The 55,899-nt window shown below is 50.6% G+C and carries 55 protein-coding genes, 1 tRNA gene and 1 pseudogene (1 of these 57 only partly in view); 52 read left to right on the forward strand and 5 right to left on the reverse strand.

What is annotated here, in order from left to right:
* From DD597_RS23395 to DD597_RS23540, 30 genes are all read left to right on the forward strand, one after another.
* A protein-coding gene (locus tag DD597_RS23395) for a major capsid protein (protein ID WP_040110313.1) crosses the window boundary here: on the forward strand, positions 1-147 show its 3' end. The gene continues 729 nt to the left of window position 1, outside the view; only the last 147 of its 876 coding nucleotides appear in the window; its start codon lies off the left edge, out of view; its stop codon occupies positions 145-147.
* A 74-nt stretch (positions 148-221) separates the two neighbouring features.
* Positions 222-1,145: an Ig domain-containing protein gene (locus DD597_RS23400; RefSeq protein ID WP_129256624.1), complete on the forward strand. Its 924-nt coding sequence runs from the start codon at positions 222-224 to the stop codon at positions 1,143-1,145.
* Positions 1,146-1,188: 43 nt separating this feature from the next.
* Positions 1,189-1,623, forward strand: coding sequence for a hypothetical protein (locus tag DD597_RS23405; RefSeq protein WP_000801184.1), 435 nt, complete (start codon positions 1,189-1,191; stop codon positions 1,621-1,623).
* A complete protein-coding gene (locus DD597_RS23410; RefSeq protein ID WP_000057119.1) occupies positions 1,623-2,456 on the forward strand; it encodes a hypothetical protein in 834 nt (277 codons plus the stop codon). The genes DD597_RS23405 and DD597_RS23410 overlap by 1 nt, the downstream gene beginning before the upstream one ends.
* 97 nt (positions 2,457-2,553) lie before the next feature.
* Positions 2,554-2,898: a hypothetical protein gene (locus tag DD597_RS23415; protein ID WP_040110309.1), complete on the forward strand. Its 345-nt coding sequence runs from the start codon at positions 2,554-2,556 to the stop codon at positions 2,896-2,898.
* The gene (locus tag DD597_RS23420) at positions 2,889-3,362 is read left to right on the forward strand and encodes a hypothetical protein (RefSeq protein ID WP_040110308.1); all 474 of its coding nucleotides are present in this window, start codon (positions 2,889-2,891) and stop codon (positions 3,360-3,362) included. The genes DD597_RS23415 and DD597_RS23420 overlap by 10 nt, the downstream gene beginning before the upstream one ends.
* A gap of 1 nt (position 3,363) precedes the next feature.
* Positions 3,364-3,747: a minor capsid protein gene (locus tag DD597_RS23425; RefSeq protein WP_000469441.1), complete on the forward strand. Its 384-nt coding sequence runs from the start codon at positions 3,364-3,366 to the stop codon at positions 3,745-3,747.
* 74 nt (positions 3,748-3,821) lie between these two features.
* Positions 3,822-4,568, forward strand: a complete 747-nt coding sequence (locus DD597_RS23430; RefSeq protein ID WP_058652467.1) for an Ig-like domain-containing protein — start codon at positions 3,822-3,824, stop codon at positions 4,566-4,568.
* Between the two features lie 59 nt (positions 4,569-4,627).
* Positions 4,628-4,945, forward strand: coding sequence for a hypothetical protein (locus DD597_RS23435; protein WP_000163862.1), 318 nt, complete (start codon positions 4,628-4,630; stop codon positions 4,943-4,945).
* Positions 4,946-5,070: 125 nt separating this feature from the next.
* The gene (locus tag DD597_RS23440; protein ID WP_000952684.1) at positions 5,071-5,295 is read left to right on the forward strand and encodes a hypothetical protein; all 225 of its coding nucleotides are present in this window, start codon (positions 5,071-5,073) and stop codon (positions 5,293-5,295) included.
* 7 nt (positions 5,296-5,302) lie between these two features.
* The gene (locus DD597_RS23445; protein ID WP_129256625.1) at positions 5,303-9,883 is read left to right on the forward strand and encodes a tape measure protein; all 4,581 of its coding nucleotides are present in this window, start codon (positions 5,303-5,305) and stop codon (positions 9,881-9,883) included.
* 41 nt (positions 9,884-9,924) lie between these two features.
* On the forward strand, positions 9,925-10,260 hold the full coding sequence (locus tag DD597_RS23450) for a phage tail protein (protein WP_000440566.1): 336 nt from the start codon (positions 9,925-9,927) through the stop codon (positions 10,258-10,260).
* Positions 10,261-10,349: 89 nt separating this feature from the next.
* Positions 10,350-11,048: a phage minor tail protein L gene (locus DD597_RS23455; RefSeq protein ID WP_016051624.1), complete on the forward strand. Its 699-nt coding sequence runs from the start codon at positions 10,350-10,352 to the stop codon at positions 11,046-11,048.
* Positions 11,041-11,838, forward strand: coding sequence for a C40 family peptidase (locus DD597_RS23460; RefSeq protein WP_023316016.1), 798 nt, complete (start codon positions 11,041-11,043; stop codon positions 11,836-11,838). Before DD597_RS23455 ends, DD597_RS23460 begins: the two co-directional genes overlap by 8 nt.
* Positions 11,826-12,413, forward strand: coding sequence for a tail assembly protein (locus DD597_RS23465; protein WP_023316017.1), 588 nt, complete (start codon positions 11,826-11,828; stop codon positions 12,411-12,413). Before DD597_RS23460 ends, DD597_RS23465 begins: the two co-directional genes overlap by 13 nt.
* 21 nt (positions 12,414-12,434) lie before the next feature.
* Positions 12,435-17,123: a phage tail protein gene (locus DD597_RS23470; protein ID WP_255571357.1), complete on the forward strand. Its 4,689-nt coding sequence runs from the start codon at positions 12,435-12,437 to the stop codon at positions 17,121-17,123.
* 63 nt (positions 17,124-17,186) lie between these two features.
* Positions 17,187-21,455, forward strand: a complete 4,269-nt coding sequence (locus DD597_RS23475; RefSeq protein ID WP_129256626.1) for a tail fiber domain-containing protein — start codon at positions 17,187-17,189, stop codon at positions 21,453-21,455.
* Between the two features lie 64 nt (positions 21,456-21,519).
* Positions 21,520-22,308, forward strand: a complete 789-nt coding sequence (locus DD597_RS23480) for a receptor-recognizing protein (RefSeq protein WP_046340563.1) — start codon at positions 21,520-21,522, stop codon at positions 22,306-22,308.
* Between the two features lie 74 nt (positions 22,309-22,382).
* The gene (locus DD597_RS23485) at positions 22,383-22,706 is read left to right on the forward strand and encodes a hypothetical protein (RefSeq protein WP_000064173.1); all 324 of its coding nucleotides are present in this window, start codon (positions 22,383-22,385) and stop codon (positions 22,704-22,706) included.
* A 13-nt stretch (positions 22,707-22,719) separates the two neighbouring features.
* Positions 22,720-23,412 (forward strand): hypothetical protein, encoded by a 693-nt coding sequence (locus tag DD597_RS23490; RefSeq protein WP_129256627.1) that lies wholly within the window; start codon positions 22,720-22,722, stop codon positions 23,410-23,412.
* A gap of 1 nt (position 23,413) precedes the next feature.
* The gene (locus DD597_RS24920; RefSeq protein ID WP_040110303.1) at positions 23,414-23,665 is read left to right on the forward strand and encodes a hypothetical protein; all 252 of its coding nucleotides are present in this window, start codon (positions 23,414-23,416) and stop codon (positions 23,663-23,665) included.
* Positions 23,666-24,055: 390 nt separating this feature from the next.
* Complete coding sequence (locus DD597_RS23500) at positions 24,056-24,439, forward strand: hypothetical protein (RefSeq protein ID WP_058662226.1); 384 nt, start codon at positions 24,056-24,058, stop codon at positions 24,437-24,439.
* Positions 24,424-25,173 (forward strand): hypothetical protein, encoded by a 750-nt coding sequence (locus DD597_RS23505; RefSeq protein WP_129256629.1) that lies wholly within the window; start codon positions 24,424-24,426, stop codon positions 25,171-25,173. Before DD597_RS23500 ends, DD597_RS23505 begins: the two co-directional genes overlap by 16 nt.
* Before the next feature lie 195 nt (positions 25,174-25,368).
* On the forward strand, positions 25,369-26,034 hold the full coding sequence (locus DD597_RS23510; RefSeq protein WP_129256630.1) for an AAA family ATPase: 666 nt from the start codon (positions 25,369-25,371) through the stop codon (positions 26,032-26,034).
* A gap of 5 nt (positions 26,035-26,039) precedes the next feature.
* A complete protein-coding gene (locus tag DD597_RS23515; RefSeq protein WP_165298168.1) occupies positions 26,040-26,393 on the forward strand; it encodes a hypothetical protein in 354 nt (117 codons plus the stop codon).
* 51 nt (positions 26,394-26,444) lie between these two features.
* On the forward strand, positions 26,445-27,194 hold the full coding sequence (locus tag DD597_RS24985) for a hypothetical protein (RefSeq protein ID WP_181014322.1): 750 nt from the start codon (positions 26,445-26,447) through the stop codon (positions 27,192-27,194).
* Positions 27,187-27,609, forward strand: coding sequence for a hypothetical protein (locus tag DD597_RS23525; protein ID WP_129256632.1), 423 nt, complete (start codon positions 27,187-27,189; stop codon positions 27,607-27,609). The genes DD597_RS24985 and DD597_RS23525 overlap by 8 nt, the downstream gene beginning before the upstream one ends.
* A gap of 169 nt (positions 27,610-27,778) precedes the next feature.
* Positions 27,779-28,504 (forward strand): hypothetical protein, encoded by a 726-nt coding sequence (locus tag DD597_RS23530; protein ID WP_129256633.1) that lies wholly within the window; start codon positions 27,779-27,781, stop codon positions 28,502-28,504.
* 60 nt (positions 28,505-28,564) lie between these two features.
* The gene (locus DD597_RS23535; protein WP_129256634.1) at positions 28,565-29,905 is read left to right on the forward strand and encodes a DnaB-like helicase C-terminal domain-containing protein; all 1,341 of its coding nucleotides are present in this window, start codon (positions 28,565-28,567) and stop codon (positions 29,903-29,905) included.
* Positions 29,906-30,062: 157 nt separating this feature from the next.
* A complete protein-coding gene (locus DD597_RS23540; protein ID WP_116344162.1) occupies positions 30,063-31,178 on the forward strand; it encodes a DNA primase in 1,116 nt (371 codons plus the stop codon).
* Here DD597_RS23540 and DD597_RS23545 read toward each other — a convergent pair.
* Complete coding sequence (locus tag DD597_RS23545; RefSeq protein ID WP_058662758.1) at positions 31,170-32,423, reverse strand: tetratricopeptide repeat protein; 1,254 nt, start codon at positions 32,421-32,423, stop codon at positions 31,170-31,172. The genes DD597_RS23540 and DD597_RS23545 overlap by 9 nt on opposite strands.
* 186 nt (positions 32,424-32,609) lie before the next feature.
* Between DD597_RS23545 and DD597_RS23550 the strand changes: the two genes are divergently transcribed.
* The 7 genes from DD597_RS23550 to DD597_RS23590 all read left to right on the forward strand — a co-directional run bounded on the left by DD597_RS23550 (position 32,610) and on the right by DD597_RS23590 (position 37,835).
* Positions 32,610-33,404, forward strand: coding sequence for a hypothetical protein (locus DD597_RS23550; RefSeq protein WP_129256636.1), 795 nt, complete (start codon positions 32,610-32,612; stop codon positions 33,402-33,404).
* Positions 33,405-33,485: 81 nt separating this feature from the next.
* On the forward strand, positions 33,486-33,962 hold the full coding sequence (locus tag DD597_RS24990; protein ID WP_173651629.1) for a hypothetical protein: 477 nt from the start codon (positions 33,486-33,488) through the stop codon (positions 33,960-33,962).
* Positions 33,963-33,996: 34 nt separating this feature from the next.
* Complete coding sequence (locus tag DD597_RS23565; RefSeq protein WP_129256637.1) at positions 33,997-35,319, forward strand: DNA ligase; 1,323 nt, start codon at positions 33,997-33,999, stop codon at positions 35,317-35,319.
* Between the two features lie 57 nt (positions 35,320-35,376).
* Positions 35,377-35,589 carry a hypothetical protein gene (locus DD597_RS23570; protein WP_058662761.1) on the forward strand — a complete coding sequence of 71 codons (213 nt, stop codon included), beginning with the start codon at positions 35,377-35,379 and terminating at the stop codon, positions 35,587-35,589.
* 148 nt (positions 35,590-35,737) lie between these two features.
* Positions 35,738-36,043 carry a hypothetical protein gene (locus DD597_RS23580; RefSeq protein WP_058662762.1) on the forward strand — a complete coding sequence of 102 codons (306 nt, stop codon included), beginning with the start codon at positions 35,738-35,740 and terminating at the stop codon, positions 36,041-36,043.
* Between the two features lie 750 nt (positions 36,044-36,793).
* Positions 36,794-36,868, forward strand: a tRNA-Asn gene (locus tag DD597_RS23585).
* Between the two features lie 241 nt (positions 36,869-37,109).
* Complete coding sequence (locus DD597_RS23590; protein WP_129256638.1) at positions 37,110-37,835, forward strand: hypothetical protein; 726 nt, start codon at positions 37,110-37,112, stop codon at positions 37,833-37,835.
* Positions 37,836-37,995: 160 nt separating this feature from the next.
* Here DD597_RS23590 and DD597_RS23595 read toward each other — a convergent pair whose 3' ends face one another.
* Positions 37,996-38,910: a DUF4238 domain-containing protein gene (locus DD597_RS23595; RefSeq protein WP_058662764.1), complete on the reverse strand. Its 915-nt coding sequence runs from the start codon at positions 38,908-38,910 to the stop codon at positions 37,996-37,998.
* Positions 38,911-38,987: 77 nt separating this feature from the next.
* Complete coding sequence (locus DD597_RS23600) at positions 38,988-39,545, reverse strand: hypothetical protein (RefSeq protein ID WP_048228581.1); 558 nt, start codon at positions 39,543-39,545, stop codon at positions 38,988-38,990.
* 209 nt (positions 39,546-39,754) lie between these two features.
* Between DD597_RS23600 and phoH the strand changes: the two genes are divergently transcribed.
* The 7 genes from phoH to DD597_RS23635 all read left to right on the forward strand — a co-directional run bounded on the left by phoH (position 39,755) and on the right by DD597_RS23635 (position 43,772).
* Positions 39,755-40,528, forward strand: a complete 774-nt coding sequence (gene phoH, locus DD597_RS23605) for a phosphate starvation-inducible protein PhoH (RefSeq protein WP_063162164.1) — start codon at positions 39,755-39,757, stop codon at positions 40,526-40,528.
* Positions 40,529-40,538: 10 nt separating this feature from the next.
* A complete protein-coding gene (locus tag DD597_RS23610) occupies positions 40,539-40,742 on the forward strand; it encodes a hypothetical protein (RefSeq protein ID WP_048228580.1) in 204 nt (67 codons plus the stop codon).
* A 15-nt stretch (positions 40,743-40,757) separates the two neighbouring features.
* Positions 40,758-41,123, forward strand: a complete 366-nt coding sequence (locus tag DD597_RS23615) for a Gp49 family protein (protein WP_048228578.1) — start codon at positions 40,758-40,760, stop codon at positions 41,121-41,123.
* The gene (locus tag DD597_RS23620; protein WP_129256639.1) at positions 41,123-41,368 is read left to right on the forward strand and encodes a GrxA family glutaredoxin; all 246 of its coding nucleotides are present in this window, start codon (positions 41,123-41,125) and stop codon (positions 41,366-41,368) included. The genes DD597_RS23615 and DD597_RS23620 overlap by 1 nt, the downstream gene beginning before the upstream one ends.
* A 95-nt stretch (positions 41,369-41,463) precedes the next feature.
* On the forward strand, positions 41,464-42,072 hold the full coding sequence (locus DD597_RS23625) for a hypothetical protein (protein ID WP_165298164.1): 609 nt from the start codon (positions 41,464-41,466) through the stop codon (positions 42,070-42,072).
* Positions 42,073-42,081: 9 nt separating this feature from the next.
* Positions 42,082-42,492 (forward strand): type II toxin-antitoxin system YafO family toxin, encoded by a 411-nt coding sequence (locus DD597_RS23630; RefSeq protein ID WP_058662766.1) that lies wholly within the window; start codon positions 42,082-42,084, stop codon positions 42,490-42,492.
* Positions 42,493-42,665: 173 nt separating this feature from the next.
* A complete protein-coding gene (locus DD597_RS23635) occupies positions 42,666-43,772 on the forward strand; it encodes a site-specific integrase (RefSeq protein ID WP_063946432.1) in 1,107 nt (368 codons plus the stop codon).
* Here DD597_RS23635 and DD597_RS23640 read toward each other — a convergent pair.
* Entirely contained in the window at positions 43,764-44,150 is a 387-nt protein-coding gene (locus DD597_RS23640; RefSeq protein ID WP_022649892.1) for a transcriptional regulator, read from the reverse strand. The two genes, DD597_RS23635 and DD597_RS23640, sit on opposite strands and share 9 nt — an antisense overlap.
* A 263-nt stretch (positions 44,151-44,413) precedes the next feature.
* Here DD597_RS23640 and DD597_RS23645 point away from each other — a divergent pair, with 263 nt between their 5' ends.
* The 5 genes from DD597_RS23645 to DD597_RS23670 all read left to right on the forward strand — a co-directional run bounded on the left by DD597_RS23645 (position 44,414) and on the right by DD597_RS23670 (position 52,579).
* A complete protein-coding gene (locus tag DD597_RS23645) occupies positions 44,414-44,626 on the forward strand; it encodes a hypothetical protein (protein WP_004110118.1) in 213 nt (70 codons plus the stop codon).
* 109 nt (positions 44,627-44,735) lie between these two features.
* The gene (locus DD597_RS23650; RefSeq protein ID WP_129256640.1) at positions 44,736-47,108 is read left to right on the forward strand and encodes a porphyrin biosynthesis protein; all 2,373 of its coding nucleotides are present in this window, start codon (positions 44,736-44,738) and stop codon (positions 47,106-47,108) included.
* A 96-nt stretch (positions 47,109-47,204) separates the two neighbouring features.
* Complete coding sequence (locus DD597_RS23655) at positions 47,205-48,440, forward strand: AAA family ATPase (protein ID WP_129256641.1); 1,236 nt, start codon at positions 47,205-47,207, stop codon at positions 48,438-48,440.
* A 180-nt stretch (positions 48,441-48,620) separates the two neighbouring features.
* A complete protein-coding gene (gene dnaE, locus DD597_RS23665) occupies positions 48,621-52,139 on the forward strand; it encodes a DNA polymerase III subunit alpha (RefSeq protein ID WP_129256642.1) in 3,519 nt (1,172 codons plus the stop codon).
* The gene (locus DD597_RS23670; RefSeq protein ID WP_129256643.1) at positions 52,136-52,579 is read left to right on the forward strand and encodes a hypothetical protein; all 444 of its coding nucleotides are present in this window, start codon (positions 52,136-52,138) and stop codon (positions 52,577-52,579) included. The genes dnaE and DD597_RS23670 overlap by 4 nt, the downstream gene beginning before the upstream one ends.
* 31 nt (positions 52,580-52,610) lie before the next feature.
* Here the strand turns inward: DD597_RS23670 and DD597_RS23675 are convergent, their stop codons facing one another.
* Positions 52,611-53,534, reverse strand: coding sequence for a DUF4365 domain-containing protein (locus tag DD597_RS23675; protein WP_052255174.1), 924 nt, complete (start codon positions 53,532-53,534; stop codon positions 52,611-52,613).
* A gap of 126 nt (positions 53,535-53,660) precedes the next feature.
* On the opposite strand from DD597_RS23675, the gene DD597_RS23680 reads away from it, so the two are divergent.
* The 3 genes and pseudogenes from DD597_RS23680 to DD597_RS23690 form a co-directional block, all read left to right on the forward strand.
* Positions 53,661-54,092 carry a hypothetical protein gene (locus DD597_RS23680; RefSeq protein WP_058662771.1) on the forward strand — a complete coding sequence of 144 codons (432 nt, stop codon included), beginning with the start codon at positions 53,661-53,663 and terminating at the stop codon, positions 54,090-54,092.
* A 119-nt stretch (positions 54,093-54,211) separates the two neighbouring features.
* Positions 54,212-55,240 carry a hypothetical protein gene (locus DD597_RS23685; protein ID WP_058662772.1) on the forward strand — a complete coding sequence of 343 codons (1,029 nt, stop codon included), beginning with the start codon at positions 54,212-54,214 and terminating at the stop codon, positions 55,238-55,240.
* A 60-nt stretch (positions 55,241-55,300) separates the two neighbouring features.
* Positions 55,301-55,899 (forward strand): annotated as a pseudogene (locus DD597_RS23690) (exonuclease); the annotation flags it as partial.

Genomic DNA, 55,899 nt, shown 5'->3' on the forward strand with positions numbered 1-55,899 from the left:
TATGGCGGTGAAAACGCCGGTATCGTTGTTGAGAACATCGGTACTGTTCAGAACAAAGACGCAACCCGTACCCGCGTTAAGTGGTACTGCTCTCTGGCGAACAAGCACGACAAGGCTATCGCCGCGCTGACCAACGTAAAAATTTGATCAGTATGGTAGGTAAGTAATTATCTACCGTTTAGGGGTGGGCTATACGCCCACCCTTTTTGTAGGAGCGAGAAATGCCAGAACAAAAGATGAAGATCACGGAAGAGGCGTTTGCGGATTTCACGGGGCATATGTGCCGTGCCGGATTCACCAATTCCATCTCCAACGAGCCTCTGAGCGAGCGCCAGCAGAACCATCTTGCGGCTTGCTTCCGGGCAATTCCGTTCACTCAGTCTGTCACCATTACACCGGCTGCGCCGTCCGTATTGGCGGGTAAAACCGTTCAACTTAGTGCAGGTATCACCATGAGCAAAAGCGCAGATTCATTCACCTGGACGTCGGCCAATGACCAGGTTGCCACAGTCAGCGGTACGGGTCTGGTTACTGGCGTGACTCCGGGAAAAGTGAAGATCACCGCCACCGGTAAGCAGACTCAGCTTTCTGCGTCAGTCGAAGTGACCGTTAAGCCTGTCAGCGTGGAGTCCGTTACGGTAACGCCAGACTCTACCTCTGTTGAGAAGGGGAAATCGGTCAAGTTGCGCGTTGATGTACAACCGTCAAACGCAACCAATAAAAGAGTCACCTGGACTTCCAAAAATAGCGACAAAGCGACCGTTGACCAGAACGGTAACGTAGCTGGCGTAGCCGTTGGTACGGCAACCATTGAAGTGGTTTCGCAGGATGGCAGCCATAAAGCTACTGCTACGGTTGAAGTCACTGAGCCTGTCGTTGCTGTTACTGGCGTCTCTGTCGATCCGAGCACCACCAGCGTTGAAGCCAACAAAACGGTACAGCTGACCGCGAAAATCGAACCGGCTGGCGCAACCAATAAGCGCGTAACCTGGGCGTCAAAAAATGCCGAGTTCGCGACGGTTGATAGCGCAACTGGACTTGTGACCGGTGTGGCTGCAGGTACTGCCACTATCGAAGTCACCACGGAAGACGGTAGCCACAAAGCCACTGCGACCGTTGAAGTGACCGCAGCACCGGCTGCGTAACCAACACATGGGCGGCGATGCCGCCCATTAAGTGAGAAGAAGAATGAAACCAGCAAAAATTCGTTTATTGGAGCCTCAATTTTTGGGGTACACGGGCATTCTCTGCGGTATCCAGTTTGTCGACGGCATCTCGGTTGCCGAACTGCCATTCATCGATCAGCAGCGGATTTGTGCCTCCATGCGTGCCACTACCGTTGAAGGCAAAAATGTATCTCCTTCTGCCGCGTACAGCAGCCGCAATGATTTAACTGCGGACGACATTGTCGAGACGGCGGCCCCGGATATTGTGCCAATGAAACGTGGTACGGCTGAAGTGGAAGCCAAACCGGTACAGCGCTTTACTCGTGAAGAGCTGGAGTCGATTGCGGACTGTGAAGGTATTGCGGGTCTGCGTCAGATCGGCAACCAGATTGGCGTGAAAGCCAAAGGTATCGTTGAAATGATCGAAGGCATCCTGAAAGCACAGGGCGGTGAGTAATGGCGCAGATCGACACGTACCGTAGCGGGGAAGCAGTTTCCCTGTCGTTTGCATTTAACGTTCTGGATATTGAGTCGGCCACGTATACCGTCAGAGATGGCGCAGGTGCGATCATCGTCGATAACGAACCTCTCGATATTACTGAGGGGCAGATGTCCATTCCGGTTGTCGTGTCGGCCGAACACAACCTGCTTTCAGATAAAGAGCGCGATCTGCGACACGTCATTGTCAAAGCGGTGGCATCCGGGCTGACGCATGAAGAGCGCAAGATGTACGTTCTGCTGAATAGCTTCGAGCTGTCAATTCCAGGCCAGTCATTCGCAACGGTCGCAGACGCCCAGATGCAAGCTATCGATATGCTGAACGGCGACACCCTGTTAGCTGATGGCGAAGGGCTGATGCGCAAACGTCTCATTGAGGCCACCAGACGCGTCAAAACGCTGCCGTTCTCAATCCGCAAAGTCCTGCGTATCGACTTCGACCGGTACGATCGCCCGCAAAACATGCTGAACGTCTATGACATTCCGTGGGGCGCTGACGGGGCATATCGTCACGATCTGATCGATTGGGAGCAGATGACGCCTGAGAAATTCGACGAGTTCCCGGACTACTTCAAACAGGCATTAATGCTGGCCGTGGTTAATGAAGCCTGCGAAATCGCTAACGGCAATGACGTAGCGGCAGCCCGCGAGGACGGCATTCTGTCTGAGTCCATTGGTGAAACGACCAATATGTACCGCACCGGCAAAGCGGCAAATGTGCATGTGGCTCGCAGTACCTGGCGACTGCTGGTCAGTTACATCAATAACCGCATGATTGTTCGCCGTGCGTAACGCCAGTCGCATTATTTACTTCTGGTCGAAAGGCTCAAGACGAGCAATCGCGCCTTCGCCTGGTAATGAGTGCGGCTGCCAACCACAGGGAGAGTGCATGAACATTTCATGGCAAGCAGAGATAGCGATTTACCGTCTGGGTTCGAAGAACGTCTACGGTGAAGCGCAATTGCAGTTCGTCAGGAAGACGAACGTCGGCGTCGTTAAGTTTGAGCAAAGTAACGAGAAGTCATCGGTACGTGCGGACAGCTCCGGCAGTCGCGGTAAAGCGAATCTGGAATTGTTCGATGCTGTTCTGGTGATCCCACTTGAGGCCGCAGTGCGGCTTGATGACGTTCTCATTCTGGAGGGGCAAAAGCTGAAGGTATCCAGCGTGCATCGTCGCTGGGGACTGCGTGGGCGCCCAGGGCATCTGGAAGTAGGGGCAAACATATGGGTCTGAAGTACGACGCGCATCAGTTTAAGCGTGCTGGCGACAGGCTCAATAACAGCCAGAAAGCCTTTAAGCGTTATCTCATCCGTGACATGGAGAAGCTGGCGCGTCTGGTTGAGCGTCTGGCGCGGGCAATGGCCCCGCTGGAGACCGGCTCACTCGAAAGCGCGATCTTCGCGAGAGTGGTCAAAGAAGGCTATACCGGGCTGCGTATTGAGTTATCGGTATCTGGAGCCAAACCACGCGAAGGGCATCCGGGCGTTGAGGTTGGTGATTATGCGGAGTACATGGAGTTGGGCAAGTATCGTCTAGGCTATCTCTCCCGCATGAAGAGCGTCACCAACCCGCCAGTCGCTGGTGTGAAGCCACGAGTTGGGCCTTTGTTCCTTGAGAGAGCCGTGCAGAGCAGTGAGAAGCAGTTCACTCAGACGATAGCAGAAGCGGCAAGGAAAGCAGGTTTTACGAGAGGTTGATGTGTTTATTGAAGCATTTGCGAGCCTGATGCAGAAGGCGAAGATCGGTACAGTCGGCACTGACATTTTCTGTCACTACATGCCAGCCAATGTGAAGTCCGGTGTTCTGTTGGTTACTCCCAATACGGGGATCACAATTGACCATGAGTTAAAAGGCTTCTATCACGACTCTTTCACCGTCATCGTGCGTAATGCGACGATCACAAAGGCGGTGGCGAAAGCCAATAAGATCATGGACATGTTCCCGGTCGAAGAAACCGTGTCAGAGGGCGTTTACTTCCGGTTGGTTCGGCCAATGTCGATGCCGATTACTTATCCCAAAAACGAAGGTTCGTTGATTGAAGCGGGTATCCCGATTGAATTTGCGGGCTATTTGTTGAATTAATAAAATAAGTAAGTATATACTTATCATTGGCACCATGAAGGTGCTGATTTAACGGAAAAAGGAGTTTTCCAACAATGTCCAATACCCATGTAAAAAACATCAAACTTGGCGCCTGCAAAGTGTCGTTTGGTGGCGTTGATCTGGGTTACACCAAAGGCGGTGTTCAGGTTGAAGTTGCGACCGAAACTCTGAAAGTCACCGTAGACCAGCTGGGGCAGACCACCATCTCCGAGCTGGTGCAGGGTCGTAACATCACTATCACTGCGCCGCTGGCCGAGTCTGTGTTGCAGAATATGGTCGATCTGATGCCGGGTTCTACCCTGAGCGAAGAAGATAACGCTGTGACCATCACTTCCGCACAGGGCGTCAACCTGATCGACGTAGCCAAAGAGCTGGTTCTGACCCCGCAGGATACCACCGACTACGTTCTGACCATCCCGAAAGCTGCGACCGCAGGTAACTTCACCATGACCTACCAGTCTGATGATGTTCGCGTGTTCTCCGTTCAGTTCACCGCTTACCCGGATGACGACGGCGTGCTGGGGAAAATGAGCGGCCCAAAGCCGGTTAAAACCGTAACCATCTATCCAGGTTCACCGACCTGCAAAGTAGGAGCTACGGTTCAACTTTCGGCGCAAGTGCAACCAGATGATGTTGCAGACAAAACCGGTGTCTGGGCATCGGAAGATCCACTAAAAGCAACCGTAGACCAGGCTGGATTGGTTCGCGGTGTTGCAGAAGGCGCAGTCAACATTTCGTTTACTGCTAATAGCGGCGGCAAGAAGGCTACCAAATCTGTAACGGTGACTGCTGCCAGTTAACCGTGGTGTTAATTAAGCAGAGGCTCAGGAAGAGCCTCTCTTTTAAAGGACTTTAACCAATGACCAAATTACTCGATCTCGACTCCATTCTGCCTCCGAAGAAAAGCATCAAGTTCGGCGGTCAGGAATACCCCATCGTTGAAATGACTGTTGGCCTGTTTGTCTCCATCAAGCAGATGGAAGGCAAAGACCTCCAGAACATGTCGCCTGTTGAGCAGGTAACTGCTTACGCCGACCTGGTTCGCAAGGTCATCCCATCCGTGCCGGACGCTGTACTGGAAAAACTGACTGTTCCGCAGCTCCAGCAGATCTTCACCTTCGCTATGGAAGTGATTGATGAAGAGAACGAAAAAGCGGCTGGTGAAGGGGCAAAGTAATTTCCCGCGATGAATCTGGGGTAAAGACCGTATCGATAGATCTCGGATTCTATTTCAGTCGTGTAGTTGCTCACTACGCCGTGTCGCCATTAGAGCTGCTGGGCGTCCCTCTAACGATGTTCTGGATGCTCAGTCGCAACATCGACCGTCTGCGCGCGGAAGAGGATGTCCGCAACCTGCAAGTCGCTCGCGCTGCCCAGGCAGATGGCGAGGGCGTGAAGGCGTTCATGGAGGGTTTGCAACTCAGGATTGGAAGACCAGTCGTAACCGATAAAGTCTACGATCCACGCAAGGATAAGGCAGACCCTGACGCCAAAGAGCAACTGATGCAAATTTTTGGCAGAGGATGACAAGGGAATGTCACAAAACGTAGAGTTTATCCTGTCGCTGGAAGACAAGCAGTTTACAGCGTCAATCGACCGGGCGGGTAAGCTACTTACCAGATTCGGGGAGCAGGCCACAAAGCCCGTTCAGAAAATTAACAATCTGGAACGCTCGTTGGGTTCGGTATCCCGCATCATCGGCGTTCTGGAGTCCAAGCTCGATGCCACGGCAGACAAACTACAGGATGTAGCTGCCGGCTTCGAGCTTGTGTCTGATGTTTCGCGCAAGACGCGAGGCAACATTACCAGCCTCAACTCAGGTCTCAAAACCCTGATTGAGCGCGTCGACACAACCACCTCATCCGTTAATAAACTCACCACATCGCTGCGCAAGGTTCAGTCTGAACTCAACGAGTTTTCCGATTGGGCAACGTTCGCTGGCAAGAGCGCCAGCCGCTTCGGTACGGAGGTAAAAGAAGCCTCTTCCTCCGTGAGTGGCATGAATACGCGCCTTAACACCACGACGAAGCGTCTCAGTAATTGGGGTGTCACAACGAGCCAGGCTGCCGAGGGGCTGAAGAAAGTCCGCGATCAGATGGATGCCGTGATTGGCCGCCAGCAACTGATCAGCAAGCCGGTACGTGTGCGCACCAGCGGCTACGGTGAGGGCGGTGGTAATGGCGGTGGCGGTCGACGTGGCGGCACAAATGGCCACGGCGGGCGCGGTGCTGAAAATGGCGTGTTCTCTGGTCTGCGCGGCAATATTTTCCTGCTGGGCGAGATTGGTGATGCAGCAAGAACGGTAACTGACATCCTGTTTGGCTGGCAGAAGCCAATCATCGAAGCCGCCTCCGAAATGGAGCGTATGCGCGTCATGTTGCGCGGGCTGAACAAGGACAAGGCCAACCCTGGCAAAGCAGCCGCAGAGGATATGCAGTACATCGTGGATATGGCGCAAAACGCCCCGTTTGCGATGCAGGCGCTGACCGATTCCTTCGTTAAATTCCGCTCGGCAGGTCTCGATCCTACTGACGGATCGCTGAAAGCACTGGTGGACTCCGTTGCACGCTTCGGCGGCGATAGCGAGCTGCTTAAACGTGCTGCCGTGGCTGTCCAGCAGATGTCCGGTAAGGGCGTCGTGTCGATGGAAGAACTGCGTCAGCAATTAGGTGAAGCTGTTCCTAACGCGATGAAGGCGATGGCAGACGCTGCCGGTATCACTATGGGGGAACTGACCAAAGCAGTCTCCACCGGTACTGTGGAAGCGAAACAGGCGCTATCGCTGATGTTCGTTGGTCTGCGTGCGGAGAACGAAAACGCCGCCAAAGACATGATGCAAACCTACACTGGTGCGCTGGCGCAATTGCAAACCTCCTTTACGCTGTTTGCCGATCGTGTCGGTCAGGCGGGCTATCTGGATTCTCTCTCAAAGGGGATGAAAGAGCTGGCCTCCATCATGAATAGCGCAGAGGGCATTTCGTTCGCTAACTCGCTGGGTTCCGGACTCTCCACGGCGATCGACGGCTTACGCGAGCTGGCGCAGTGGCTGGCTAAAAACCAGGAACTGGTTATCAGCCTGGGCAAAGTCGTTGCTGCAATGGTGGCGTTCAAGCTGATGCGTGCCGGGATTGCAGGCGTGATTGGCACTGCCGGGCAAATGGTTAACACATTTACCAAGATGTCGACCGTTCTCCAGGCTCCGTTCAATCTGGGCGCGACAGCTGTCACCCGCTTTAATCGTGCGGCCCGTATGGGGCTGGCTCCAATCCCATCGCTGATCTTCGCTATCCGTGGCGCGATTACGGGGCTTCAGGGCGCGTTTGCTGGGCTAACTGCGTTCATTGCAGCAAACCCCATTGGTGCAGCGTTCACCGTAGCTACCGTGGCTGTAGCCGGTCTTATCACGTATATGACCATGCTCCGCAGCGAAACGTCTAAAGTCGTGGATGAGATCCGCAAAATCCCGGAGGCGATGACGGCGGCCAAGCGTGCGCAGATGGCAGCGCGTGCAGCCGAGCTTGAAAAGCAGATCCAGCGAGACCAGCAGGCGCTTAAAACCGGCGAAAGCGTGAACTACTACTCCACAGCGGCTGGCCCTGTCGCCGTGAAGGAGTCCAAAGAGGTTGTTGAGGCTCGCCTGAAGAAAAATCAGGAAGAGTACGAAAGAACCACAGGCACGATGGCGCTGGGTGATGGCGCGGTGGCCAAACGGCTGGCAAAAGAGGCTGCTGAATCCCAGATTGAGAAAATCCGGGCAGATAACCAGGTCTTCTCTGCGACGTTTGTGAAAGCCCGTCAGGAGGCTCTGGATAAGATCCAGAAAATCAACGACGACAAATCGCTTTCGGACGACGAGAAGAACAAGCTGCTCGCACCGCTTCGCGAGAAGGTGAACAAGTCCTATCTGGAACCGGCGCAGAAGCTGGTCGACGACCTGTCTTCTCGCAAAAACGCAACCGAGAAGCAAATTGCCCACTTCAGCGACATGCTGGAGAAAGCGAAGAAAGAGGGGAACACCGAGCAGGTTCAGAAGCTACAAGGCAGCATCCGTGGGTATCAGGAGCATCTTGAAGCTGTTGCTCAGGAGCTGACTCAGGCGGAGTTCGAGCGTGATAGCGCGGCGAAAACCGGTAAGGGCGTAATGTCCAACCAGGGAACCGTTCTGGGGCTGGGAACGACCGATAAAGCGGCTCAGAAAGCACTGGCGCAGTATATGCGGAACCAGATGGACTCCGCGACCTACCAGCGCACACTGCCAGACGGTACGGCGATGCTGGACTTCGAAGGCAAGCCGATCATCGGGCCGAAACAGCTCAAAACCCAGTTGAACCTGCAGAAAGCCTCCAGCGCCAGCTCTCTGGAGAAAATGAGCGACGAGGAACGTGCTGCCGCGATTGCCGCACTGACCAAAGCGCGTGAGCAGGATGCCGCAGCAGCGGAAAAAGCCGGGCAGCGTACTGCCAATGCTTCTCAGCGTGCCGCGAGGAAGGAAGAAAATGCGCAGCGTAAGCTGGCGGCCGGCTACCAGAAAGCCCTAGATAAAGCCGATCAGCTTATGGGGCAGATGGGTGAAAGCTCAAAAGCGACCGTGTCGTTTGATCAGTCTCTCCGCGATACCACCAAATCGCTGACCGAACTGGCCAACGCCGTACCGAATGAGTTCATCACTCAGGAGATGATCGACAAAGCCAAGTCACGCCTGGCTGACCTGGCTAACGCGAGCGACGACTATCGCGAGATGTTCAATCGTCGCAACGTCGAGCAAATGATCTCCACCTGGGCGCCGGAATCCGATTCCATCATCAGCGCGGGTTACAAGCCGTCTCGTGAAGAGAAGGTGGTCGATTTCAACGACACCTACAACCGTAACCTGAAAGCGTTGATGGATCTGCGTGACCAGGCTTCTGATCCGAAAATCGTGGCGCTTTACACCAAGCAGATTAACCAACTGGTGGCGGCAGGCAACACCGCGCTCATCAAAGAGACGGGTACGGCGACACAGAAGCTGGCGCTTGAGTACGAGAATCTGGCCGATCAGCTGGAAAACAGCTGGAGCAACCTGTTCAGCAACATGACGGATACGCTGACCGACTTCGTCATGAAGGGGAAATTGGACTTCTCCAGCCTAGCAGAATCCATTCTCCGCGACATCACCAACATGGTTGTGAAGACGCAGATCACCCTGCCTCTCATGAACATGCTGGGGATGGGGACGACGGCAGCGGGCAGCTCTCAGAGTGGCAATCTGCTTTCTGGTGTCGCGTCAGCGGTTGCCAACCAAGGCGTCCGGATGAATGCGGTCAACGGCGATAAGAGCGTGGGTGAGGCGACGAAAGAGACCTCCAGCTCGGTCTCCGGTCTGGGGCAGACCACTCAGCAGACGACCAGCGCGATTGGCTCTGCAACCAACGCGATCGGCAGCTGGGTGAATGGACTGTTCACCAGTACTGAAGCCAAAGACGCGGAAACCAAAGCGGTGAAGACATCCATCTTCTCCATGCAGAACCTTAGCTCTGTCACGGGGGCGCTTTCTGCCGCGTTTGCCATGCTGGGCGCAAACATGTCCGGCTCTGGCAATAAGTGGTTGAGCTTCGGCGCTACCATTGCCTCCGGGCTGGTGTCTGCCTGGGCTGGTGGCGGCTTCGACAACATCGGATCGGGTTCATCCGGCTCTAACTCCGGGTTCAACAATCTCACCGGATCGGCATCTGATGGTACTGGCGGCATCCCGGCAATTCCGAAGTTCGCCAAAGGCGGCATTTTCGGGAAAGACGGCGTGGTTCCGCTGCGTGCGTACCAGAAAGGTGGCATCGCTGACTCTCCACAGCTGGCGCTGTTTGGTGAAGGGGATATGAACGAAGCCTACGTTCCGCTTCCGGATGGGCGTTCCATCCCGGTCACGCTCAACGCAGAGGGTGTTAAAGGCGGCGGTGGCGTTTTCTCACCTGTCAGCATTGAGATCAACGTCAACAGCGACGGCAGTGTCTCGGAGAACAGCAATTCCGAAGGCGCATGGAGTCAGGCAGCGCAGCGCATGAAGGCGATCGCGCTTGAAACCATCGCTCAGGAGAAGCGGCCAGGCGGTTCGCTCAACCCTAACTCTCAACGTAACTAACCACGGCTGCCCCGGAAGGGGCAGTCTCACAAGGATGTGAGATGGAAAGACTGACTTTTAACTGGTATCCCGACTACGAGTCGGAAAAGACCGTGAAGCCTAACGTGACGGTGCTGAATTTCGGTGACGATTACGAACAGCGCCAGGCCAAAGGTCTCAATCGCATTAAAGAAGAGTGGAGCCTGACATTTACGCGCTCTTACGACGTTATTAATGCCGTCGATGACTTTCTGACGGCACGCGCGGCCGTTGAGTCGTTCTACTGGACGAATCCTCGTGGCAAAAAGATGGTTGTGGTGTGCGACAGCCATACTGTGAAGCGTTACCAGGGCTATCTCGTTCTCACTGCGACCTTCCGACAAATTTATGAAGGATAATTTAACCCACTAGATAAGTAAGCACTTATTTACTATTATCTATAGGCGCTGACAGGATGTTGGCGTCTCTTTATTTCAAGGAAGAAACGATGGGTATTAAAGCTGATATTCAGAGCTTGTCGCCCTCCGCGCTCATTGAGCTGTTCGAACTTGATATGTCGAACACCACCTCTGGGGGCAAGCTGTTTTTCCACGCTGGTACAAACGAACTGATGGAGCCAGTCGTTTGGCAAGGCGTGTCTTACGAACCGTGGCCAATCAAGGCGTCAGGCTTTGATAAGACTGGTCAGGGTACTTTGCCGCGTCCAAAAATCCAGGTCTCCAACTTTGCCGGAACTGTCTCCGCTGAAGTTCAGGCAAACGACGATCTGGTGGGCTGCCGCATCATCCGCAAGATGACGCTGGCGCGTTTTCTCGACGCGGCCAACTTCAAAGACGGGAATCCAACCGCAGATCCAAATCAGCACTTCCCGGATGAGATGTGGTTCATCGAACAGAAGACTCTCGAAACCCATGAGGTTGTCGAGTTTGAGCTGTCGAGTGTGTTCGATCTGATGGGCGTGCAACTGCCGTACCGCCAGATCATCAAAAACACCTGCCCGTGGAAATACCGCGGTCCAGAGTGCGGCTACACCGGCCCCTATTTCGACAAAAACAACCAGCAAACCACCATGTCAGGCGCGGATTACTGCACGAAACGCTACGACTCATGCAACGCACGCCGTAACTACTTTGCCAATGGCGTAATCCACTTTGGCGGGTTCATTGGAGCAACGCGTTATGGGTAATAGAGCTTTCCCTGAGCTTGGTTCGGACGTTATGCAGGAAATCTATCTGACAGCCATCAAACGCTACCCGAACGAAGCGTGTGGCTTTCTGGTGCGTACCACTGGCGAGAAATATCGCTTCATGGAAGCCCGGAACGTGTCGGAAAACCCGGAAAACACGTTTGTTATGCACGCTGACGACATTATCGCAGCGGAAGATGCGGGATACGTGGTTGCCATCTGGCATTCCCACACTGACGAATCAGCTGAAGCGTCATACGCCGACCGCGCCGGATGCGAGGCAACGGAAGTTCCGTGGCTGATTCTGGCTGTTAGGAAGAATGTCGAGGGCGATGCGCCATTTCACTTCAGTGAGATGAATGTGATCACCCCAGACGGCTTTGAGATGCCTTATCTGGGGCGGCCCTATGTGTTTGGTGTCTTCGACTGCTGGATGCTGTGCCGCGACTACCTGAAGCGTGAGTTCAACGTCGAGTTGAATCCAAACCCGCACCTGCATATTCCATCGTGGTACACGGGCGATACCGACATTCTCGATCAGAACTACCGCAATGAAGGGCTTGTTCGTCTGGCGCCGGGGACGGAACCCCAGCGTGGTGACGTCTTCTTCATTCAGTACGGAAAGATGCCTGACCACTGCGCGGTGTACATCGGAGACGGAATGATCCTGCACCACCAGATCGACCGTCTGAGCTGTCGCGCTTATTACGGTGGCATGTACCAGAAACACACGACGCACCACCTGCGTCACAGAGACTTACTCAAGGGAGATGAAACGTGTCTGAGTTAGTTCATGTGCAACTTGGTGGCCCGATGGCCAGACATTTCGGCCGCCACTGGCATTTAAAAGTGCGCAACACCAAACAGGCGTTGGATTTGGTCGAAGCCAATCGTCCGGGCTTAAAAGCATGGATGAAGCGCAACATGAAGACCTACGACAGTTACCACATCCAGATCACCAATAAGCAGGGGCACAAGTGGTCGGTTGATGAGAGCGAGTTTCAAATGATGGGGCAGTCCGACAACATCGCGAAGATCCGCATCACACCGGTTCCTCGCGGTAGTGGCGGTAAGGCTTTTGGTTGGTTCCAGACAGTCGTAGGGGCACTCGTCATGGTTGCCTCATTCTGGTTCCCAGCGCTGGCCCCGCTCGGCTTGTCGCTAATGATGGGCGGTATTTCGCAGCTAATTTCGCCCCAGGCGACCAATGACAGCGTAAGGCAGGCAGATAACTCGAACTCGTTTTATTTCGACGGGCCACAAAACACCACTAACCAGGGCAACCCGGTTCAGCTCATTTATGGCGAGGAAATTCTGGTCGGCTCACAGGTTGTGAGTTCTTCGATCACCATCGACCAGCTTTAGTAAGAAGGGAAATTTTTGAACATGGAACAGTTCAAGAAGAAGAGACTGCCTCTCCTGATTGCAGGTGCTGGCGGTAAGAAAAGCAGTGGCTCCAGCCGCACGCCGGTTGAAGCCGACGATACCGTAAACTCGCGTGCTATGGCGTCCATCCTCGACCTGCTCGGGGAGGGTGTCATTGGCGGGCTGGTGGATGGCGCAAAGTCGATCTTCGTTGATGATCTGCCAATCCTTAACGAAGACGGGTCTCCAAACTTTAGCGGTATCACGTGGGACTTCCGCGATGGTTCACAAGACCAGACGCCGATGTCCGGGTTCGATTTCGTTGAAACGCCGAAGTCAGTCAACATCCAGCTGAAAAGAATGCACGACGTTACGATTGCCATCGATAACGATGAGGCAGACCGTGTCCGCGTCATTCTGAAGTTCCCGTCTCTGCGTAGCATTGACAAAAAGACCGGTGATACCAACGGTACGACCGTGAAGTACAAATTCCAGATTGCCAATGGCGATAATGCCTTCAAGGACGCCATCGCAGAAGGGGAGAGCACTTCCGAAATTACGCTGACGGCAAAAAAGACGGGCGTCTACTACCGCAGCTATGAGCTAAAACTGCCCAAGCCAGGTCGTGCCTACAAGGTTCGCGTGCTTCGTCTGACCGATGACAGCAACACTCAGTACATCTTTAACGATACGTGGGTGGACTCTATCGGTGAGATTGTTGATACGCCGATGAACTACCCGAACTCCGCGCTGGTCGGCCTCAAGGTCAACTCAGAGCAGTTCGGCAGCTCGATGCCGTCTCGTTCGTATCTGGTGCGTGGTCTGAAGATCCGCGTCCCGTCCAACTACGACGAACACACAAACACCTATATCGGCGTATGGGATGGCACATTCAAGCTGTTGTCATCTTCCAACCCTGCCTGGATTCTCTTCGACCTGCTTACCAACGCTCGTTATGGCCTGGGGCAGTACGTTTCTGAGTCCATGATTGATCTCGGGCAGATCTACCAGATTGGGCGCTACTGCGACGAAGAGATTGACGATGGTTTCGGTGGCAAAGAGAAGCGCTTCGCTATCAACACCCAGATCACCAGCCGTCAGGACGCGTACCGACTGATTCAGGATATCGCTGGCGCCTTCCGCGGAATGGTCTTCTGGGCTGGCGGCATGGTTAACGTCATGCAGGATAGTCCGTCAGATCCGGTCATGATGTTCACCAACGCGAACGTCAAAGATGGCATGTTCAGTTACAAGGGATCTGCGCGTAAAGACCGTCCGTCAGTGGCTCTTGTGACCTACAACAACAAGGAAGACGGCTACAAGCAGAACATCGAGTACGTCGAAGACCAGGAGGCGATGCGTCGTTATGGCGAGCGCAAAACCGAAGTGGTTGCGTTTGGCTGTACCAGCCGTGGCCAGGCGCATCGTGTCGGTCTGTGGCTGCTGTATACCGCACGCATGGAGTCCGACGTTATCAGCTTTACGGCAGGGCTGGATGCTTCCTTCCTGATGCCGGGCGAAACGGTGCTGATTCAGAACAAATACCGTGCTGGTAAACGCAACTCTGGCCGCATTGTGGCGTTCACAAAGAACAGCATCACTCTCGACGCACCGGTTACGCTGAATAAGGCTGGTAGCTACATCCGGATCTTGAATCAGGAAGGAGAAATCGTTGAGCGCGATATTCTTGAGACCGGGGAAGACATTACCAAAGTGACCTTCTCCAAAGCGCTCAATTCTGGTGATATGCCGGTTATGAATGGCGTCTGGACGATTACCGAGCCAGATCTGGAACCAATGCGCGTGCGTGTTATCAACGTTGCCCAGGGCGAGGCTCAGGGGACGTTTGACGTTACCGTTGTCCAGAATAACGCATCGAAGTACGAAGCCATCGACAACGGCGCGACGCTGCTCCCCGAGAACAACACCGTTCTCGACCCGACTTATTCGAAGCCGACCAACCTGCTGGTGACGGAAGGGACGTATATCTCCAGTCCGGGCAACCTCTCAATCAAGCTCGTTGCCACCTGGGAAGGTAAGTCTGCGGAATATTGGATCAGCTGGCGTCGTTCCGATGAGAACAACGTCTCTAACTGGCAGTCCGCACGCGTTACCGAAGAGCAGTTCGAGATCCTCAATATTGCCGAGAATGGTCAGTACGACATTCAGCTCTATGCGGTTTCGTTCAGCGGCAAGAAGACGGATATCATCAGCACCGTTTATCAGGTGAAAGGTACGATGACGCCGCCAGGCTCTCCTACCTCTCTGACGGCCGTGGGTGACTACCGCAACGTGATTCTGAATTGGGTCAACCCGGACTCAATCGACCTCGATCACATCAACGTGTACGCCTCCCAGACCAACGATCTGGAAACGGCAAAGTTGATTGCAGAGGCTGCCAGCACCACGTTCACCCATGCCGGTCTTGGGGATAGCGAGACCTGGTACTATTGGGTTCGCGCGGTGAACAAGCGTGGCATGTTAAGCCCGCCGAACTCCAATCTGGGTACGGAAGCGATGACGCGAGACGTCCTCTCATTCCTTACCGGGAAGATCACCTCTTCCGAGCTGGGACAGGAGCTGCTGGAGGAAATCGACTCTAAAGCCTCTCAGGATGCGGTCGACGCCATCAACAAACAGATGGAAGAAAGCCTGAAAGAGCTTGATCAGTCCGTTACCGATCTGGACAGCAAACTGGAAGACACCAGCGGTCGGCTTGAACAGGCCCAGAACGACCTCAAAAATGAAGTCTCTGGCACGCTGGACAAGGTCAACGACGCGCTGCAACAGGTTGAGGACTCTAATGCGGCTCTGGTTGAGTTGCAGGAGACCGTTTCCGAGCAGGGCAAAGCCGTTGCAGGTGCTGTGGAAGCGGCACACGCTGCGCTCGACAATGCTTCCGCGCTGATTGCTGAAGAGCGTGAAGCCCGTGTCGAAGGCGATAAGGCAAATGCCAAACAGATTGAGGCAATGAAATCCTCCGTCGATGACAGCGTTGCCGCCGTCGAAGAGATGAAAAAGACCGTTGCCGAAGTCGAACGCGCCAGCGCGGAAGTATCGACCAATATCGAGGCTCTGGCCAAAACCAATATTGACCTCGCTCTGCGTCAGGATGAAGACCAGCACAAACAAATGGTCAATAACGCGAAGATCGCCACCACTCAGAAGACGTTTGCCGACGATATGTCTGCAATGGCCTCAAAAGTGGAAGAGATCCGCGCAGAAATTGGTGAGGACATCCGGGCATCGATTCTGGAAGAGACAACGGCTCGCGTAGAGGCTGATAAGGCGATCGCAACACAAATCACCAAGTTGGAAGCCCAGATCAATGATGATATTTCTGCGGCCATTGTTTCTGAGCAGGAGGCCAGAGCCACTGCGGATGAATCCCTGTCCAGGCAGATTACGTCACTGCAGGCGAAGGTAGAAGGTGACATTAGTGCGGCTCTTACCGAAGAGCAGATCGCCCGAGCTTCGGGGGATGAGGCATTATCCAAACAGATTACCAGCCTCAAGGCCCAGACGGGTGAGGATATTAAGGCGGCAGTTGCCAGTGAAACGAAAGCGCGTACTGACGCAGATAGCGCACTGGCAACTCAGATCAGCACGTTAAAGGCCCAGACTGCGCAGGACATCAAAGCAGCGGTTGCTACTGAGACTAAAGCTCGTACCGATGCCGATTCGGCGCTGGCCGGGCAGATCACAAGCCTGAAAGCCCAGACTGGCAAGGATATTAATGCAGCAGTTACGTCCGAGGCGAACGCCAGGGCAAATGCTGATGGGGCGTTGGGATCACGTATCGATACGCTAAAAGCCTCTGTTGACGGTAACTCTGCAACGATTAAACAACAGGCGACAGCTATTGCGGACACCAATAAAAAAGTCTCTACAGCCTGGACGCTTAAGATGGAGACATCGACAAGCGGTGGGCAGAAGTATGTTGCCGGCATTGCGTTGGGGATCGACAGCACTGGTCTGTCTCAATTCCTTGTTCAAGCCGACCGTTTTGGATTGGTGAACTCAGTGAATGGAAAGGTTACAACGCCTTTCGTCATTGAAAACGGTGTGGCATATATGAGCGGAGCTTGGATACAAAATGGCACTATCGATAATGCAAAAATAGGGCAGTTCATTCAGTCTAACGACTTTCAAAGCGGTGTCAGAGGATGGAATATAAACAAAAATGGCTCTTCTGAATTTCAGAACATCAAAGCCAGAGGGGAGATTATTGCAACAACGGGAAGGATGAGTAATGTCGTAATTGATGAGACATGTACTGTTAAAAAGCTATTCGCTGAAAACATCTATGGAGACATTATTACAGCATCATCCAATTTGACCGATAAGGTTTGGGGAAATACAACTGGCACTAGCTCGGGTACGCGTTACCCAATTGCAACCATACATGGTGCACCTTTCGAAAGAGTTTTTTTATTTTTAGGGACAACTGCTGCGCATACCCTTTGGCGACAGAACGTCACAATTAGATGTGATGAGTCGATCGTTTTCCAATATGACACAGGAAACGATGGTTCAAGTGGCGATTCTACAAAAAAATGGAATAACTTGTTATTAAGGATACCGGCTTCGTCGTATGGCGCGACCCAAAATCTGACAGTTCAGTTTCCAAACAGGGGCGATAGAGGATATCTCCAGTTCACCGGAATTCTAATGCTATATAAAATTTCTGGTTCGGTGACAATTCATTAATTACAATTGTAGGTATGTACTTACTTATGTGGGCGGGAATGCCCGCACTTTCAAGGAGCGAATATGTGGTACAGGGAAGGTACTATCACATTTACAAAGGGAAGTGACACACTTGAGGGCACTGGTACGTTTTGGAACGTCACAGCCAATGGTGTATTGCCGGGTATGATTGTCATCGGACCCGATAACAGGCTGTACGAAATTAAGCGCGTGCTAAATGACACCCGCTTGACACTCATGGAGCAGTACACTGGTGAGACCCAGAATGAGGTCCCATGCCGGATCATCACTACCTATGAAGGCGATCTGACCCAGTTCAGCGCCCGCTTTACAGCATTGATGACCCGAATGTCAGCCGACTCGAAGACAATGAGAAGCTGGTTAACTGCCATTGATGAAGTGACACTCGAACGCGAGGATGGTACTGAGGTAACGGTTAAATCGCTCACCCAAATCGTCGATGAGCATAACGCAAACCAGAAATGGTATACGGATAACGCCGACGTTATCAATGCCGCTGGCGACAAGGCCAGGGAAGCTGCTGCCAGTGCCGCGGCCGCTGCGGAAAGCGCCAATACAGCGTCTACCAAAGCCACCGAAGCAAGCCAGAGTGCTGCCGCAGCTGCTGCATCAGAAAACGCTGCCGGTGCAAGCGCTTCCGCTGCCAAAACGTCTGAAACCAATGCTGAGAGCTTCAAGGTAGAAGCTGCTGCGTCTGCCGCGACAGCGTCTACCAAAGCGACTGAAGCGGGAGAATCAGCCACGAGTGCCGCGGCATCCAAAGATGCGGCGAAAGCATCTGAAACTCAGGCTGCGACCAGCGCGTCCGAAGCCTCTGCTTCAGCGTCTGCTGCGTCTGACTCTGCTGCTGCTGCCAAAACCTCTGAAACCAATGCCTCTGCCTCAGAGCAGGCCGCCGCTGGCAGTGCAGCTGATGCGCTGGCCTCAAAAAATGCGGCTAAGGAATCAGAAACCCATGCTGCTTCGAGCGCCGGTGAGTCGGCGGCAAGTGCTGCGGCTGCCAAAACGTCAGAAACCAACGCCGACGCATCACAGAAGGCTGCTGCTGCCAGCGAGTCAGCTGCCGCATCCAGCGCGAACGCCGCTTCCGAAAGCGCCACCGCTGCAGGTGAGTCTGCTGACGCCGCTTTAGCGAGTAAAAATGCTGCTGCGTCCAGCGAACAGAAGGCAAAAACTTCGGAGACCAATGCAAAGGCGTCCGAGACAGCTGCATCGGAGAGCGCAACGGCTGCCGAAGCATCAAAAGCGGCTGCCCAGAACTCAGAAGCCCACGCAGTGGAAAGTGCCGCTGCCGCAGCTGGCAGTGCTGATGCTGCGAGCAAATCCGCTACCGCGGCTGCCGATTCGGCCACAACTGCAACAGAGAAGGCCAACGTTGCCAGTGAACAGGCGACAGCTTCTGAGGCATCTGCCGCAGCCGCCAAAACCTCTGAAACCAACGCGAAGTCTGCTGAGACCGCCGCTGAAGGATCTGCAACAGCTGCTGCCAAATCCGCAGGTGAGGCTGCTGCTTCCGCAACGACTGCGACCGAAGCGATGGCAGTGGCTGAAGCTAAAGCCAAAGAAGCCTCTGACTCTGCTGCTCTGGCATCCACGAAAGCAACTGAGGCGACCGATGCGGCTGCCGGGGCGAAAACTTCTGAACTGAATGCCAAAGAATCAGAAACGAAGGCTTATGAGTACGCCCAGAACGCCCAGGCCAGTGTTGCCAGTGTGAAATGGAAAGGGACTTCGGCTGAAATGGACATGGCTACCGATGCGCCGAAGTGGGTGAAAGTGTCCACGGCACGTATGCCACAGTCGACCAGCACCGTATACATCGAAGTGATCGGCGGGGCAGGGTACGAAGCCGGGCAGCCAGGGCTTGCTGCAATGGCCGATATTGTGCTGCGAACTGCTGCAGGCGATCCGAAATCGTTGAATGCGGTCGCTTATCGCACTATGGATTCGGCTGTGTTGACTGTAGCTACCGTTAACACGACTGACGATAATTACGACATTTACCTCAAAGCCGGTGCTGGCTCTCAGAAGCTGGTCGTCAACCTGCAATCTGCCGGTGCTGTGGTCGAAACTCTGGAAGTACTTGAGGTTGTGGATACGCTGCCTGAAGACGCTGTAGAAGGGACTGTCTACCATCGCGTCATTTCTGATCAGGATGGCTCCATTACCGGTTCGCTGGTGGGTAATGCCAGCACTGCGACCGTACTTCAAACCGCTCGCCATATTGGTGGTGTTAGTTTTGATGGCTCTACCGATATCAATCTGCCTGGTGTAAATATTCAGGGTAATCAGAACACCACTGGTAATGCCGCCACTGCAACCAAACTGCAAACGCCACGGACAATTAACAGTGTAACGTTCGATGGCTCTGCCAACATTACCATCCCGACACTGGTGTCTCGTGGGCGCATTAGCGCACTGGAGGGGAATGTTCAGGGCGCAATGCCAGGCATTCAGATGTACGAAGCCTATAACAATGGCTATCCGACAAGCTACGGCAACATCCTGCATATGAAAGGCGCACAAGCAAGTGGTGAGGGCGAGCTGCTTGTTGGCTGGAGTGGGTCAGATGGCGCTCATGCGCCGGTTTATATTCGTTCTCGCCGTGATACAGTGGGAGCGAACTGGTCTGGTTGGGCACAGGTTTACACCACAGCACACAAGCCTTCAGCCCGAGATGTCGGCGCAATGTCCACTACTACGCTTTCATTTAACGGCGGGGCTGGTTGGTTCAAAATTGCTACTGTAACCATGCCGCAAAGTACCTGTGTGGTGATGATTCGTATGATTGGAGGGGCTGGTTACAACACCGGAACCTTTGATCAGGCGACAATCAGTGAGCTGGTTCTGCGTGCGGGGAACAACTCGCCTAAAGGGATAACGGCTGTAGTCTGGCGTCGTTCAACGCAGGGGATTAACGGAGCTGCGTGGATTAATACGTCAGGTGACTCCTACGATATTTACGTCAACCTGCCTAACTACGCAACAACACTGAATATTCAGTGGGACTACACCAGCAATGCCGGTGTAAGAATTCATAGTGCGCCAGCATATTCGGCGGCTCAGCCTGAAGGGGCGACGATTGCTCAGGTTCACAATCTCTACAGTACTTTGATAAAGCCGACACCCACGGAAATTGGAGCGTTGCCACTATCTGGCGGAACAATGACTGGTGTGCTGACGCTGCAAAATGTCAGTCAGCCTCTCAAGACGCCAGGTGGAGGTATTCTGGCAAATGACGGAAATTTATACATCAATAAGTCGGGATTTACAGGCTGGATTGATGCGCTATTTATGAAAAACAGCGGCGGTACAATGTCCGGGCCGCTTAAGATTCGCGCTACGGATGGGTTGCGCATTTACGATGCGGCATACGGAATGATTTTTCGCCGTTCTGAAAATAATTTTTACCTTATCCCGACAGCAAAAGACCAGGGGGAAAATGGTGCTATAGGTTCACTTCGTCCATTTTATTTAGATCTCACTAATGGCAGAGTAACAATGGGTAATGGTGCTGTCATTAACGGTGGTCTTGGGCTGGGTGTGGTCAATGGTCTTGGCGGTAATTCCATTGTTCTGGGTGACAATGACACCGGCTTTAAACAGAACGGAGACGGCATTCTGGATGTTTACGCCAATAGTGCTCATGTTTTTCGGTTCGTTAATGGCACGCTGCAAAGCCTTAAGCCTTTGAGTGTATCGGGGGATATCACGTCAAGTGCGTGGGTCTACGCCAACCGTTTTTCCATCAACAGCAGTTCTGGCTCATGGATCGATATGCGTAACCAGAACGTAATCTTCGGGAGGAACGCTGTAAGCACAAGCTCTGCACAAGCATTGTTGAGACAAGACCATGCGGACCGCAAATTCTTCGTTGGCGGCTTGGGAAACAGTCAGTTTGGTTTTTACATGATCAACAACTCACGTACCGCAAACGGCACGGATGCCCAGGCATACCTCCAGAATGATGGTACTTGGGTTTGTGGCGGTAATGGAAGCTTTAATGATGTGTACATTCGTTCTGACCGTCGTAGCAAACGCAATATTAGACGAATTGAGCGTGCGCTGGACAAGCTGGATCGGATCGAAGGTGTTCTGTACGAGATTCAGGTTTGTGGCCGTTATGAGCAGTCTGGTGGTCTCATCGCTCAGGACGTCCAGAATGTTCAGCCTGAACTGGTAACGGTTGACCATAACGATCAGTCCGGAGAGCCTCGTCTGCGTCTGAACTACAACGGCGTTATCGGTATGCTGGTTGAGGCCGTCAAGGAGCTGCGCGAGGAAGTGCGTGAACTGAAGGCGAGAATGTAATCAAGGCGATTGGTGGGGCTTCCCCACCAATCATCTATTTTCACATCGAATAAGGAGATTAGGTGTGCCAATTGTCGGTGTTCCCGGTTGGATTGGGTCTTCGGCTGTTAGTGTTACCGGCCAGAGATGGATGAGCGCGGCTCGAACTGCGGTGCAATTGTCTGCTGCTGGGAATATGTCTCAGTTAGCAGGTCGTTCTAAGGAAATTCATTACAGTATCGGTGCGAATCATAACTACAACAAAGACACACTGATCAACTATTTAAAATCCCAGGGGGCGACGCCAGTCGTTGTTACCATTACAGGGGATCTGGTGTCGTCCAGCAGCGGCGTGCCATGTTTAGATTTCCCGAGTTCGCTTACCAACTCTTATATCAGCCTGGTAATCAACGCAGGTGTAACTGTCTATGGTCGTGGGGGTAATGGTGGCGTTAAAGGTGGCGGTGCTGCCGGTGGCACTGCTATTAACAACGGGATTGGGACTCGTTTAAGAATAACCAATAACGGCGCTATTGCCGGTGGCGGTGGCGGTGGTGGCGGTAACTCAGCCGATGGTGGTATGGGTGGTGGCGGTCGCCCGTTTGGTGTTGCAAACACTACAAGGCCGCCAGCTTCAGGTTCGCGTGCGGCAACTTCTGGCACTTTAACCGCTGCCGGTATTGGCGCTCAATATTTAATCGGCACTACCGCTGTCCAATACACATGCGGTAGTGGAGGTAATGTGGGGGCTGCTGGTGCGGCTGCTACTGGACGATTGGGGACAATGTACGGAGGGGGCGCGGCGGGTAAGGCTGTCACGGGGAACGCGCCTACATGGACTAAAGTCGGTGCAATTTATGGTGCTCGTGTGTAAGTACTTACCTACAATGTAAGGGTGATTTGTGGTATAAAACAGCCATCCCGATTTGACGATTCATGGAGGAAATAATGTCGAACGAGATGGCAGGCGTAACGCCAGAGCAGGTAGAGCGCATTGCCGCTATCGTTGCGCGTGAAGTTGTCGGCAAATTAGGTAAGGAGTTACGTGAGGAAATTGGCCAGGAGGTCAACGACCAGCTCAAAACCTACTTTGGCGATATGACGCCTTCGCAACACAGCATTCAGCACTCCAACCTGGACAAACTACTTAATCGGCTAGACGCCATCTCCAGCGGGTTCTTTGGCGGCATTATCTCAAAGATAACGTCGTTCCTGATTACCGCGCTGCTGCTGGGTCTGGCCGCTTATGGCGTGAAGAATGGACTGCAATAACAGGAGATCAAGGATGAAAACTCCGAGAGGCATTCGTAATAACAACCCTGGCAACCTCGACAAAGGTTCGCCGTGGCAGGGGTTAATTGACAACCCTGCCGAACCGCGTTTCTGCACGTTCAAAGATCCCGTATGGGGCATTCGAGCGCTGGCAGTAACGCTCATTACCTACCACGACAAGCGCCGCGCGAAGGATGGCTCCAGCATCGATACGATCCGCGAAGTCATCGAACGCTGGGCGCCTCCGCATGAAAACAACACCGTAGCTTACGTGAACGAGGTCTCTAAAGCCGTTGGCGTCACCCCTGACATGATTATCGATCTGCACGACTACGACACTCTGCGTCCACTGGTGGAGGCAATTGTCCGTCATGAAAATGGCCGTGGCCCGCTCAAAACGCCGAATACCTGGTATGCGGCAGAAGTTATTGAGGAAGGTCTGCGTCGCGCTGGTGTCGTTAAGCCGGTGAAAACCGTGAAGGCTGTTCCTGTAACCAAAGAGACTGCCGGTGCGACCGTTACGGCGGGAATTGGTCTGGCACAGCTGGCCGACGTCATGCCACAGGTCTCTGCGGCAATGGACAAGGCGCAGGGACACATCACCAGTGGTGATACGGTTCGGATCATCTTCGGTATCGCGACCATTGTGGTGGCCGGCTTTATCGCCTGGTCACAGGTGCGAAAACACCAGAACGGGATGGTCTGATATGACCGGCAGCCTATTTTCAAAGCTGAAGTTTGCTCTGATGACTCTGGCTGCCGTTCTTTTCGTGCTTGTCGGTGCTTATACGATGGGAGGTCGTGCGGCCCGACAAGCAATCGAAGAGAAGGCAAGGCAGGAGGACAGGAAAAGACTTCAAAGCACAGTGGACGTCAAAAATGAGATACTTAATGAAGTGCGGCGGAAAGATGCTTCTGCTGTTCATCGCGAGCTGCATGATAAGTGGCTGCGTGATTAAGACACAGACCGTGGGTGTACAATTCTGCGATGTCGCAAATCCTATCTATGTGAGTAGAGAGGATTTTATGACCGAGGAAACAGAGCGGCAGCTGCTTATCCACAATACGATAGGTGAAAGGTTGTGTAAGTGGGAGCACCGGAGCTGAGTTGGTGATTTATGGGCGTCAGAAATTATGTGGCGCCTCCAATTTACCTTATATCCTAAAGATGGCATCTTCACCCGTATACACGCTTCTTAACGCAACCTCATGTTGAACCATTTAGCAATTTGATGTAGATTTAATAGGCATCCACGTAAGTGGGACACATACAAGCTACGCATACTCGTAGCCTTTAACCCCGGAAGGGGTGCCGCAATGACACTTGTGTTAACGGCTAAGGTGGACACATGCTGAACGAGAAACGTTCTATACAAACTATTCGCGATTGCACGAGTATTATCGAAACTCATGTGCTGCATCAGCACAAGCTCGAAGTACGTAAGCTCAATAACGACGCTATTGAACCTGAAGACTCACGCTTCATCGTTACCTTCAAAGACGATGTCGAGCGCGCCGGTGCAAGCGTGAAACCGTTGGCTGAAGCAATTTACCTGAATGGTCGTGTTCGTTTTGTAGTGAAGCCAGCCAAACAGTACCCTGAGCTGTCTCGTTTTATCGAGGCTTTTTCGGAGGTTATTGAACATTCTATTCGCCGCTTCTTGCGTAATCATGGTAGCATTGTCAGTACGGTTAAGGCTGATGACTCTGCTACAAGATGGCTCCTACACTAGATACCGCATATTCAAAAGATCTAAGCGAGTTTCCTCATCAAGGGGAGACTCGTGTTGCTCGTTTTGGCTTTCTCATCAACGAAGCCTCCCTCTATAAAATCTCAGAAATTGAAATCATCGAGCCAGAAGATGACATTTGTCTGTATGTCTCTATGGAGCGAGTAGGTGCGCACGACCAGAGCGACCTGAGTGAATTTATCTTAGATCGAGCTGATGAAGATGCCCCTGAAGAAGAGATCATTAAAGAGGCGCTCCAGTCCGGACTTCTGGACGAAAGCAAAAACACGATCGCAGGCAGGATAGCTCTGCGTGAATATAGTTTTGTTGAAGACGGCAATCAGATCGAATGTTACCAGGTAGCAGGGGTCGAAACCGTCAGAGCGCTTCGTCAGCGAGGATTGTGTCACCGTACCTATCTTTTCCTTCTTCATTGGTACGAGCATTTGGTCTGCGACGATAAACAAACCATTCCTGGCGCTAAGATCTGGGCTGGCCCTCTCATGCGTACCGGCGATGTGCGTATATACAATGCCAAAACAGAAACGTTCGAGGACGTGCTAGGTGAATACGGCATGGGCAAGAACACGGGTTTTTTACCTTGGAATCGTGGGTTACTGCTCGATCCCGAACTCAGTTCATGGCTGCCTAACAAAGTTCAGGTCAATGTACAGAAGTTCATTGTTCTAATCATCTCTCGTTGCTCAAGAGCACCCGTCGGCCTATACATTAAATAAACAGTCTGGCGGTTGTGTGCCGCCTTCTCGCCAAAAGTTGTTTACCTCTTCTCATTCTTAATCTCAAGATCCTCTCTATCTCGATAATACCTACCATTTCACCTTTACACCGCAGCCGTAGGCATTTAGGCTATATCGCATATAAGAAAACAAGTTGTTTCATGCGACAATAATTCACGCAAAGGGAACTATTCAATGACTAGGATCATTGTGGTTGGCGGCACGAAGGGTGGCCCGGGTAAATCGACCGTTGCCCAGCAAATAGCGGTTTGCCTGAAAGTTAAAAAGAAAAAGAAAACCCAAGTTACCGACATCGACATCCAGCGCACCACTACCAGCTGGTGCGAAGACCGTCGACAGAATGAAGATCTCGATCTCATTCCTTTCGCTTACGTTCAGGAAGACGTCGTTAAGCATCTCAAATCGCTTCAGGGGCGCTTCGATTATGTGGTTGTAGACGCAGGGGGCTTCGACTCCGAAATCCAGCGACAAGCTATGCTGATGGCTGATGTTATCGTCATACCGCTGCGCCCTAAACGCCGTGACCTGAAATCGCTGCGCGACATCGACCCGATTATCGACAATGTACGCAATGTGAACGAGAAGGTGAAAATACGTGCCGTTATCAACCAGTGCCCGTCACTACCTTCCCAGGTGTCGCGTATTCTGGCCGCCAAAGAAATCGTTGAGACGTTTGGTATCGAAGCTGCACCGGTCAATTTGTACAACCGTAACGTCTACGATGATGCAGAAGAGGCTGGTCGTTCTATCTTTGAAATGACTGGCGCCGAACGCGACAAGAAAGCAGAAGCCGAGTTTGAACAGTTTGTTGATTATATCTTGAGTCTGGAGGAAGAGTAATGTCCATGAAGATGGGAGACCTTGCTAAGCGCAAAGAACCGGATGCTCCGGCCAAAAACAGCACGCCATTGCGCCAACCAGTCAGACCACAGGGCCGCCCGACTCGTGGGAAAGAGAAAATAAAGAGCCGTACCATGTCGCTGGAGGACGAATACTTCGATCTGCTGGAGATGATGAAATTCATCCCTCGCTTTGAGAAGTTCACCCGTTCTGACGTGATTCGTGCAGCCATTTACCATCTGGCAGAGAAGTCGCCGCAGGAAATCGAGGACATTGTGAAACTGAATGAGGCGATCACCGCTGCTGATGTCACGATGCGCACTGACGAAATCAAGCGCGAGTTGATGAAAAAAAACTAATAATGTGGGCTGAAGCAGCCATGTTTTTTTATTTAAATAGGAATGGTAATTATGCATTCATTTGCATTTGCTTTCAAAAACATCCTCAAGACCATGATGTTTATACTGGGAATATTAAATGACTATTTCTCTGTGGGTTTAAGGAGAAAAGATATTAAAGAAAAAATCAGTGAACTCAATGAAAAAAAAGAAAGATTAAAGCGCGAAGAAATTATCATTGATTTATACAAGAAAAAGCTCGCCTCTAGCAAGGGGAAAGTTGATGACAAAATCAGAGAAAAAATCGCTCAACATATTGCCAGAGAGTTGGAAGATAACCTTGATGATGAAATTCTGCGACATGATGTTTTCATGAAGATAAGTGAGGCAGGAGAACAGGTTGAAGTTATAATTCATGAAAGAAAAGTCAGTGAGCAGGTAAATAAAAAAGAAACTGTAGTGAATTTGTTTTTATTGCATGAAAAGAATAAATTATTTAAAGCTAAGGCATTATCTGCTTTTTTTATAATTATAAACTTAGTGATGGTTGCAACTTTGAATCTACCAGCTTGGTCTTTGGTTATAGGTTGTATCATTATCTTTCTAATCGAGTTAAAAGATCAACTGCTTACCTTTCGTGTCTCTAAAGGATATTTTGGCACAAGTGCATATGAAGCGATTCAGTTGCTTAAATTTATCAGAGAAAATTCCGATAAATTCGACTCAGATGATAATGACGGCAACCCACGACGTATATTAAATCCAAAGGACACAACAAAAAAATCAGACAACTTATTTGAAAAAGGATGGCAGAATGTTTGACGCTGACGCCATCACTAAACGATTAAATCAGTGCCTTGATCTACTTTTCCTCAAGCAGCCCTTAAGAACTGTATTCGGAATGCTGGTGGGGTTCATTATTTTTGTTTTAGTTTACTCATTTAGGCTGGCGATAGCTCAAAGTCTTTTTGAAGTAGATCGTGTACATTACACTGCATGTTTCGTTATCGGTCTTTTGATTGTTCACACAAGAACAATTATTGACGCTTTCCAAGGCACAGCTGTTGATGAAGAAATAAATAGCATGATCGGTGTTGTTATGAAACAGCCGCACTTATCCGATCTACAAAAAAATATGATGATCGCTGAAATACTTCAAAAGGAAATTGCTGCTATAGGCCAAAAGAGATTAGATATGGCCTCACAAGAAATAACCGAGAAAAAGACAACTGATTAAATTAATTGCCTGCGTCTGTATATTAAATATTAATTAGCTAATTAGATATACAGACGCAGGCTTTGAACTCCCAGACACATTCCCTTCCGATTCTACTTCCAAAAACAGTCTCCAGTCGCTATGATTCGCCCATTGTGGTAAGTAAGTAGCTACCTATCATGCGAGGCACATGAGCCAGATCTTCTTTAACATTATTAACAACGACCAGTACGACTTCATGACCGAGTGGGACACCACAGTCATGGACAAGTGGGTGGCCGAGAATATTGGGCTGTCACGCTGCAAGGATGAGGCGGAGCTGTTCGAGACAAAGTGGTTTGATTACCGCGACATGCACCCGCTTATGGCCACATGCCTCTTCACTGAGGCATACAAGCGCCAGTACTCATACATTATGCTGTCGCATGGCCGCGAACACTATGAGACGGCCCAATTCACTACCGGTTTGAAACGTGTGCCGTATCAGGAGCTGTCGACGGCCAACAAAACGTCTCTCTGGAAAGCACGCCAGTTTGCCGACCAGTACTGCTGCTCTTATGACTACTTCATTTCTACCGTTCTTTCCGCAGCTGCACGCCGTCTGTGGGACAAATTACCTCGTCCCCAGCATCTCTGGCAGCCCGAGCTGATCGAGATATTCGAAGAGAAGTTAGCCAAACGCGCTGTAACCCGTCTGGATGACTCGCTGGTGAGTTTTAAGCATCTGGGAGACATGCAGCACGACCCGATTCAAGAACGCTATTTTGAGTGGGTTCTGGAGCGTCTGCGTGGCATTACCCGAGACAAGCGCGTCCGCATCATCTTCTCCGCTGTCTGGTTGATGGAAATCGTGCCTGAGCGTGTGGTTTACACGCACTTCCCGGAAGAACTGGAAGAAGCACGGCGATTCTGTTGATCCCCTATTTGGCTTTTTTAGTATTAGAAAACAAATTGTTTAAGCACCAAAGGAAAGCACATGACCGAACTTTGCCACACAGGACGAGGGTTGTCTGAAGAGTTCGACGACGATTTCCAGAATCGACTCGCAGCCTACTTCTGTCGCGACCATGAATTTCTGACTCGCGCCGGTGATCTGGTTGCGCCAAACCAGTTCTCCAATGCGGCTAACGCCATTCTGGTGAACATGGTGTCGGGCTACTACAGAATGTATAAGAGTGCACCATCATCGTCGGCCATCCTCGACATGCTCAAACGCGCCAAACGCGATAAGACTATCCGCGAAGAGCTATTCCCCGAAGTCGTTGAGGCGTTTAAGCGGATTCTCGCTGAGAAGCTGTCAGATACGGCCTACATGGTCGACCAGGTTGCCACGTTCGCCAAAAGCGTAGCGTTCGACGACGCGCTGATTAAAGCGGCTGAGATGAAAGAGAAGGGCGATTTCCAGGGCGCGATGGCGATCATGGCCAAAGTGCAGCAAATCGGCTCTAACGAAGCGACCGGCATTTACGATTACTTTTCTGAATCAGCAGAACGTTACAAGGCGCGTGAGTATGAAGCATCCGACGATTACGTGCCAAACAGCATCACAACGGGTCTACCGCTGCTCGACAAGCTGCTTTACCAGAAAGGCTGGGCAAAGCGTGAAATGGTGCTGTTCATGGGCTTCGCGAAGTCTGGTAAATCGACGGCGATGGGTGAGTTCTCCATCAACGCCGCGCTTGCCAGTTACAACGTCCTGTATCTGTCGCTGGAAGTTCACACCTCCATTCTGTCAGATCGCTTTGACGCCCGTCTGTCAGAGACTGAAATGTCTAAGCTGGTGGAGCGCCGCGACGACGTCCATCGCAAACTGGCAGAGCTTGGCGCGACGAAAGGCGTGGGGAGCTTGTGGATTGTTGAACGACCGTCCGGAAGCATGTCGCCCGCAGATCTGGATCGTATGTTGGGCAGCATGAAAGCCAATGGCATGATTCCCGACATGGTCGTGGTCGACTACGCCGACCTGATGCGTGCCAGCTACGACCTCCGAGACGACCGCGCCAACATTCGCAGCATCTACACTGACCTGCGTGCGCTGTACGACAAACACAACGTTGCCGGCATCACTGCATCGCAGACTAACAGGGAAGGTGGTGCTTCAGAGGTGGCCACAATGATGCACGCAGCGGACAACATCGAGAAGGTGCGTATAGCTGACCTCGTTATCACGATCAACAAAACGGAAGAGGAAGAAGCGAAAGGCGAAGCGCGTCTGTACTTCGCTGGTTCACGTAACCAGAAAGGCGGCGTAAGCATCCGCGTTAAGCAGAACCTCGAACAAATGCGATTCATCGAACGCATTATGGACGTCCTCTAAAAAAGAAGGCGTGGGGAAACGCTCTCCACGCCGGTCTCCATAAGAGAACAAATTTTCTCTTTTGCCAAAGCCACAAAAGAAAAAACACATGAGCCTTTATGGTATTCAAATACCGAGGCTTATCAAGATATTACCTGCAAAAAGTAGGGTTAAGAACGTGAGCGACTTGAAAGAATTACTGACCGAGCTGGATTTTGAACAATGGCTCGATACTGAAGGCGTTATCTATCGTCGCGGTGGAGTGAGTACGCGCGGGCGAGAAATTAACATCAAAGAGTGTCCGGTATGCGGCAGCTCAAACTGGAAAGTGTATTTCAACCTCTCTCATGGCGTAGGTAAATGTTTTGCGGGTGATCACCCCGAAGAGATTCAGTTTAACAAGCTGGTTTTTCTCAAGCACTACAGTGGCAAATCACGTCGGGATTTTGAGGCATACGTTCAGAATGCCTTAATCTCGCAGGGGTGGGCGCCGAAGAAAGAAGAGGTGGTGTTATCCAGTGGTGTTGAGCTTGAGGGACCAGTTGCTCTTCCGCGCCACTATGAACTTCCTATCGATGGGCGACTTCCTGATTATCTCGTTAAGCGTCTCATAACGCCGGAAATGGCCAGATACTTTGACCTTCGTTATTGCGTGGAAGGTAAGCACGCGTATGTCGATCCCTACACCGACCAGGTGAAGGGGCAGGTGTTTGACATGCGCATTCTCATACCGGTTTACGATCTGGATGGTGTCATGAAGACATTCCAGGGGCGTGATGTCACCGGCACAGCAGAACGTCGCTACCTTTTCCCCATGCAGCTGCCAGCCTCCGGAAAGTTTCTCTACAACGGCCATAACGCGGTCGGAAAGCAGACGGTCGTCGTGTGTGAAGGTGCGTTTGATGTCATGGGGGTTAAGCGCGCCATATTCGAAGAAGAGACGTTGCGAGAGTACGTCGAGCCAATAGGTACGTTCGGGATGCACTTATCCGGAAACACAACGGAAGATGCAGAAGACCAGCTGGGCGCGTTCCTGACACTGAAGGCCCGTGGTCTGCGAAACGTCATTATGATGTGGGATAGCGAGAAGCAAGCGATCCGCAACACGATGTCGGCTGCCAGACGGATCGCCAGTCTGGGCATCAATGTTAAAGTCGCCTGCTTGGGAGAGGAAGGACTTGACCCGGGCGACGCGACGCCAGAGCAAATCCTCAAGGCTTATTATCGTGCTAAACCATATACCAAACAGCTTGAATTGTTAGCCAAAATTAAAGGAATAGCAGCATTACTTTGAGTTAACTTCAGAAATATAGACGTTCACAGAGAACGTCTTTACCTCAGTTTTGAAGTTGTCTGTCATAACCGCAAGGTAGGCATTATTGCTTTCATTGAATCGCTTCAAAATAATCTGGACATTGTCTGTGCAGACAAAGGATGTTGCCTGATTTCCTGCATTGTCTGTATTATCTTGTAGAAAGTTACAGTCAATTTTTCCATTATTAGCTTTGAAGGTGGCAACGTCACTCTGCCAAGTAAATGTCGCATTTACACCTTTATCTATTGATTTTGCAATAAGACGATTGCTATCAATTTTATTCTTTGGTTGTTTTATAGACGTGCGAAAATAACCTAGTCTCTTCATATCATTAAGTGAATCGCAGCCAATTTTTTCGCCTTTGTCACAAGATGCCTGATAAAGTTCACTTGCTTTTTGGTAGTCTTTTTTTACGCCCAATCCGTTTAAATACAAATATCCTAAGTTTGCCAAGGCCGCCTCATTGCCTTTATCTGCCGCCTTTTCTAAGTATGAGCGGGCAAGAGAATAATTCTTTGGAGTGCCTTCACCATGAATGTACATATAACCAAGATTTGACATACCCATAGGATCTCCAAGATCTGCTGCCTTTTTGTACCATTTAATGGCTTCAGCATCATCTCGTTTTGTTCCAATCCCTTCATCATACAATGAGGCCAGGCTAGTAATAGCTTTTACATAGTTTTTATCAGCCGCTTTTTTATACAATTCAAAAGTTTTCTTACTATTCTTAGGGACTCCGTTTCCAGACAGATATTTCGCACCTAAATAATACATAGACTCTGGACTGCCGGCAGCCACAGCAAGTTTATAGTATTTAATAGCTAAAGCAGAGTCCGGGTTACCTACCAGGCCTTTTTCATAAAAAACTGCAAGATTATTGTAGGCAGCACCTTCTACCGCATTGTCAGCAATTTTATATAACTGTTCAGCCCTACGGTAATCCTTGTTGACGCCATATCCAAATGTGTACATTAATGCGAGGGCGTGAGAGGCTGGCTTATCTCCTTTTTCCACTGCCGATGTGAGCCATTTTTTTGCTTGAGGATAGTTCTTTTCGAAGCCGTTTATGCCTTTTAGATAGTTTACCCCTAAATCACGCTGCGAAATGATATCTCCACCTGCGGCAGATTCAATAAGTCTCTGATTTTCATTAGCTACCGCCGAACCAGAATTTAGAAACAGTGACAATGCGAGTAGTGCTGTTGAGTTGATGAATTTCATATCGTTTCGTGTTTAACCAAGTGAATGTCGTGTGGTAGTCAAAGGTGCGTTTGTAGTTAGAGAGGTTACTTCAATTCGGTGAGCCTGTCAGTGTCAGTCTTCAAAGCGAGAGAGCGCCTACATTAATAAGTAGATACATACTTATGTTTCTGTAAGAATAAGCGCATTGTTGAGTGAGGAATACCGATGAAAGAAGACATTCAAAAATCCGTGACAGAGATGATTGATAAATCGGGCGTGGAAATCGACGCTGACGAACGCCAGAAAATTGTTGGTGAAGCCATCGATGCGGCGTTGGAGCATATTGCACAGGTGCTGAAGACTGTATCGCTTGCAGAAGGTTCTTCTTACATGCGGGTGTGGGTTCGCTTTGGAGAGTCCCCTGAATTACCGGGCATTAAACAGAAGCGTGCCGCGTTGGTGGCTTTCATGAAGAAGGGTGAGAATGGCTCGATGGAGATACGTACCGGCGCCTGGTACGACGGCCGTATCGTCTTCACGAATTATGCCCAATGCCTGCATGGTGAAGAGCTTCTTAGTGTCGTAGACATCACCCTAAGAGCGATCAAAAACAGAGCGGAAACTGAAGAGGACACAGCCTGCGCCGCATTCCTAAGCATCATCGAATTGCCTGAAGTAATGGAACGTTCTTCTGAGCTGAAGACCCCGCCTGGTCTGCTGGATTTAGTTGTAAATGCTGACACCAAGAAGGCGGTGCAGCGTGTTCGTGAGGTTGAATACGGCATCATCTGCGATATGTGCCGCAGCGACTTAGACCTGGTGCGCATCATTGTCGATGCGGGTCAGGCATGTGATGGTGTGCTCGCCAGTTTTGCAGGGCAGGTGGCACGCCTGGCCAACGAGCTGCCGATGATTAAACAGGAGGCAAAATCCTACGCCGTCCACCATGCCAACGATTTACTGGAGCCATACCGGTTCGAAGCCGCTCAGGACAAAATGACTGGCTGGGCGACCTGGTAAGCCTCGAAAAACCATTTAGCCCCCTGGTGGGGCTTTTTTAAACTGCGCTCAATAAGTAAGTACACGACTACGGTTAGAAGCATGTCCACAAGAACAGATTTGTCGAAAATCCCGTCTATCTCCGGAAACAACGGTTATTCGCTGCGCTGCCCGGAAGTGAAGATCAACGGCCATGAGGCCCATTGCAGCTATACAGTCTGCCAGCACACCATCCTCGCCTACAAAGAGAAGCGTCTCCCGGCTACATCTTTCCAGTCCTGCGCTGCGGCCATTGCTGCTGGAAAATGCCAGGCGCTGAAGATGATGGTCGAAGAGATCCGCAAAGGCGAACAGCTCTACTTCATCGATATGACTGCGCTTATCAAAGAAGTGGAAGAGCAAAACGACCACGCCAGCACGCTCACCCGGAAGCGCAACACCATGACGATTAACAGTCTGGTTAAACGCACGAAGAAAACAGAACCAGCCAAACCCGAAACCACGTCCACCGATTCACTGGCGCCCGTCACTGACGTGTACGCGGCACTCATTGAAGAAGCAACCAAAGAAAACACATGAAAACTCCCGAGCGACCGATGGAGGTTAAACACTAATGGAAAAACTGATCGCCCTAAAGCACAAGCTGGATGCCATAAAAACGATGGGAACCAACGCCAAGAAAGAGGCGCTGGCCAACCTTGATGAATTTGAGCAGAGCATGGTTTCGCTAATGCTCAACCCATTAATTCGATTCGGTGTGAAGAAGTACAAAGTGGCCGAGCCACTCGATACTTCCGTACCCAGCGACCAGAAGGTAGTCGAGCTGCTGGAGAAGCTGGCGGCGCGCGAACTGACCGGGAACGCGGCCATTACTGCTGTCGAATCACTTGTTGCCTCAATGTGCGCTGACGGGCAGGACGTGTTTCGTCGCTTCCTGCTGAAAGATCCGAAAGCCGGCGTCGGTGTCAGTCTGTGCAACAAGGTGTTCGAAAACCCAATTCCGAAGTTTGAGGTACAGCTGGCGTCTCCGTACAAGGAGAAAGGCGACAAATACCCATTTAAACCAAATCCCAAGGCCAAGTGGCCAATGATCGGCAGCCTCAAACTCGATGGTCTCCGGGTTATCTGCGAAGTCATCGTTGACGAGGAAGAGGTGAACTTCCTGACGCGTACCGGCAATCCGATTACGTCACTCGATCACCTTAAACCAGCCATGCTGGAGCGAGGCAGACTCTCCGGTTTCAAGCACATCTTTTTCGATGGTGAGGGTACTGCAGGTACGTTCAACCAGTCCGTGTCGGCGCTTCGCAAGAAGAACGTGAAAGCCATTGGTGCCGTTTACCACATCTTCGATTTCTTCTTACCAGAGTGGCGTGCTCAGGCAAAAAGCAAAGAGTACCTGAAAACCGGCATGAAGCTGAAAGAGCGCCTGGCCAAGCTGGTGGCGTTGTTCCGCAACACTCGCGGAGAGGATTATGCGCCAGATATCCACCTGCATCCTTTCTACATCATCCATAGCCATGAAGACTTCATCGAACGCTTTATGAAGCGCCTGGACGAGAACGAAGAAGGGGAGATGGGGAAAGATCCGGACTCTGTTTACGAGTTCAAGCGTACCCGCAGCTGGTGGAAGTTGAAAGACGAGGATTCTGAAGACGGTGAAATCATCGACTTCGAGCCAGGCGACCCGGACTCTGGTTTTGCGCATACGCTGGGCAAGATAGTGATTCGTCTGGAGAGCGGCGTCATCGTTCGTGCCAGCGGTATCAAGCATAAGTACCTGGATGAGATCTGGAACAATCAGGATAAGTATCGTGGACGCATCGTCGAGGTTCACTGCCATGAGAAAACGCCAGAAGGCAGCTTACGCCACCCGCGTCTGAAGTGGCCGAAATGTCTGCGAGATACCGAAGACCATATTGGAGATAAAGACTGATGCTCGGCCGCATTTGCCGCATTGTAGATATCACGTACTCACTGAAGGAGATTAAGGATGATCATGTTAAGTAAACGGGAGAAAGAAACTCTCCGTGAAATCAGCCAGTGGAAACAGTTCTACGCTAACTGGAAGCCAAAGACCCGTGCCAAACTGGAACGCATGAATCTTGTCGCTAACGTTTCGCCAAAAGGATGTGTGGAGAACTATCAGCTCACAGAAAAAGGACACTCATTATTGAAGGAATTGACTGAGGAAGGGGCGTTATGATGATTCCATACATCCTATTATCTTTTGCTGGCGGCGTGGCACTCGGCTTCAGTATCTGTCGCGATTTGGTCAGGCAGGAACTGAAAACTAAAACGCTTCGCATCGGTAAGCGTCTGTATCGAGTTGTTCACGAGACGGGAGTGTGGAAATGAGCAATTTGACCTCTTTCGACTGGTGGCTGGCGACATACCTTGTGGCGGCCGGCTTCGGATGTGCCTTTTACATTGGTCAGTTAATCGTAAAGCTACTGCTGATCAGATTTGCCAGCTACAAACGCATAGACGACGGTCTGTGGCGCCTGGGTTCTTTGCTGGAGACTCACTACGGTGAACTGAAGGAGAACGAATCTATCACTATTCAAGCTAAGCGTTTTACGGCCATCATCACGAGAACGCCGGAACAGAAGGTGAGTTTGATCAAAAAAATAGCAACTAAACGATGTATAGAGAAATAAGTATTTACTTACTTATCTAGTATATATAAGATTCACTTGTTTTCGTTGAGACGCGACTGTTTGAACGTTAAATATAACTGCAAACGAAGATACGTACCTGGCAGTAGCCTAAGAAGCCAAACACCAGCGAGGTCAGTTTCCAGCCTCGTCACCGAAATGGGACACACTGAGCGAGTGTGATTGCAGAACGCAGGAGAGAGCATGATACGGCACCACCCATGCTCTTTCCGATGAAGTAACAGGATGGACGGTTGGTTTCCTCATTCCATTCCATCATCCCGGTTTCAGCCAGCTAACCGTCCATCCTGTTACGTCATTTCCATTACTTATGTCGTTTAATCTTGGGTTAAAAGCGGCGACGTAACCCGGCTGGTATGGTTAGCCAGCGCACAACGTTGAGGTCACTGTTTTCTTTTAATCATACAGGTGATTCCACAGAGCTGTAGCGACTGATTAATATGTTGGGTCGAACATAAATCGGTTCAGTGGCCTCAACGTTGTGAAAGCAGGATTCTTTAACCCTCTGGTGAAATCATTGTTGCCTATGTAGCCCCTGGTTTCACAACATGGATGATTCCATACATCTGATAAGATCGAAAAATCTGGCGGCCATCAACCGCCGTGAAGGATTCAAGATCTTCGCTCTATGTGAGCGAGCCACAAGCCTCGTCTGGCACTAACGGAAAGTGCAAGTTGCGGGAAAGTCCTTGGTTGCCTGGTTGCCCATGAACAAGTACCGCCGCGAAAAATGATGGTGTAGCTCAGTGGTAGAGCGGTTGACTGTTGATCAACTGGTCGGTGGTTCGAATCCACCCACCATCGCCAACACAGCGCTGAACGGTTTGGAGTTCGCCACCACCGTCGGAACGGAAAGACTCCGCAAATGTCGCCAGACCGTTCAGCGCTGTGATAGACACGGCAGACGTTCTTAACCATTGCTTCTTAGCATCGTAGCAACACTTTTTTAGCGCAAAAATCAAAGGGGCTTCGGCCCCTTTTGCGTTGCTAAATATTTTGTTGGAGTTACATTTGAGCTATCTGCGAAACACTTTAGGGAACTCTACTGATGGCAAAGCTATTTTTCAGCTTAAAACTTTGGGAGGCTAAGACATCAATAAGAGTCATGAATATGCTCGCTGAACAAGCTGAGACAAACATTGTAAGTGCTCTCAATGATGCCGCACTTCCGGGCGCGGTATTGGAAGATGAGTTTGAAGATTATCATGAGGATGATGACGGTAATGTTTATCGGTATACGGTACCGTATTTTACCTGCGGCTCCAGTTCTGGATATAATGCTGATGAAGTAAAATCGAAACACAAACACCTGATTACACAACTTACTCGTCGTTCAGCTTTTTTGACGATGTATGGACTATTTGAACACCACGTGGTCGAATGTCTTGATGTCATGGATAAATTGTCGGGAGAGGAGACTGACAAAAAATTCAAATTGGTCGAAGACTGTCATAAGCGACTTACTGGATCTATAGGTGGCAAAGGCATCAGAAGCATTGATCATCTTGCTGCAATCAGAAATATCATGGCCCACAATGACGGTGTTGTCGAAAATTATCATAGCCTTGCAAATTCAACCTTAAAGAAATCACGTGAGATTAGCGCAGTAAACCGAGCAATGAATGAAAACGCTGGTATAACAGTCAATACTTTCGACGAGATTCTCATGAACGATCGGTTTCTGATGTATGTTGTAGGCGAGTTTGACAGATATGTTCGCGAGTTGGAGGCGGCAGTTATCTACTATCAAAAAGCATCTGTTAATTTTGGCTAAGTCATAAACTATTTATCTGTAGCACCACCAGTAGTAGGAGTGAGGCTGTTTGCATGGAGATAACAACAATGAAAATAAACAGATAATACAGATTAAAACTTCACGTTTGGAAGAAGAAAAACGCAAAAAAATCATAGGGGCATGACTACCCCTACCAATTTCACATAAGTTTTTTCCCCTGTTTGATTACACCATTCCCATCAATGTAATTAAACGTCCGATCGGAAGAAAATACCCTTTCGACTGCATTATAGATGACACATGTATTGAAATGAGCAGCTAATTTTTTAGTTGCATGATACTGACCACTTATGTCACCGAAATCCCCATACAGCACTATATCTTTCGATATGGGGAAAAGAACACAGGTATCTTCAACTAGAAAACCTGGTGAACCTGGCCTGCCATCTGTCCACATCAAGCTTACTGGGTGATCTGAAGTTATGAAGGTGCCTGATTCATCTGTAGAACGGAATAATCGCCAGCTACGGCTACGGAGCGCAGTATCAATAGCCTTAGACATTTCCATTTCTGCCGCTATGAGAAATTCACGCTTAACCGAAATTGAGAATTGCCCACCTTCGACAAAATTTTTCATCTTCTCAAATGGAACTACGGGAAGAGATTTCGCAGATTTTTCCTCATAATCTCGGATAGTATCCTCGTATCTCTCTTGATTTAAAACAGTCATTTTCGCGACCATTTCTACTATCGGGGTTATTTGAGATTGTAAGTGTTCTCGCATAGCTGGTGTTCTTACAGCGAGTAATGAAATAAAAGTGAGAAGAATATCCTTTGTTTCTCCTGAGAATGGCTTACCCTGACTAAGATTATTAAGTTCTGTAGCAACGCTACCCTCAAACTCAGCCAGTGTACTTTCGAGTACATTAGGATCAACATCTTCAGCATCAATTCTGTTAAAATCTCTAACCCCTCCTACATTTCGAGTGTTAGATTCGAAGATTTTTTTATTTTTTAGATCAAAGGCAGTAAGCTTTGATTTCACACCTCTATTTTTCGTAAATCCTCGCAAATAGCACTGAGAAAGGTAGTGATGATGTCTAGCTTGGTTCACAGTTATTCCTTATGACGCAAAAAATGTAAATATGAATTGTGATAATATTATTCAGTTAATGCATTCTCAAACTGAACTTAGCCTTTGAAATGTAAATTACAACCTGCACGGAATCCTCCTCCTATTTCGAGATATTCAGCTCGTGTCGTACCAGTCAGGTGCATAGACTGCTCTGTAAACTGGGCCATATCATGGCTACACTTTTTGGCCGTTGCTTTGTAGCCGCGGTTGCACATTGCATAAACAACGTTTGGATCGGCAAACTGTGAACGCTGTGCTATGGCGTTGCACGTCGTTGAGACTCTCGCTAATGCCTGTTCCGGACTCAATTCTCCAACGAGTGTTGCTTTCTGCGAATTATTAAGTTTGCTGCAATCTAGTCTGCGTGCGGCAATGCGTTGCTTTAGATAGGTTTTCTGAGCATAATAAATGTCAAAATCCTCTCTTTGCATCGTGGCCACGCCTCCAGATTTTGCGGGTATGCTGTTAACTTTGGCTAACTCCAAGCATAATTCACTATTGTCATTTATTGTTTTCAACTGGTCTACCGCTGTCTTTTCTGCTGATGGGGCGTAATGCCCGCTACACCCCGTTAATGTTGCAACTACAGCTGCATAAATTGTTAGACGCTGCATTAAATGCCCTCATGTGTCTTATACAAGCAATATAGGTTGGATCGGATAACAGAAATTTTGTGGTCTTAGCGTATTATTTTATCAATATTTATTAGTGATAAATTGATCTTGCATCGCTGATATAACATTTAAATCCGCACTCGTAGGTAATGACTTACTTATTATTTGTGAGTATAGTTCTTTCGGTAACTCACTTGAAAGGACTCAATATGGGAAACAAACGTAAACAGGCGCGTCGCGCAGCTCGTCAGGCTCTGAAGTCGAAACCACGCATCCACGGTTACGAAATTGACACAATCATCGTTGACGAACTGGCTGCCGCCCCTGCTCTGCCACCAAAACCTAAACGCGACAACTCTCCCATCGAAGCGCGTAACGAGGCCCAGGCCCGCTATCTTATCTCTCTCGATACCAAACCTCTGACGTTCGCCACTGGTGAAGCCGGTTGCGGCAAGACCTACCTGGCTGCTGCCGTCGCAGCGCAGCGTCTGCTGGATAAGGAAGTCGGGAAGATCATCGTGACGCGTCCGGTATTGCAAGCAGAAGAAGATCTGGGCTTCCTTCCGGGTGACATGAGCGAGAAGTTCGCCCCGTTCTTTCGGCCCGTCTATGACGTGCTACAGAAGCGTTTGGGTGGCTCATTCCTTGAATATTGCTTAAAGCCAGAGGTGGCCAAAGTAGAAATTGCCCCCTTCGCTTACATGCGTGGGCGAACGTTCGAGAACGCTGTAGTCATTCTCGATGAGGCACAAAACGTTACAGCGTCACAAATGAAAATGTTCCTTACCCGTATGGGCGAGAACGTAACTGTCATTGTGAACGGGGATGTGACGCAATGCGACCTGCCAGGCAATGTTAAGTCTGGTCTGGAAGATGCACTGGAGCGTTTTAAACCTTCCTCCCATGTTGGCCTTATTGAGTTTGCGACCGAAGACTGCGTGCGTTCTGAGCTATGCAAAGTCGCACTGGAAGCCTATCAGTAAGGGGAAGCCAATGACCAAGGAGTACCTGCCACACCAGAAACGTGTCATGGATGAACACGAAGAACTGTGTGGCCGCATCAAAGAACTGGAGGCGTACATTGCCGGCGACGGGTTTGCTCGCCTGCTGTATGTCGACCGCATCATCCTCATTAAGCAGCTGGACACGATGAAGGCGTATGACCTGATTCTTCGTGCCCGGATCGCTCGTTTTTAACGTAAGGAAACCAAAATGACCGATATGGATATCGAAAAAGAGATTGTGGCCAAAGGCAAAACGGCCGCGCGTGTTACCCCGGAACGCATTGAAGCCGTTATCTCAGGCGAGTTTTACTTTACCGGCGCGGACGGATATCGCAGCTCACCGTTGTGGCTGAAGCAGGAAGAGCCTGAACCGGCCCCGCAATCACTCGAACTGCTGACATTCTGCGTTCTTGTGCTGGAGAACGGCTTTACCGTAACCGGCGAGTCTGCGTGCGCCAGCCCGGAGAACTTTGACCCGGAGATCGGGCGTAAAATTGCACGCCAGAACGCAATTGCCAAAATCTGGCCCCTGGAAGGCTATCTTCTCAAGCAGCAGCTGCACGGGGTGAAGTGATGAAGGTCGTTATCTACGGACGCGATAATTGCTCATACTGCAAACGTGCGGTCGAGCTGGCGAAGCAGCTGCACGGCCACGGCTTTGGTGATTACGAATACATCGATATTGTGTCTGTCGGCATCGACAAAGAGAAGTTGAGCGACCTGGTTGGCAAGCCGGTGGAAACCATACCGCAGGTGTTCGTAAATGGTGAACCTATCGGCGGCTATACAGAATTTGCTGCTTTTGCGAGAACTCTGTAATACAATACGGCTCCTTTTGGGGCCGTTTATTATTTGTCGCTTTCATCAACACAGCGTACACTTAGTTACGAGCCATTGAGTAGTTAAGAGGTTTTATGCGTTTAGAAAATTGCCTGGAAGATATGAGTGTCATTAGCAATGCCCTTGCTACTGTGACCTCTAACGCTTCGCGCTTTTCAAATGCAAAGCCTAAAGCTAAATCTGGGCGTGTCTTTATTGAGCCGCTTGGATATCGACGCTTCCGTGGCACGGTGAAGCACTCTGCAAAATTCGCAGGATTCAAAGAACAAACCTATGTGAGAACCGCAGGTATCCCTGTTCAGGAGAACAGCGATGCCGCACAGCTGGCAGAGATCGAAAGCAAGCTCGCAGAATTGACGGCGAAACACGTTCGCCTGGCTAATGCCATCTCTGGATGGAAAGCGGAAAAGATTCGCAGCAGCTTCGGTGAAAGCCGTTACGAAGAACTGAAGAACGTTGACCTGACCATTCGTGGTTTGGAGGGATTCGTTAACAAGTTGATTCGTGACTCTGAGCAACCTCATCCATACTTGAAGCGCCTGAGCGATTCTGTAACTGAGTATCGTTTGGCTATCTCTGATCTGCTATTGATTTTAAATCAGTGTTTTAACGACGTAGACGTCATCGAATCGCAGACTGGCCTCATTGATGAGGACGTCTTCGCCAACTTCTCATTCCATTGAGGTTGAACGATGAAGGTCACATGGAACAGTGATAGTTACGCCCAATTTTTACAGCCGACCTTCGATATAAAGCCTGACTTAAAGATCACGTTACTCAACGATTTCACGTCGCTTAAACAAGGCATGTACCCAGCCGTATTCGGGAAAGATGGCCCGTATACGGCTCCGGGTGCTATTGTGTCCTCCCGCGTTTATCACGTTCATCTCTTGTTCACGAAGCAAGAACGAACCAGCAGCCGCAACAGATTCAATTGCACAAGCGACCGCGCACTCGTTTACAGTCAACATGCACATTTCCAAGATGTGTATAGCCTATTGGCAATCTTCCCTAACAACGCACATCAGTTTGCGAAAGATCCAAAAATTATGGCCGATATCGCTGCATACGCCGCCGCATTTCAAGCTCTCACTAATCCGTGACAATCACGCTAATAAAATCTCAGAATTTAAATTTTCGGCCTTAAATGATTCCATACCTATTAAGTATGGAATCATTGTACAAAACAGGCTATTTTATGGTTGATCATACAGAAACTTATGCCTAATATACTGTTTATAAATACAGTAAAAAGGCTTCACTCAGTGAGTGGACGATGAAAAACACCTTTGATAAAGCACGCGCAGCAGAAAACACCTCTCGGGAAGCCATCGAGTACCTCGAACGCGCTTCCGGTTTGTCGGCAGTGTCGACCGCCAAATTCGACGGTGACATGTCGTTTTCTTCCGCCTTCATGTTATTCACTCGCTTATCTTTACTGATAACGAGACGTCGACCTGAAATAGCCGTTCATTGTGTTTTGATACATGTAATGCCGCATATCTCTGATGTAAAGGTAAGTGATATAAGTAGGGTCTTGGTCAACCAGCTGGTGAACCCACTGATACTGGAAGGCAAGATCGTCCAGGGCAGACGCGTGTTCTCCCTGATGAAACAGTTCCTGAGCTGGTGCGCTTTTCAGGGGCTGATTGATACATCACCGTTGAATGATATGTCGCTCAATAGAGTTGCCGGTGGCGCAAAGCCAGTGCCGCGCGAACGTAAACTGACCGACGCCGAGGTCTGGGTATTCTGGAACGTCTGGGATTACTTCAATGTGTGCGAAGGCACAAAGTGGGCGGCCAGGCTCTGTCTTGTCGCTGCCAGACGACCCGATGAAGTGCTCCGGGCCAGAAAGGATGAGTTCAACCTTCAACGTGATGTATGGAATCAAGGTACGCGAAACAAATCGGCCAGACAGCACGCGCTGCCGTTAAGCCCATTGATGCGTCAATGCGTGGAAGAGTTGTTCGAGTACGGGAAAGGCAGCCAGTGGCTCGTTCCTTCGAATAAGAAGAAAGGCGTGGATACGCCAATGTCTAAGGTGGCCATTGCCCAGGCACTGAGAAGGATACTGGAACGACCTGAGTTGATGGAGGTTGAGTCATTCACCCCACGCGATCTGAGACGTACAGCGCGTAGTTATTTCCCTGCTCTGGGGATTAATCAGGAGGTGGCCCGTAAGATTATGAACCACAGTCTTGAAGGGATAGATCGCGTCTATGATCGCCACGATTATATGGATGAGATGCGAGACGCCTTGAATAACTTCTCAACGTACATCGCATCTATCGTTAATCAAACAGACTTAGACGAGATAGACCACAAATTCAAGGGAGATCGTCTAGCCACGGAGCTTATTCGTGTAAATTTCTCACAGTGACTTGATGGCCTCTACCACCTTTTCTGACGCACCCTGTTGACCGTCAAAACGGTTACGGAACGCTTCTAGAACGAGTTTTTCATCAGCGGAGAGAGGTGCAGTGCCCTCTTCGCGAAAAAACTCAAGCAGCTCAGGATGACGTTCTTCCAGAACCATCAGCATCAGTCGAACCGGATCTGCATCCAGCGCTTCGGCTAATGCTCGAACCTTATCTACTGGAAGTGGGATTTTGCCGCTTTTGATGAGAGAGAGATTGTTGGCGTTCTTGTACCCAACCTCTTTGGCAATGGTAGCCTGACTTTTAGGCGAGATTGTGATTAACGAGTCAATGTAAGCTGCGTAGCGACCTTGTTTGATCTCTGTTTCGTTGGTAGCCATGTAGTGAACCTTGCGTGTTTTGTTTATCTCTGGTAAGTGCTTACTGATATTACAGCAAAGGCCAGGGTTGTAAAGACTTATCTATTTAATTTCGGTAGGCACAAAATCCCGGCATACCGCCATTATACTATGGTTTTTAGGCGATTTGTCACTATTCGCTTACAGAAATAAGTAAGACGTATCTGATATAGTTGCATTCCATATTGATACAATAGGTAGTAGTATTGCCGAACTTTCAAATGTGTTCAGTTGGATGATATGAAATGAAAAATATAACTTCTAAATTGACCGCCCTTGAGGTTGGACACGCATATGCGATTGGACTGGATGGCGTCGCGACGATCCTGACAGAACTAGAATCTGAAGAGCTTCCCGTGGAAATGGTTGATACGACGGTTTTCACTTTTGAGCTAAAAAATAAACATTTCACTCTCATCAATACCGGTTGCGGCTCCCTTGCCGTGAGAACCATTTAAAACACATTCCTGCCTATAGATGCCTGTACGAACAGCTTAGTTGCCTGTTCGTACAGTGATAAATTACGCACATCAGAAAACAAATTGTTTTAATAACAAGGAAATTCTCATGTCCAAAGCCATGACCAGATCTGTGCTGAAAGAGGTACAGGACTTTCGCGACTGCGTAAAACGAGTTGTAGCGATGCTATCAGGCAAACAGATACCTGTTGCAGAGCGAGGCAATGAAGCATATGTCCGCTACAACCGGCGCGGCGAACCAGTGCTGGTAAACATCCCATCTATACCGGACGACGCGTCACCAACCCTCATGAACGCAGTACGTGGTTTTCTCGACCATGAGGTGGCCCATATCCTCTTTACTGATCCGAAAGTCGCAATGAAGATGCGCGAGAAAGGAAAGGCTCCGTCTACCGGGCTTTGGAACGCGCTGGAAGACGTTTTTATTGAACGCAGAATGGGACAGGTATTCAACGGAACTCGTCGCAATTTGCTGGCCACACAGCACCTGGTGATCGACAAATACTTCAAGGGCAAAGTGTCAGAGGCGGTTTCAATCTGCCACGGCAACCAGCGTGAATTGTTCCTGAAATTCTTCCTTTGCCCGGTCGTTCGCGCCTGGGATGGCCAAAGCCCTTTCATCGACTTTATGGAAGAACACTGGCACCTCATCGATAAGCCTGTGGCCTTGCTCAAAGAGCATGGTATCGACGTGGCCGTTCGCAATATGTCGAACACAGAAGACTGCGTGAAGGTAGCAGCTGCTATCGCCCAAATCATGCAGGATATGAAAGACAAGCCAGAGGGCAAATTACCAGAGCTTAAATCGTCTGCTAGGAAGCCGTCGAAGAGTGAGGATGAGTCAGAGGAAACCCCAGAAGCCGGTGACGAACCGACTCATAGTGAATCAGCACCAAAGCGTACCAAAGGCGAAGACGACGACAAGGAAGAGCAAGAAGATGATGCCTCAGAAGAGGAAGAGTCTGGGGATTCTGATTTGCCCGAATCAGTAGATAAGGACTTACCTACAGAGGATAAAGAAATTAGTGATACAGAAAGTAAATATACAGAAGCAGGCGAAGAGGAATCAGGAGACACCCCAGAATCCGATGATGCCGGCATGGAATCAGGTGATTCTGATGACGAAGGTGGTAGTGATGACACTGGCTCTCCAACGCCTGGTGATGGCATTCGCGAAGACGCCGATGACTCCGATGGTTATGGCTCTGGCGCCGCTGGCGATGGGGATAGTGATAGTGATGACGGCGAAGACTCCGATGCCGGTCACGGGGAGTCGGAAGGAGAAGGCGAAGAGGAAGATGATGCCGCCGATCAAACAGACGGCGAATGTAAAGAAAATGAGGATGCTGCGGAAGCGCCTGAAAACAGTGAGTCAGGCTTTGTTCCTGCTCCGGATGAAATGACTCTGGAGGACGCACTCAAGGCGCTCGACGAGATGGAAGACGGAACAGGCGAAATGACCGAAGACGCACTGTCGGCCACCATCAGCAAAGAGCTTATGAGCACCTCACTTTCTGAGTATCGCCCATACGATCGTTCATACGACTTTATCGGGTTGATTGATGAGGCTGAAGAGCATGTAAAGCGCACCAGAAAGACGTTCGGCGCAATCCCGATGCACTCACCGGTCGATCGCTACCGCATGGTTCCGGAAGGCAGAAGGCTCTTTGAACTGAAAATAGAAAAACATCTGTCAGCAGGCGTTTCTTCGACTCTGGCCAAAGACCTGGAGCGAGCTATCGCCAGCCGCAATCGAGTTCAGTTTATCCCAGGCCAGAGACGTGGGCGGATACATGGCGCGAACCTGTATCGTCTGGCAATGAACGACGACCGCGTGTTCCGCAAGAAAGAAGACCACAGAGCGGTGAACGCGTGCGTCCAGCAAGTGATCGACTTGTCCGGCTCAATGGGCGGCAGGAAGATTCAACTGGCACTCGCCAGCGCCTACACCATTGCGGATGCTCTGGATCGTATCAATGTGCCTAACATCATCACCGGCTTTACCACGTTTGGTAGCCCAGATTATGAAACCATGTCGAAGCGCGGGTTTACTCGTTTCGAGGCGCTAATGCTGCCCATTATCAAAAACTGGAATGAGAAAGCTAACTCTCCAGAGATCCGCGCCCGCATGGGCTGCGTGTGTGAGACGTTCCCCCTGCTCAATAACGTCGATGGTGAGAGCGTCGCGCAGCTGGCGACTCTGTTTGCAGGGCGAATGGAGGACAAGAAGATCATGCTGGTTATGAGCGACGGGGCGCCATGTGCTGCAGGCGATGGGTTCCATCAGCATTTGCGAACCGTCACCAAAGAAATTGAGACGTTGAGTGACATCGATTTGATGGCTATCGGCGTTCTGACCGACGCACCACGGCGTTACTACAAAAATTACGCACTGGTAAACAGCGTAGAAGAGTTAGGGCCGTCAGTCGTCACAGAGCTATCTCGTATCATTCTTGGGTAATTGCTTTACCCGTAAAAATAAGTAATCACTTACTATACAGCCTATTATATTTATATAAGATATACCCCACGAACGACAAACAGTAAGGAAAAACACATGACCGCTACTGCACTACAGCAAGAAGAACATTTGCCGGAAGCCATCGTCTGCAAGTGGTGTGGCAAATCCTTTCATTACCTGAAATCCCATATCTCTATGGGCCGCTGCGAGAACATTCCTGAGTCCGCGAAAGGTCTGGACGTGGACGAGGTGGTGAAAATGTACACCACTGCGTTTCCGGATGAACCAACGATCTCTCGCACGGCACTGGCCAAACTCAATGAGAAGCGTGCCGAAAAGCATTCAGGCGAAGGAAAAGTAGCGGAGATTAGCGCACACCCGGGCTACGCAGGAACGGTCGAATACAAGACCGAACTGGTGGCCGCGCACGAGCTGCTTGGCGTAACGATCAAAGAGCTGGGAACGCCACGCGGAAAACCACTACAGGTGACAGTCAATGTCAACACGCCATATCCGGAGTTCGTACCGGAAGCGAAGAAGAACTATGTGTATGGCGACTTCGACCTGATTAAAGACATCTTCATGATGCTGGAAATCGGAATCCCAGGCTATCTCTGGGGTCATGCAGGAACCGGTAAATCTTCTCTTCCTACGCAGCTATGCGCCCTGCTGAATCGACCACTGATCCGCGCCCAGCATACGGCGTCTATGGAAGAAGCACACGTTACAGGCCAGATCCTCGCTCGCGATGGCTCCACCTACTTCGAGCCGGGTTTGCTGGCGCTGGCGATGAAAAATGGCTGGGTGTACCTCGCTGATGAATATGACTTCGCGTTCCCGCAGATTCTGGGTGTGTACCAGCCAGTTCTTGAAGGAGAACCGCTGATCATCAAAGAGGCAACTCCGGACTGGCGCCGTATCACTCCGCATAAACGCTTTGCCTTCATTGGCACTGGAAACACTAACGGCTCTGGCGACGAAACGGGTCTCTATCAAGGAACGAACATCCAGAACGCGGCGAGCTTCTCGCGCTTCGGCATTGTTTCGAACGTGAAGTACATGAGCACTAAGGCTGAAGTCAACATGCTGGCTGAGGCTGGCGTCATCCGCGAATACGCCGAGAAGATGGTGAAATTCGCGAACCTTGTCCGTGAAGGTTATGAACAGCATCTGATCAGCCAGCCAATCGGCCCTCGCGAGCTGCTGCTGTCCGCAAAAATCGGAATGATGCGCGGTGATTTCTCTGCCGGCATCGAAAAGTCGTTTATCAATAAACTTCCATCCACGTCTGCACAGGCAGCGCGTGAAGTGGTTCAGAAGATCTTCGGTTAATCGTGCGTAAAGGATGTTTCGGCTCTCTTATCGCAGCGTCTGAAACTGGCCGGGCTTGTCTGGCGTGTCCGGATAGGCCCGAGTGCCACCAGTCAGCCAAAGAGGTTGCGATTTCGATGTATGGGAAGTTCGTTGGCTTCCCCAATGACAAAATCAAGAAAACCAGAAAGGTAAAAACACATGAAGGCTCTGATGGTCAGAACTGACTTCTCCCTGGGAGAGTCGGCTCTAAAAGCAGAAAACGCGGTGAAAATCGCGAGAGACGCTGGCTACACCGCTGTCATTTCCGCTGACAGCATGAACATTGCCAGTGTGATCCCCTTGCAACGTGCCGCTGGCGACGACATGGCGGTTATTTGTGGTGTTAAGCTGAATGTTGTCGACGATCCGACATACGAGCACCGCGCCCGCCTTGCGAAAGAGTCAGGGGGATGTATGGAATCATTGGTACGTGATCGCAGCTACTGCTTCACGGCACTGATAAAGAACGAGCAAGGTTATCGCGACGTGTGCGAACTGATGACCTTAGCCAACAAGCGCGAGCAATTCTACTTTGTCCCGCGTCTGGCGCTTGACCAGCTGGCGGCCGCATATGCCAAAGGCAACATCATCCTGCTGACGTCTGACATTGGCAGTGTATTCCAGCGCCGGGACTTCGCAAAGATTATCGGGACGCTGGTGACAGCTGGAGGACGCGATAACTTCTACAGCGTGGTTTATCCGCACCCTACCCCATTCTACGACCAGATTAACGTCCGGGCGATGAAAGTGGCGAGCGCACTGAAAATAGAGCCAGTGGCGTTCTATCCCGCTTATTACGAAGCGGTCGACGACGCTGACATTAAAGACATTGCGCACATGGTTACGAACAACATCAAAATCGACCAGCCGCATCGTCTGCGTATTCCCCACCAGCGAGATAACGCCGTTAATGGTCGCCGCCATCTCCTTGAAGCGCTGAAAGCCTTCTCCGTTCGAATGGATGTGCCGGTAACAGCTGCAATGGCCTCAACAACGCAGGACACCATTATTGAAGCCTGCACATGGCGCTGGCATGAATTGCCACCAGCACTGCCCAAGATGGCAGACGACGAGCCTGCAACGCTGATGAAGCTGGCTGTCGCGGGGCTGCGCAAGCGTCTTACTACCAAAGAGTTTGGCTACACACCACCGGCTTCTGAGCACCGTGTGTATGTTGATCGCCTGAAGTACGAAATGGACACTCTGACCCGCCTGGGCTTCTGTGGTTACTTCCTGATGGTGCGCGACCTGATGAATCACAGCCGTGAAACTGGCATTCCTGTCGGGCCAGGTCGTGGTTCCTCTGCCGGGTCTCTGGTGGCGTGGTGCATAGGCATAACCAACGTTGATCCTATCCGTCACGGTCTTCTGTTTGAGCGTTTCATTAACCCTGAACGTCTCGACTTGCCGGATGCGGATCTGGACTTCAGCCAGGCACGTCGTCATGAGGTGATCGAGTATCTGAATGAACGCTATGGCGAAGTTTACGTTGCCGGTATTCCGAACTTCACCTATCTGGGCGCTGCTTCGGCGCTGCGTGACACTGCGCGTATTTACGGTGTCGACGCTGCGGATATGGCGGTATCCAAAGAGTTCAAGAATCTGGAAGACGATAGCCTGTCGCTGGAAGAGCTGCGCGAGCAACTGGCCAGCCTGGACAAATACGCCACGAAAAACCCGGAAGCGTTCAAAGCGGCGTGTAAGCTGCAAAGCCTGATGCGTGGTTTTGGTCGTCACGCTGCGGGGATGATCGTCGCTGGTGTTCCATTGGTAGAGCGCACGCCCGTCGAGCTGCGTGGCAATGCTCGCTGTATTGCGTTCGATAAACGTTACTGCGAGGCGATGGGGCTGATTAAGCTGGACGTTCTCGGTCTGGCAACGCTCGATCTGCTGGATAGCGCGAAACGCTACATCAAAGAGAGTACCGGGGAAGACATCAATCTCGATGCTATCCCACTGGACGATCGCAAGGTTCTGGATGGGTTCGCTGCAGGGTACACGCAGGGCGTATTCCAGCTGGAGTCCGGCCCCATGCGCAAGCTGCTTAAAGATCTGGGCGGTGGCATTGAACCAATGAGCTTCAAAACCGTTGTCGCCACTACCGCACTCTTCCGACCAGGCCCGATTCAATCCGGCATGTTGGACGACTATGTCTCCGTGGCCAAAGGCTTCATGGCTCCACAGTCGTTGCACCCGGTACTGGACGAACTTACCGCGGAAACCAACGGCGTGATTCTGTATCAGGAACAGACGATGAACGCGACACGATTGCTGGCCGGCTTCACGATGGCCGAAGCTGATGGTGTGCGTAAAGCGATCGGTAAAAAGGATATGGAAAAGATGAAGAGCATGGGCGAGAAGTTCGTCGTTCAGGCTCAAGCTGGTTGGATCGACGTTGAGATGGAAGACGGCACAACGCAGCGTATTCACCGCGCGGAACACTTTAAATGTGAGGACGGCGCACTGCGGACGGTCGAAGAAGCGCTGGAGGCTGGTGTGAAATTGCCTATGGCTGCTGTACGCGTTACAGGGTCACAACCGGGCTTGTCTGAAACGAAAGCGAGGGAGATCTGGGCTGCCTTCGAGAAGAACGGTGCGTATCAGTTCAACAAATCACACTCCGTTGCCTACTCGCTGATCAGCTATCAGTCTATGTGGTTAAAGACACACTACCCTGCTGAGTTCTTCGCTGCTGCGCTCACCATTCTGGGCGAGGATAAGCACCAAGGGCTGGTTAAGGATGCGCTGACCTATGGCATTCGCGTATTACCACCAGACGTTAACGTGTCATCTAACCGAATTGAGATCCGCACGCTGGAAGACGGCAGCCAGGTACTGTATGCGCCATTCTCTGCTGTGAAAGGCTGCTCTGAGAACGGATGCCAGGCCATCATGAGAGCGCGTGAGAAAGTTGGCGGCAAATTCGAGTCACTTGAGCAATTTGAGGAAGCGGTCGAGAAGCGTGCGTGTAACAGCCGGGTACGCGAGTCACTGCAAAAAGTAGGTGCGTTCGCATCGATTGAGCCTGGCAGTCTGCCAGCGACAGATCCGGAACGACTGCGCGACCAGGCAGAGTTGATGGGCAATCTGGTGATCGACGCTGTAAAAGCCTCTCGACCGTTCGAGATGAACCCTAAGCGCTCTGCTGAAGTGAATGTACTGATGACTCGCATGGCGGCCGAAATGGGTCTGGGAGACGACCTGATCCGTCCAAGCATTGGTATTAAGCCGAAAATCATGGTCATTCTGGACAACGCGAACGGCAATGATGGGCGTACCGGTTACTTCATGGAGAACGGCTACGACGACTTTAAGGCGAAATTACTTACTTCAGGCGATCTGCGCATGGGCGATCTCTACGTCACCGGCGTATGCAAAAAGGTGAAGGACAAAGAGAAGGACTACACCAAAGACGAGATCGGCCAGTTCACCGACTTTATGCGTGAAGAGATCAATCTGGTGCGTCCGACCTATGTGCTGACGTGTGGCAGCCGGGCGACGTCACTCTTCAACAACAAAAGCAAACCATCCGACCTGGTTGGACGCAAAGAGTATCTGCCAGAGCTGGATGTGACCGTTTTCTACGGATTTAACCCGAACATTTTGTACTTTCGCCCAGAGGAAGGCGAAAAGCTGGAAGCAATTCTGGCAGAGGTAGCGGAGACTATTAGCAAATGAATAAAGAGAACACCATGAACGAGGCACAGAAGATTGCACAAGCGCTGGCGGCTATCCCAGCGGATTTTCAGGATAAAGCAGTTGCGGCCACCATGCGGTCGCAGTTCTGGGAAATCATCGACTGTCCGGTCACGTTAGATCTGGCGCTGGCGTTCGCCGGGCTGGATGGTGCCGACAAAGTCAGTCGTTTGCGTAAATGTGCCAGAGCGCTGGCGCTTAAAACGCAAGATCCGAAGGCGTGCCAGTATCTGCTGGAGATCCACGAATCGGATAACCCAGAGGAACAGCTGGAGGCGTTCAAAGTGTTCCGCAATCGGGTGGTGCTGAAGGTGGCCAAAGAGTTTATGGAAGTGAACAAGATTGGCGATGTGAGACAGTACAGGCTGAAGCGCCAGACCAGAGTCACGCTATCCAATATTTTTGGTAAGAAATTCGCTTAATGAAATGGCCCGATTCTTTCGGGCATTTTCATTAATAGTTATATATGTTATTTCTTATGATCTCTTGAATTTGCACATTGACGGGGAAACAGCTTTCCATTTCATCTTTAAAAATAGAACTCTCACCTCTAAAGTGATATGCCAAATTTGAGAAGTAATCTAGCAGTCGGTCTAAATGAAGATCGCATAGTTCCATATATTCCTGAACTACAGGGTATTGCATGACAAGTAGTTTATTATCAGTTTTAAGTCTTAAAAATTCATCATAGTCATTAAGCAATCTATTCAAGGAATGAGGATAGGTCTCCCAGGCAACAGGGAATTTAAAATCCTCTTCCGGCAAACCTGATTCTTCAATTTCTTCATTTACTTCGTTAATGACTTTCATAAGTTCATGTTTTGAACTCGTTGCCATCTCAACAACTTCCTTGTCAAGCTCGGTCATCCATAGCTTCGACCAATCCTGCTTGTGCATTGGACGAAGACGATGCTTGTGCGATTCAAAGATAATATTAGTTTTTGAATCCTTATTTTTTCGTGCCTTCTCAGAATAGTTATCAAGGCTTTCACTATCTAAATGACGCCAGTATATTTCAGGCTCATCTTTAATATTCATTTCATTAAGACTTACAAGCACAATTACTACCGGCTCATGTTGAGAACTCCAATAGCCAAGGTTATCAAGACCAACTCTAACACTTAAACTTTCTTCCATCTGTCTTGAGGTAGTTTTAACCTGAACAGAAATAAAAGCCCCTGTTGATTTGGTGTCATCTGCAAACATTTCAACCTGAGCATCAATTCCCATGTCAACACTCAATAGTCGACAAGGCCAGCCAAAGTATCGTGATATCCAGTAGGCGAATAAATACTCCCCGGCATGTCCGTAGGCACTGGATTTTGGGTAAATCATCGCCTCTTTTGGTGACTGGTTGTTTGTCTTTGGTGATTTCATTTTTAATTCCTTGTTAAAGCTCAATCTTCCCCTTTCGCCCCAAAAATGTCTACCGCCAATCATGGCAGTAACCCTCCATTTGTTTGATATAATCAGATACACAAAAGTAAGCTGGAACCTATCAATATGAACACCGATATCTACGAAAAAATCATGTCCGACCTGGAGTTCGACCGCGACAATCTGGAGGAAGTCTGGCGTCAGCAACCGCGCCTCTTGATGGAGTACGGCTCTAAGCTGGCGCGGGCAGAACGAGAGGTCGCAGATGCAAAACTCTCCCTTGATGCGATTGAGGCGAAAATCTACGACAACGAGCGTAAGAACCTGAGCATGAACGGAATTAAGTTCAATGAATCCGTACTGGAGGCGAAGGTTAGAACTAACCCACAATACCTCGCAAAGCGCCAGAAACTCGACGAAGCACGGCACATTGCAGATCTGTACAAGCACGCTGTAGCCGCCTTCTCACACCGCCGCGACATGATTGTCCAGGCGTCCAAAATGGCTATCGTAGAGATTGAACGTTTGGGCGCCGAACGTTTCCACTCCCCCCGTTAATTTATGCTAGATAGTAAGTAAGTACTGATCTATCATTCTTTTCGCTCGAAAGAGCCAAGAGTAAACGAAAGCCCAACGCGCATAGCGCCAATGGCCACAATCACAACAAGGAGAAATACATGTCTAAGTCATTACTTGATCTGCTTAACAAGACCCGTGGCGATATTGCTTCTAAACGTGGCAATAACGTTGATGTGACCCGTCTGAAAGACGGCAATAACTATCTGCGCATTTTCCCGAACAAGGACGACCCGAATGGCCTGTTCTTCCAGACTTTCGGTATGCACTACGTTAAGCATCAGAATGAGGAAGGCAAAGATGTAACCACCGCCTACATCTGCGAACAGCACACCCACGGCCACGCTTGCCAGCTGTGTGAGATGGTTATGGAAGGTCGTGCTCGCTTTAAGGGCAACAAAGCGATGGAAGAGCGCATTAACAGTATGCGTGCTACACCGCGTTATCTGGTCAACGGTGTTCTGTCTGCGCGCGAAGACTTTGCAGACGCAGAGAAATGCCAGCTGATTGAGCTGCCGTCTACGGTCTTCGACGATATCTGCAAAGTGATGTCCGAAGATATTGCGGATGATATCGGCAACCCACTGAGCAAAGAAGAAGGCTATGCGTTCCTGATTAAGCGTACCGGTTCCGGTCGTGACACCAAGTACGACGTATCCCCGAAACGTAAAGTCTACAAAGGCGACATTCCTGAGAAGCTCTGGACTACCCAACACGATCTGATCGCATACGCGAACCAGGCTGACGAAACTCGTCTGCTGTCTACGGCTCGCACTATGGGTCGTCTGATTGGTATTGCGACTCCGGCAGCAACAATGTCCTCTCCGGCCATTTCTTCCGCTGCAAAATCAGCTGCTGCTGAACTGCCAGGCTTTGGCTCTATCACTGGTCATACGGAAGGCGCAGCTGCTGTCGCTACAGCACACACTCCGGCTCCAGAGTCCACCAGCCTGGTTGATGAAGAGATCCTGCGTGCCGCTGAAGCTGAGTTCAAACCGGAAACTAAACCGGAAGAAGTTAAAGCTCCGGAAGCCGCCGCAGCTGCAAGTGCTTCAGCATCTGCTGCCGCTGCATCTGCACCAGCTGACGAAGGTCTCGACGACCTGCTGGCTGAACTGGACGCTCTGTAATCCCATAACGTGACCAGTAAGGCGTCTACGGACGCCTTACTTTTTGGAAGGAGTGTACCGGTGAATTATCTCTTTGTGGACGGTAACAGCCTGGGCTATTACCACCAGCAATCCGACAAATTACACAACGGCGAGATGGAAGTTCAGGCGGCTTTTGGCTTCGTGAAGAACGTTCGTCGTTACGCCTCAATTCTCCATGCCCGCCCAATGATCTTGTGGGATGGATTCAGCGACAAACGTCGCGACTTCTACCCGGAGTACAAAGCGAATCGCGATGACGACCCGGATATGAAGAAGATGAAAGAAGGCTTTGCCATCCAGAAGCCGTACATCTTGAAAATGATGACCGCGCTGGGCGTTAACCAACTCATTGCAAAGGACGCAGAAGCGGACGACCTGGCTGGAATGCTGGTCTCTCGCCTGGCTCCGCAGCCGACCGTCGATCACATCTACCTGCTGACTGGCGATGGCGACTGGCTCCAGCTGGTTCGCGAGAATGTGAGCTGGGTAAGCCTGCGTGAAGATGCCAAGCACAAGCAGGTGAACTTCGAACAGTTCGCAGAGCTGACCGGTCTGCCAACGCCACGAGCGTTTCTGGAAGCGAAAGCGTTGCAGGGCGATAACTCGGACAACATCAAAGGCGTCGGCGGCATTGGTGA

Origin of the sequence: Enterobacter cloacae complex sp. 677-3DZ2D5B (assembly GCF_004136695.1) — a bacterium.
Taxonomy (GTDB): Bacteria; Pseudomonadota; Gammaproteobacteria; order Enterobacterales; family Enterobacteriaceae; genus Enterobacter; species Enterobacter hormaechei_C.

Excerpts from the sequence above, each read along its gene's own strand:
- DD597_RS23400 (WP_129256624.1), top strand. The coding sequence starts at position 222 with ATGCCAGAACAAAAGATGAAGATCACGGAAGAGGCGTTTGCGGATTTC.
- DD597_RS23405 (WP_000801184.1), top strand. The coding sequence starts at position 1,189 with ATGAAACCAGCAAAAATTCGTTTATTGGAGCCTCAATTTTTGGGGTAC.
- DD597_RS23410 (WP_000057119.1), top strand. The coding sequence starts at position 1,623 with ATGGCGCAGATCGACACGTACCGTAGCGGGGAAGCAGTTTCCCTGTCG.
- DD597_RS23415 (WP_040110309.1), top strand. The coding sequence starts at position 2,554 with ATGAACATTTCATGGCAAGCAGAGATAGCGATTTACCGTCTGGGTTCG.
- DD597_RS23420 (WP_040110308.1), top strand. The coding sequence starts at position 2,889 with ATGGGTCTGAAGTACGACGCGCATCAGTTTAAGCGTGCTGGCGACAGG.
- DD597_RS23430 (WP_058652467.1), top strand. The coding sequence starts at position 3,822 with ATGTCCAATACCCATGTAAAAAACATCAAACTTGGCGCCTGCAAAGTG.
- DD597_RS23435 (WP_000163862.1), top strand. The coding sequence starts at position 4,628 with ATGACCAAATTACTCGATCTCGACTCCATTCTGCCTCCGAAGAAAAGC.
- DD597_RS23440 (WP_000952684.1), top strand. The coding sequence starts at position 5,071 with ATGCTCAGTCGCAACATCGACCGTCTGCGCGCGGAAGAGGATGTCCGC.
- DD597_RS23445 (WP_129256625.1), top strand. The coding sequence starts at position 5,303 with ATGTCACAAAACGTAGAGTTTATCCTGTCGCTGGAAGACAAGCAGTTT.
- DD597_RS23450 (WP_000440566.1), top strand. The coding sequence starts at position 9,925 with ATGGAAAGACTGACTTTTAACTGGTATCCCGACTACGAGTCGGAAAAG.
- DD597_RS23455 (WP_016051624.1), top strand. The coding sequence starts at position 10,350 with ATGGGTATTAAAGCTGATATTCAGAGCTTGTCGCCCTCCGCGCTCATT.
- DD597_RS23460 (WP_023316016.1), top strand. The coding sequence starts at position 11,041 with ATGGGTAATAGAGCTTTCCCTGAGCTTGGTTCGGACGTTATGCAGGAA.
- DD597_RS23470 (WP_255571357.1), top strand. The coding sequence starts at position 12,435 with ATGGAACAGTTCAAGAAGAAGAGACTGCCTCTCCTGATTGCAGGTGCT.
- DD597_RS23475 (WP_129256626.1), top strand. The coding sequence starts at position 17,187 with ATGTGGTACAGGGAAGGTACTATCACATTTACAAAGGGAAGTGACACA.
- DD597_RS23485 (WP_000064173.1), top strand. The coding sequence starts at position 22,383 with ATGTCGAACGAGATGGCAGGCGTAACGCCAGAGCAGGTAGAGCGCATT.
- DD597_RS23490 (WP_129256627.1), top strand. The coding sequence starts at position 22,720 with ATGAAAACTCCGAGAGGCATTCGTAATAACAACCCTGGCAACCTCGAC.
- DD597_RS24920 (WP_040110303.1), top strand. The coding sequence starts at position 23,414 with ATGACCGGCAGCCTATTTTCAAAGCTGAAGTTTGCTCTGATGACTCTG.
- DD597_RS23500 (WP_058662226.1), top strand. The coding sequence starts at position 24,056 with ATGCTGAACGAGAAACGTTCTATACAAACTATTCGCGATTGCACGAGT.
- DD597_RS23505 (WP_129256629.1), top strand. The coding sequence starts at position 24,424 with ATGGCTCCTACACTAGATACCGCATATTCAAAAGATCTAAGCGAGTTT.
- DD597_RS23510 (WP_129256630.1), top strand. The coding sequence starts at position 25,369 with ATGACTAGGATCATTGTGGTTGGCGGCACGAAGGGTGGCCCGGGTAAA.
- DD597_RS23515 (WP_165298168.1), top strand. The coding sequence starts at position 26,040 with ATGAAGATGGGAGACCTTGCTAAGCGCAAAGAACCGGATGCTCCGGCC.
- DD597_RS24985 (WP_181014322.1), top strand. The coding sequence starts at position 26,445 with ATGCATTCATTTGCATTTGCTTTCAAAAACATCCTCAAGACCATGATG.
- DD597_RS23525 (WP_129256632.1), top strand. The coding sequence starts at position 27,187 with ATGTTTGACGCTGACGCCATCACTAAACGATTAAATCAGTGCCTTGAT.
- DD597_RS23530 (WP_129256633.1), top strand. The coding sequence starts at position 27,779 with ATGAGCCAGATCTTCTTTAACATTATTAACAACGACCAGTACGACTTC.
- DD597_RS23535 (WP_129256634.1), top strand. The coding sequence starts at position 28,565 with ATGACCGAACTTTGCCACACAGGACGAGGGTTGTCTGAAGAGTTCGAC.
- DD597_RS23545 (WP_058662758.1), bottom strand. The coding sequence starts at position 32,423 with ATGAAATTCATCAACTCAACAGCACTACTCGCATTGTCACTGTTTCTA.
- DD597_RS23550 (WP_129256636.1), top strand. The coding sequence starts at position 32,610 with ATGAAAGAAGACATTCAAAAATCCGTGACAGAGATGATTGATAAATCG.
- DD597_RS24990 (WP_173651629.1), top strand. The coding sequence starts at position 33,486 with ATGTCCACAAGAACAGATTTGTCGAAAATCCCGTCTATCTCCGGAAAC.
- DD597_RS23565 (WP_129256637.1), top strand. The coding sequence starts at position 33,997 with ATGGAAAAACTGATCGCCCTAAAGCACAAGCTGGATGCCATAAAAACG.
- DD597_RS23570 (WP_058662761.1), top strand. The coding sequence starts at position 35,377 with ATGATCATGTTAAGTAAACGGGAGAAAGAAACTCTCCGTGAAATCAGC.
- DD597_RS23580 (WP_058662762.1), top strand. The coding sequence starts at position 35,738 with ATGAGCAATTTGACCTCTTTCGACTGGTGGCTGGCGACATACCTTGTG.
- DD597_RS23590 (WP_129256638.1), top strand. The coding sequence starts at position 37,110 with ATGGCAAAGCTATTTTTCAGCTTAAAACTTTGGGAGGCTAAGACATCA.
- DD597_RS23600 (WP_048228581.1), bottom strand. The coding sequence starts at position 39,545 with ATGCAGCGTCTAACAATTTATGCAGCTGTAGTTGCAACATTAACGGGG.
- phoH (WP_063162164.1), top strand. The coding sequence starts at position 39,755 with ATGGGAAACAAACGTAAACAGGCGCGTCGCGCAGCTCGTCAGGCTCTG.
- DD597_RS23610 (WP_048228580.1), top strand. The coding sequence starts at position 40,539 with ATGACCAAGGAGTACCTGCCACACCAGAAACGTGTCATGGATGAACAC.
- DD597_RS23615 (WP_048228578.1), top strand. The coding sequence starts at position 40,758 with ATGACCGATATGGATATCGAAAAAGAGATTGTGGCCAAAGGCAAAACG.
- DD597_RS23620 (WP_129256639.1), top strand. The coding sequence starts at position 41,123 with ATGAAGGTCGTTATCTACGGACGCGATAATTGCTCATACTGCAAACGT.
- DD597_RS23625 (WP_165298164.1), top strand. The coding sequence starts at position 41,464 with ATGCGTTTAGAAAATTGCCTGGAAGATATGAGTGTCATTAGCAATGCC.
- DD597_RS23630 (WP_058662766.1), top strand. The coding sequence starts at position 42,082 with ATGAAGGTCACATGGAACAGTGATAGTTACGCCCAATTTTTACAGCCG.
- DD597_RS23635 (WP_063946432.1), top strand. The coding sequence starts at position 42,666 with ATGAAAAACACCTTTGATAAAGCACGCGCAGCAGAAAACACCTCTCGG.
- DD597_RS23640 (WP_022649892.1), bottom strand. The coding sequence starts at position 44,150 with ATGGCTACCAACGAAACAGAGATCAAACAAGGTCGCTACGCAGCTTAC.
- DD597_RS23645 (WP_004110118.1), top strand. The coding sequence starts at position 44,414 with ATGAAAAATATAACTTCTAAATTGACCGCCCTTGAGGTTGGACACGCA.
- DD597_RS23650 (WP_129256640.1), top strand. The coding sequence starts at position 44,736 with ATGTCCAAAGCCATGACCAGATCTGTGCTGAAAGAGGTACAGGACTTT.
- DD597_RS23655 (WP_129256641.1), top strand. The coding sequence starts at position 47,205 with ATGACCGCTACTGCACTACAGCAAGAAGAACATTTGCCGGAAGCCATC.
- dnaE (WP_129256642.1), top strand. The coding sequence starts at position 48,621 with ATGAAGGCTCTGATGGTCAGAACTGACTTCTCCCTGGGAGAGTCGGCT.
- DD597_RS23670 (WP_129256643.1), top strand. The coding sequence starts at position 52,136 with ATGAATAAAGAGAACACCATGAACGAGGCACAGAAGATTGCACAAGCG.
- DD597_RS23675 (WP_052255174.1), bottom strand. The coding sequence starts at position 53,534 with ATGAAATCACCAAAGACAAACAACCAGTCACCAAAAGAGGCGATGATT.
- DD597_RS23680 (WP_058662771.1), top strand. The coding sequence starts at position 53,661 with ATGAACACCGATATCTACGAAAAAATCATGTCCGACCTGGAGTTCGAC.
- DD597_RS23685 (WP_058662772.1), top strand. The coding sequence starts at position 54,212 with ATGTCTAAGTCATTACTTGATCTGCTTAACAAGACCCGTGGCGATATT.